52 protein-coding genes and 1 pseudogene (1 of these 53 running past the window's edge) are annotated in these 56,488 nt (G+C 67.6%); 21 read left to right on the top strand and 32 right to left on the bottom strand.

The window, feature by feature from the left end; genetic code table 11:
• A protein-coding gene (locus HT578_RS14245) for an aromatic ring-hydroxylating oxygenase subunit alpha (RefSeq protein WP_213500194.1) crosses the window boundary here: on the bottom strand, positions 1–211 show its 5' end (the start). It extends 1,145 nt beyond the left edge of the window; only the first 211 of its 1,356 coding nucleotides appear in the window; the start codon lies at positions 209–211; its stop codon lies off the left edge, out of view.
• A gap of 134 nt (positions 212–345) precedes the next feature.
• On the opposite strand from HT578_RS14245, the gene HT578_RS14240 reads away from it, so the two are divergent.
• Together HT578_RS14240 and HT578_RS14235 are read left to right on the top strand one after the other, a co-directional pair.
• The gene (locus HT578_RS14240) at positions 346–1,266 is read left to right on the top strand and encodes an SDR family NAD(P)-dependent oxidoreductase (protein WP_213500192.1); all 921 of its coding nucleotides are present in this window, start codon (positions 346–348) and stop codon (positions 1,264–1,266) included.
• Between the two features lie 19 nt (positions 1,267–1,285).
• Complete coding sequence (locus HT578_RS14235; RefSeq protein ID WP_239026300.1) at positions 1,286–2,500, top strand: MFS transporter; 1,215 nt, start codon at positions 1,286–1,288, stop codon at positions 2,498–2,500.
• Between the two features lie 111 nt (positions 2,501–2,611).
• Here the strand turns inward: HT578_RS14235 and HT578_RS14230 are convergent, their stop codons facing one another.
• Both HT578_RS14230 and HT578_RS14225 read right to left on the bottom strand, forming a co-directional pair.
• Positions 2,612–3,523: an acyl-CoA dehydrogenase family protein gene (locus HT578_RS14230; RefSeq protein WP_213500188.1), complete on the bottom strand. Its 912-nt coding sequence runs from the start codon at positions 3,521–3,523 to the stop codon at positions 2,612–2,614.
• Positions 3,523–4,668 carry an acyl-CoA dehydrogenase family protein gene (locus HT578_RS14225; protein WP_213500186.1) on the bottom strand — a complete coding sequence of 382 codons (1,146 nt, stop codon included), beginning with the start codon at positions 4,666–4,668 and terminating at the stop codon, positions 3,523–3,525. The genes HT578_RS14230 and HT578_RS14225 overlap by 1 nt, the downstream gene beginning before the upstream one ends.
• Before the next feature lie 104 nt (positions 4,669–4,772).
• Between HT578_RS14225 and HT578_RS14220 the strand changes: the two genes are divergently transcribed.
• Both HT578_RS14220 and HT578_RS14215 read left to right on the top strand, forming a co-directional pair.
• Complete coding sequence (locus HT578_RS14220) at positions 4,773–5,957, top strand: acyl-CoA dehydrogenase family protein (protein WP_213500183.1); 1,185 nt, start codon at positions 4,773–4,775, stop codon at positions 5,955–5,957.
• On the top strand, positions 5,954–6,928 hold the full coding sequence (locus HT578_RS14215) for an acyl-CoA dehydrogenase family protein (RefSeq protein WP_213500181.1): 975 nt from the start codon (positions 5,954–5,956) through the stop codon (positions 6,926–6,928). Before HT578_RS14220 ends, HT578_RS14215 begins: the two co-directional genes overlap by 4 nt.
• Before the next feature lie 116 nt (positions 6,929–7,044).
• On the opposite strand, the gene HT578_RS14210 is transcribed toward HT578_RS14215, so the two are convergent.
• From HT578_RS14210 to HT578_RS14170, 9 genes are all read right to left on the bottom strand, one after another.
• Positions 7,045–8,067 (bottom strand): alpha-ketoacid dehydrogenase subunit beta, encoded by a 1,023-nt coding sequence (locus HT578_RS14210; protein WP_213500179.1) that lies wholly within the window; start codon positions 8,065–8,067, stop codon positions 7,045–7,047.
• Positions 8,064–9,059, bottom strand: coding sequence for a thiamine pyrophosphate-dependent dehydrogenase E1 component subunit alpha (locus HT578_RS14205; protein WP_213500177.1), 996 nt, complete (start codon positions 9,057–9,059; stop codon positions 8,064–8,066). The genes HT578_RS14210 and HT578_RS14205 overlap by 4 nt, the downstream gene beginning before the upstream one ends.
• A gap of 130 nt (positions 9,060–9,189) precedes the next feature.
• Complete coding sequence (locus HT578_RS14200; protein WP_213500175.1) at positions 9,190–10,317, bottom strand: Gfo/Idh/MocA family protein; 1,128 nt, start codon at positions 10,315–10,317, stop codon at positions 9,190–9,192.
• Positions 10,318–10,327: 10 nt separating this feature from the next.
• Complete coding sequence (locus tag HT578_RS14195) at positions 10,328–10,558, bottom strand: biotin/lipoyl-containing protein (RefSeq protein ID WP_039389519.1); 231 nt, start codon at positions 10,556–10,558, stop codon at positions 10,328–10,330.
• 139 nt (positions 10,559–10,697) lie between these two features.
• Positions 10,698–11,354, bottom strand: coding sequence for a carboxymuconolactone decarboxylase family protein (locus HT578_RS14190; RefSeq protein ID WP_213500173.1), 657 nt, complete (start codon positions 11,352–11,354; stop codon positions 10,698–10,700).
• Complete coding sequence (locus HT578_RS14185) at positions 11,354–12,748, bottom strand: spinster family MFS transporter (RefSeq protein ID WP_213500171.1); 1,395 nt, start codon at positions 12,746–12,748, stop codon at positions 11,354–11,356. The genes HT578_RS14190 and HT578_RS14185 overlap by 1 nt, the downstream gene beginning before the upstream one ends.
• A 5-nt stretch (positions 12,749–12,753) precedes the next feature.
• A complete protein-coding gene (locus HT578_RS14180) occupies positions 12,754–14,946 on the bottom strand; it encodes a TonB-dependent receptor (protein WP_213500169.1) in 2,193 nt (730 codons plus the stop codon).
• A gap of 161 nt (positions 14,947–15,107) precedes the next feature.
• Positions 15,108–16,277: a cytochrome P450 gene (locus HT578_RS14175; RefSeq protein ID WP_213500167.1), complete on the bottom strand. Its 1,170-nt coding sequence runs from the start codon at positions 16,275–16,277 to the stop codon at positions 15,108–15,110.
• Between the two features lie 88 nt (positions 16,278–16,365).
• Positions 16,366–18,078 (bottom strand): MFS transporter, encoded by a 1,713-nt coding sequence (locus tag HT578_RS14170; protein ID WP_239026299.1) that lies wholly within the window; start codon positions 18,076–18,078, stop codon positions 16,366–16,368.
• Between the two features lie 253 nt (positions 18,079–18,331).
• On the opposite strand from HT578_RS14170, the gene HT578_RS14165 reads away from it, so the two are divergent.
• Positions 18,332–19,588 carry an acetyl-CoA C-acetyltransferase gene (locus HT578_RS14165; protein ID WP_213500165.1) on the top strand — a complete coding sequence of 419 codons (1,257 nt, stop codon included), beginning with the start codon at positions 18,332–18,334 and terminating at the stop codon, positions 19,586–19,588.
• Entirely contained in the window at positions 19,585–20,100 is a 516-nt protein-coding gene (locus HT578_RS14160; RefSeq protein WP_239026298.1) for a MarR family winged helix-turn-helix transcriptional regulator, read from the top strand. The genes HT578_RS14165 and HT578_RS14160 overlap by 4 nt, the downstream gene beginning before the upstream one ends.
• Before the next feature lie 209 nt (positions 20,101–20,309).
• Here HT578_RS14160 and HT578_RS14155 read toward each other — a convergent pair whose 3' ends face one another.
• On the bottom strand, positions 20,310–20,654 hold the full coding sequence (locus tag HT578_RS14155; protein ID WP_144400861.1) for a hypothetical protein: 345 nt from the start codon (positions 20,652–20,654) through the stop codon (positions 20,310–20,312).
• Positions 20,655–20,911: 257 nt separating this feature from the next.
• Entirely contained in the window at positions 20,912–21,706 is a 795-nt protein-coding gene (locus tag HT578_RS14150) for an SDR family oxidoreductase (protein ID WP_213504355.1), read from the bottom strand.
• A gap of 215 nt (positions 21,707–21,921) precedes the next feature.
• Between HT578_RS14150 and HT578_RS14145 the strand changes: the two genes are divergently transcribed.
• The 5 genes from HT578_RS14145 (at position 21,922) to HT578_RS14125 (ending at position 27,546) form a co-directional block, all read left to right on the top strand.
• Positions 21,922–23,151 carry a CaiB/BaiF CoA transferase family protein gene (locus tag HT578_RS14145; protein ID WP_213500163.1) on the top strand — a complete coding sequence of 410 codons (1,230 nt, stop codon included), beginning with the start codon at positions 21,922–21,924 and terminating at the stop codon, positions 23,149–23,151.
• 66 nt (positions 23,152–23,217) lie between these two features.
• A complete protein-coding gene (locus tag HT578_RS14140) occupies positions 23,218–23,505 on the top strand; it encodes a hypothetical protein (RefSeq protein ID WP_039389536.1) in 288 nt (95 codons plus the stop codon).
• Between the two features lie 18 nt (positions 23,506–23,523).
• On the top strand, positions 23,524–25,014 hold the full coding sequence (locus HT578_RS14135) for a class I adenylate-forming enzyme family protein (RefSeq protein WP_213500161.1): 1,491 nt from the start codon (positions 23,524–23,526) through the stop codon (positions 25,012–25,014).
• Between the two features lie 4 nt (positions 25,015–25,018).
• Positions 25,019–26,101 carry a CoA transferase gene (locus HT578_RS14130; protein ID WP_213500159.1) on the top strand — a complete coding sequence of 361 codons (1,083 nt, stop codon included), beginning with the start codon at positions 25,019–25,021 and terminating at the stop codon, positions 26,099–26,101.
• A complete protein-coding gene (locus HT578_RS14125; protein ID WP_213500157.1) occupies positions 26,095–27,546 on the top strand; it encodes an amidohydrolase family protein in 1,452 nt (483 codons plus the stop codon). Before HT578_RS14130 ends, HT578_RS14125 begins: the two co-directional genes overlap by 7 nt.
• On the opposite strand, the gene HT578_RS14120 is transcribed toward HT578_RS14125, so the two are convergent.
• From HT578_RS14120 to istA, 3 genes and pseudogenes are all read right to left on the bottom strand, one after another.
• Positions 27,466–28,074 (bottom strand): enoyl-CoA hydratase/isomerase family protein, encoded by a 609-nt coding sequence (locus tag HT578_RS14120; protein WP_239026297.1) that lies wholly within the window; start codon positions 28,072–28,074, stop codon positions 27,466–27,468. The two genes, HT578_RS14125 and HT578_RS14120, sit on opposite strands and share 81 nt — an antisense overlap.
• 117 nt (positions 28,075–28,191) lie before the next feature.
• Complete coding sequence (gene istB, locus HT578_RS14115) at positions 28,192–28,959, bottom strand: IS21-like element helper ATPase IstB (protein WP_213500153.1); 768 nt, start codon at positions 28,957–28,959, stop codon at positions 28,192–28,194.
• Positions 28,956–30,447: pseudogene (gene istA / locus HT578_RS14110) on the bottom strand (IS21 family transposase). The gene istB and the pseudogene istA overlap by 4 nt, the downstream one beginning before the upstream one ends.
• A gap of 103 nt (positions 30,448–30,550) precedes the next feature.
• Between istA and HT578_RS14105 the strand changes: the two are divergent.
• A complete protein-coding gene (locus tag HT578_RS14105) occupies positions 30,551–31,384 on the top strand; it encodes a porin family protein (RefSeq protein ID WP_213500150.1) in 834 nt (277 codons plus the stop codon).
• 2 nt (positions 31,385–31,386) lie between these two features.
• Positions 31,387–32,553, top strand: a complete 1,167-nt coding sequence (locus HT578_RS14100) for a glycerophosphodiester phosphodiesterase family protein (RefSeq protein ID WP_213500148.1) — start codon at positions 31,387–31,389, stop codon at positions 32,551–32,553.
• Positions 32,554–32,686: 133 nt separating this feature from the next.
• Here the strand turns inward: HT578_RS14100 and HT578_RS14095 are convergent, their stop codons facing one another.
• A complete protein-coding gene (locus HT578_RS14095; protein WP_213500146.1) occupies positions 32,687–33,748 on the bottom strand; it encodes an MlaA family lipoprotein in 1,062 nt (353 codons plus the stop codon).
• Between the two features lie 368 nt (positions 33,749–34,116).
• Between HT578_RS14095 and HT578_RS14090 the strand changes: the two genes are divergently transcribed.
• Positions 34,117–36,558, top strand: a complete 2,442-nt coding sequence (locus HT578_RS14090) for a mechanosensitive ion channel family protein (protein WP_213500144.1) — start codon at positions 34,117–34,119, stop codon at positions 36,556–36,558.
• 6 nt (positions 36,559–36,564) lie between these two features.
• Here the strand turns inward: HT578_RS14090 and HT578_RS14085 are convergent, their stop codons facing one another.
• Entirely contained in the window at positions 36,565–38,277 is a 1,713-nt protein-coding gene (locus HT578_RS14085; RefSeq protein WP_213500142.1) for a carboxylesterase/lipase family protein, read from the bottom strand.
• A 244-nt stretch (positions 38,278–38,521) separates the two neighbouring features.
• On the opposite strand from HT578_RS14085, the gene HT578_RS14080 reads away from it, so the two are divergent.
• The 5 genes from HT578_RS14080 to HT578_RS14060 all read left to right on the top strand — a co-directional run bounded on the left by HT578_RS14080 (position 38,522) and on the right by HT578_RS14060 (position 44,464).
• A complete protein-coding gene (locus tag HT578_RS14080; RefSeq protein WP_213500141.1) occupies positions 38,522–40,921 on the top strand; it encodes a TonB-dependent receptor in 2,400 nt (799 codons plus the stop codon).
• 110 nt (positions 40,922–41,031) lie between these two features.
• Entirely contained in the window at positions 41,032–41,541 is a 510-nt protein-coding gene (locus tag HT578_RS14075) for a nuclear transport factor 2 family protein (protein WP_213500140.1), read from the top strand.
• A gap of 37 nt (positions 41,542–41,578) precedes the next feature.
• Positions 41,579–42,763 (top strand): class I SAM-dependent methyltransferase, encoded by a 1,185-nt coding sequence (locus HT578_RS14070; RefSeq protein ID WP_213500139.1) that lies wholly within the window; start codon positions 41,579–41,581, stop codon positions 42,761–42,763.
• A complete protein-coding gene (locus tag HT578_RS14065; RefSeq protein WP_213500138.1) occupies positions 42,760–43,098 on the top strand; it encodes a hypothetical protein in 339 nt (112 codons plus the stop codon). The genes HT578_RS14070 and HT578_RS14065 overlap by 4 nt, the downstream gene beginning before the upstream one ends.
• Positions 43,099–43,228: 130 nt before the next feature.
• A complete protein-coding gene (locus tag HT578_RS14060; protein WP_213500137.1) occupies positions 43,229–44,464 on the top strand; it encodes an MFS transporter in 1,236 nt (411 codons plus the stop codon).
• Here HT578_RS14060 and msrB read toward each other — a convergent pair.
• From msrB to HT578_RS14045, 3 genes are all read right to left on the bottom strand, one after another.
• Positions 44,451–44,975, bottom strand: coding sequence for a peptide-methionine (R)-S-oxide reductase MsrB (msrB, locus tag HT578_RS14055; protein WP_213500136.1), 525 nt, complete (start codon positions 44,973–44,975; stop codon positions 44,451–44,453). The two genes, HT578_RS14060 and msrB, sit on opposite strands and share 14 nt — an antisense overlap.
• Before the next feature lie 64 nt (positions 44,976–45,039).
• Entirely contained in the window at positions 45,040–46,287 is a 1,248-nt protein-coding gene (locus HT578_RS14050; protein WP_213504353.1) for an ABC transporter permease, read from the bottom strand.
• A 5-nt stretch (positions 46,288–46,292) separates the two neighbouring features.
• Entirely contained in the window at positions 46,293–47,249 is a 957-nt protein-coding gene (locus HT578_RS14045) for an ABC transporter ATP-binding protein (protein ID WP_239026296.1), read from the bottom strand.
• A 132-nt stretch (positions 47,250–47,381) separates the two neighbouring features.
• Here HT578_RS14045 and queG point away from each other — a divergent pair, with 132 nt between their 5' ends.
• Complete coding sequence (gene queG / locus HT578_RS14040; protein WP_213500135.1) at positions 47,382–48,449, top strand: tRNA epoxyqueuosine(34) reductase QueG; 1,068 nt, start codon at positions 47,382–47,384, stop codon at positions 48,447–48,449.
• Here queG and HT578_RS14035 read toward each other — a convergent pair.
• The 6 genes from HT578_RS14035 to HT578_RS14010 form a co-directional block, all read right to left on the bottom strand.
• Positions 48,439–48,654 carry a hypothetical protein gene (locus HT578_RS14035; protein ID WP_213500134.1) on the bottom strand — a complete coding sequence of 72 codons (216 nt, stop codon included), beginning with the start codon at positions 48,652–48,654 and terminating at the stop codon, positions 48,439–48,441. The genes queG and HT578_RS14035 overlap by 11 nt on opposite strands.
• A gap of 46 nt (positions 48,655–48,700) precedes the next feature.
• The gene (locus tag HT578_RS14030; RefSeq protein ID WP_213500133.1) at positions 48,701–50,017 is read right to left on the bottom strand and encodes an MFS transporter; all 1,317 of its coding nucleotides are present in this window, start codon (positions 50,015–50,017) and stop codon (positions 48,701–48,703) included.
• 128 nt (positions 50,018–50,145) lie between these two features.
• Positions 50,146–51,372: an NAD(P)/FAD-dependent oxidoreductase gene (locus tag HT578_RS14025; RefSeq protein WP_213500132.1), complete on the bottom strand. Its 1,227-nt coding sequence runs from the start codon at positions 51,370–51,372 to the stop codon at positions 50,146–50,148.
• Positions 51,373–51,466: 94 nt separating this feature from the next.
• A complete protein-coding gene (locus HT578_RS14020; protein WP_213500131.1) occupies positions 51,467–52,447 on the bottom strand; it encodes an LLM class flavin-dependent oxidoreductase in 981 nt (326 codons plus the stop codon).
• Positions 52,448–52,474: 27 nt separating this feature from the next.
• Complete coding sequence (locus tag HT578_RS14015; RefSeq protein ID WP_213500130.1) at positions 52,475–53,344, bottom strand: tetratricopeptide repeat protein; 870 nt, start codon at positions 53,342–53,344, stop codon at positions 52,475–52,477.
• 34 nt (positions 53,345–53,378) lie between these two features.
• Positions 53,379–54,131 (bottom strand): alpha/beta fold hydrolase, encoded by a 753-nt coding sequence (locus tag HT578_RS14010; RefSeq protein ID WP_213504349.1) that lies wholly within the window; start codon positions 54,129–54,131, stop codon positions 53,379–53,381.
• A gap of 221 nt (positions 54,132–54,352) precedes the next feature.
• On the opposite strand from HT578_RS14010, the gene HT578_RS14005 reads away from it, so the two are divergent.
• The gene (locus HT578_RS14005) at positions 54,353–55,399 is read left to right on the top strand and encodes a hypothetical protein (RefSeq protein ID WP_213500129.1); all 1,047 of its coding nucleotides are present in this window, start codon (positions 54,353–54,355) and stop codon (positions 55,397–55,399) included.
• Here HT578_RS14005 and HT578_RS14000 read toward each other — a convergent pair.
• From HT578_RS14000 to HT578_RS13985, 4 genes are read right to left on the bottom strand one after another with little or no spacing between them, the layout of a single operon-like run.
• On the bottom strand, positions 55,393–55,596 hold the full coding sequence (locus tag HT578_RS14000) for a hypothetical protein (RefSeq protein ID WP_213500128.1): 204 nt from the start codon (positions 55,594–55,596) through the stop codon (positions 55,393–55,395). The two genes, HT578_RS14005 and HT578_RS14000, sit on opposite strands and share 7 nt — an antisense overlap.
• 2 nt (positions 55,597–55,598) lie before the next feature.
• A complete protein-coding gene (locus tag HT578_RS13995; protein ID WP_213504347.1) occupies positions 55,599–55,793 on the bottom strand; it encodes a helix-turn-helix transcriptional regulator in 195 nt (64 codons plus the stop codon).
• The gene (locus tag HT578_RS13990) at positions 55,790–56,212 is read right to left on the bottom strand and encodes a hypothetical protein (RefSeq protein WP_039391908.1); all 423 of its coding nucleotides are present in this window, start codon (positions 56,210–56,212) and stop codon (positions 55,790–55,792) included. Before HT578_RS13990 ends, HT578_RS13995 begins: the two co-directional genes overlap by 4 nt.
• 2 nt (positions 56,213–56,214) lie before the next feature.
• Positions 56,215–56,382: a hypothetical protein gene (locus HT578_RS13985; RefSeq protein WP_159108024.1), complete on the bottom strand. Its 168-nt coding sequence runs from the start codon at positions 56,380–56,382 to the stop codon at positions 56,215–56,217.
• Positions 56,383–56,488 lie beyond the last annotated feature (106 nt).

Below are 56,488 nucleotides of genomic sequence, written 5' to 3'. Positions count from 1 at the left end.
GCACGATAACCACCGAATCCGGGCCGATGTCATACGTGATGAAATCACCGGTCGCGACCAGGTCCTCGACCCGCCCCGCCTGGAGCCAGACCTTGCGCCACAAGCGATCCTGCTCGGCGCGGGCATACTCGGGCGAGACATAGGCCTCGGCGGGGACAAGGACCGACTTTGCAAGGTCGGCTGCGGGCGCGATCTGGGGTTCGTGTGCCATGGCCGGATTCTTGCGCCCGACCTCCAGCCACCCACAAGGTTGCCTCCCTTTCATCGCCCCGGCGAAAGCTCGTGAGCCGCGTTGCGCCACACCGCGAGCGGAGCCTAGCCAATGCGGGTCAGAAGGAGAGGACGATGGACGAATTGCGCTTCGATGGCCGCGTGGCCGTGATCAGCGGCGCCGGGCGGGGCCTGGGACGGGCCTATGCGCTCCTGCTCGCCAACAGGGGCGCGAAAGTCGTCGTCAACGACAACGGCAGCGCGATCCTGGGCGAAGGGGAGGACGAGGGCCCGGCGCAGCAGGTCGTGCGCGAGATCGAAGCGGCGGGCGGCGAGGCGCTCGCCTCTGTCGACAGCGTCGCCACTTGCGAAGGGGCGAGCGCCATCGTCCAGAGCGCGCTCGACGCCTTCGGGCGCGTCGACATCCTCATCCACAACGCGGGCAACGTGCGCTACGGCGCGCTCGACGAGATCGCGGTCGAGGACTTCCACTCGGTGCTCGACGTGCATCTGATGGGCGCGTTCTACCTCGTGCGCGCGGCCTTCCCGCACATGAAGGCGCAGAACTACGGACGCGTCGTCCTTACCTCCTCCATCGGCGGCTTCTATGGCAACCAGGCCTGCGTGAACTACGCGGTCTCCAAGTCGGGCATGATCGGCCTCTCCAACGTGATCGCGCTGGAGGGCGAGGAGCACGGTATCCGCAGCAATCTCATCCTGCCCGGCGCCATGACGCGCATGGCCGACGGGCTCGACACCTCGCAGTATCCCCCGCTCGGCCCCGAACTCGTCGCGCCCATGGTGGGCTGGCTGGCGCACGAGGACTGCGCACTCTCGGGTGAAGCGCTGGTTGCGATCGGAGGGCGCATGGCCAAGATCGACATGCTCGAGACCCACGGCGTCTTCCAGCCCCACTGGACCATCGAGCAAGTCGCCGCGCGCATGGAGGAAATCGCCGATCCGGCGACCTACGCCGACCTCGGCCTCCATGGCTACCGCGCGCACCTGGGGCAGAGTTTCGAGATGGCCAGGAACGGCCGCCTTCCCGCCGAATAGGAAGCGGAAGGTGCATCCTGTGACCGCCCGCGCGGAATGGAAGGCGCATTGGGGCGTGCCGCTGGCCGCCGCCCTTGGCTACGCCACCAGCGTCATTCATATCTATGGCCTTGGCGTCTATATCGAGCCGATCAGCGAGAGCTTCGGCTGGTCGCGTGCGACCACGACCTTCGGCATGACCATCGCCACACTGATCCAGGCCGTGTTCGGGGTGCCCATCGGCATGCTCGTCGACAAGGTCGGCCCGCGTATCCTGGGCATCATCGGCATTCCGCTCACCTGCGCGGCCTTTACCCTGCTCGGCACCGCAAGCGGCAGTGCCTGGCAATGGTACGCGCTGTGGACCCTGATGGCGCTGGCCACGCTGCCGGTGCAGGCAACTGTCTGGACGGCCGCGGTCGCCAGCCGCTTTGCCCGCTCGCGCGGCCTCGCCTTCGCGATCACCTTGTGCGGAGCCTCGGTTGCCGCCGCGCTGTTCCCCTGGCTGGGCGCGCGTCTCATCGCCGCCTACGGCTGGCAGAGCGCGATGGCCTGGCAGGGCCTCGCCTGGATGGCGCTGGCCTGGCCGGTGATCCTCGTCCTGTTCCGCACAGGACGCACGCCGCCCCCGGCAAAGGACGATGCGCCCGCCTCCCGCACGCCCGCCCCCGAAGGCGTGAGCTTCCTCGAAGGCCTGCGCTCGCCTGTCTACCTGCGCCTCCTCGTCGCGAGCCTGCTCTTCACCTTCACCGTGCTGGCGCTGGTCGTCCATTTCGTGCCCATCCTCACCGATGCCGGACTGCCCCCCGCACGGGCCGCCGCACTGGCCTCGCTGATCGGGCTTTTCTCCATCGCCGGACGGCTCGGCACCGGCCTCCTCCTCGACCGCTTTCCCGCGGCCTACGTAGGAGCGGCGATCTTCCTCCTGCCCGTCGCGAGCGGGCTCATTTTGCTGGGCGCGGGCGCGCAAGGCGCGGTTCCCGTCGCCGTGCTGATCGGACTGACACTGGGCGCCGAGGTCGACGTGATCGTCTACCTCGCGACGCGCCACTTCGGCCTCAAGGCCTTCGGTGCGCTTTACGGAGGGCTGCTCGTCGCTCTCTCCGTCGGCACGGCACTCGGGCCGCTTGCGGCCTCGGCGGTCTACGACCGGACCGGGGGATACGACATGTTTTTGCTCACGACCCTCGTCCTCATGGTTGCAGCCAGCCTCGCGCTGTTCAGCCTGCCCCGGCCCGCGTTCGGGCATGAGTAAGAAGTCCAATTTCAAGGGGCCATCGCCCCTTGACCCCGGAATGGGCGACCTCACCTCTCTCAGCTAAGGCAGCCTGCGCAAGGTGAGGTCGACGGGTTCGGGGAGCCGCCCTCACCCCCAGAGCGCATCCGCTGCCGCCGCCGCGCTTGCTCCGCGCCCGCCCAGTTCCCCGATCAGGGCCTTCAGACGGTAGGTCCAGAAGTGCAGCGGATGTTCGAGCGTCATGCCCATGGCGCCAAGGAACTGGTGAAAGTCGTAGACCGTCGAAGTCGCCGATTCCTGCGCGTGCCAGGCCGCGAGCGCAGCATCGGCCGGATCAAGCGTGGCCGCCGCCTTCATCGCCATCCAATACGCCCCGTTGGTGCGCACCTGCGCTTCGGCGAGGCGATGGCGCAAGGCCTGGAAGGTCGCCAGCTTGCGCCCGAACTGCGTGCGCTCGGAGAGATGCGCGCACACGCTGGCAAGCGCGGCGGCCATCAGTCCGGCCGCCTCGGCCGCCAGCGCCGCGCGGGCACGTGTGCGCGCCTCGCTCGGCGTGATCGGCAGCGCCGTGCGCTCCTCGGGAATCTCCAGCAGGCTCGCCATGGGATAGGCGAAGAGACTGTCAGGCTCAGGCTGCAACTGGCCTTCCCCTGCGGTGAAACAGGTAACACCCTGCTCCTCCAGCACGATCACGCAGGCCCCCGGCTCCAGAAAGCGCACGAGTCGGGGCGTGCGTGTCCCTTCGACCAGACAGACCGGCCCGGACCCCTCCTCCAGCAATGGCGCAAAGAAGGCGCGCGTCGCCGCTTCCACGGCGAAGGGCAGACGGGCGAGGCGTTCCACCACCACGCCCGCCGTCGCGGTGCCCAAGTCCGGGTCGCAGGCAACATCGAGAAAGCCGCTTTCGGCCAGTGCCCGCGCAAAGTCCGGGCTGGCGGCCACCAACGGCGCTTCGTGCATCGGCGCCTCCTCGAAGGGGCGGGCCAGGGCATCAAGCGCGTCACGGATGGCGCGCTGGTCCTCGTTGAGGGCAACCTGCATCAGCGCGCCTCCCGTGGCAGGCCCAGCACGTCGCTGGCGATGATGTTGAGCTGGATCTCGGCGGCGCCCGCCGCGATCCCCGCGACGATGCCGCGCTGGTGGTGCATCTTGAGATAAGGGTGCGCGTCGGCCAGCGCCTCGGGCAGGTGCTCGACGATGAATTCGCACACCCGCCGCTCGCACATGACCGTGGCGTAGCGCGCCGAGGAACTTTCCTGCCCGATCGTCTCGCCTTCGGCGCGGCGGGTGACGATGGCGTAGCTGGCGAGGCGGGCTGCCTCGCACAGCGCAGCCGCACCTGCCGCCTCGATCCGCACCGCCTCGCGCACGAAGTCACCCCGTTCCTGCAGGATTGACACGGCACGGTCGAGCGCGCTTCGCGCGAGGGCATAACGTGGAATGCCCAGCCGCTCGTTGCGCAGCGAATAGGCGATGATTTCCCAGGCCTGCCCTTCCTCGCCCAGCCGGGCGCTGGCGGGCACGCGCATGTCGTCGAAGAAGACCTCGTGGATGTCCCCCTCCCCAATGATCGAGGGGATCTGGCGCACGGTGATGCCGGGCGTATCCATCGGCACAAGCAGAATGGTGATGCCCCGCTTTCGATCCTCGCTCGTCCGGCACAGGAGGAAGCAGGTGTCGGCAAGTCCGGCATAGCTGGTCCAGATCTTCTGCCCGTTGACCACGTAGTCACCGCCATCGGCCACCGCGCGCGTGCGCAGCGAAGCAAGGTCGGAGCCGGAACCCGGTTCGGAAAAACCCTGACACCACAGCGCCTTTCCTTGCGCGATCGGCGGAAGATAGCGCGCCTGCTGCTCGGGTGTTCCGTAGCGGATCAGCGTCGGGCCGATCCAGTTGACGTTCATGTACTGCCCGCCGCGCGGCTCGCCCGCGATCCACATTTCCTCGGCCAGGATCGTCTGGTGCCAGGGGTCCTGCCCCTGCCCGCCGATCTCGACCGGCCAGTGCGGGATGAGCAGGTCTTCCTCGGCCAGCCTGCCACAGAAGGTCTGCGCATAGCGGGTCAGGTCCGGGGAGGCCGGGCCATGCTGCGCAAAGCGCTCCCAGTCGTCCGGCAGGGTCGTGTCGAGAAGATCGCGCAGGCGCTCGCGGAAGGCCTGCTCGTCGGGCGTCCAGTCAAAGTCCATGCACAGGGGCCTAACCCGCCCCACCCCCGCGCGGTAGCATCGTGCGCCCGATATCGCGGCGGCGAGCTTGAAGGTCGCGCGCACAATGGGGCCTAGCTTGCTCCATGACGCAAGAAGACGACGCCCTGAGACGCGAAATCCGCGACTGGATCGCGCGCGAAGCGCCCCGGGACTGGCGCACGGCCTCCACGCACGAAGCCTTCGTCGCTTCGCAGCGCTCCTGGTTCGCCAAGCTGGTGGGGGCGGGTTACGCCGTGCCGCACTGGCCGAGGGAATGGCCCGGTGGCGGGCGGTCGCTGGCCGAACAGAAGATCATCTACGAAGAGCTGGCGCGCGCCGACACGCCGCGCCTCCTCCTCTCGTTCGTGTCGACCTACCACGCCTTTGCAACGCTGGCCGAATGCGCGAGCGCGCAGCAGCGCAGCCACTACCTGCCGCGCATCCTCGAGGGTGAGACCTGGTGCCAGGGCTTTTCCGAACCGGGCGCGGGGTCCGATCTGGCCGCGATCCGCAGCCGGGCCGAGCGGCGCGGCGATGTCTATGTCGTCTCGGGCCAGAAGGTCTGGTCGACCATGGCCCAGTACGCCGACATGTGCCTGCTGTTGGTGCGCACCTCAGCCGATGGACCCAAGCAGGCAGGGCTCACCTACCTCCTGATGGACATGCGCCTGCCGGGTGTCAGCGTGCGCCCGATCCACCAGATCCAGGGCGACGAGGAATTCGCCGAGATCTTCCTCGACGAGGTCGAAATCCCGGTCTCCCAGCGCGTGGGCGAGGAAGGCGCAGGCTGGGCCGTCGCGCAAGCCACGCTCGCCTCCGAACGCGGGCTGACGCTGATGGAACTCTCGTACCGCATGCGCGGCGCGATGTTGCGGCTTAGCGAGGCGGTCCACGCCGCCGGGCGCACCTGCGATGCCGGTGTCCTGCGCAAGCTTGGCGCGCTCGCGACGCGGGTCGATGCGGTCTGCGCGCTGGCCGACCGCTTCCTGCAGAAGCGCATGGACGAGGACGAACGCGTGGGCGATGCCTCCATCGTCAAGCTCGCCTATTCGCGCTGCCTGCGCGCCTGGACGAACCTTGGCGTCGAACTGGCGGACCTTGCCGGACAGATGCACGCGCCGATCACCTTCGGCGATCTCAACAGCGGAAACTGGATGGCCGATTTCATGAACAGCTATGCCTGGACCATCGCGGGCGGGAGCGACGAAGTGCAGCGCAACATCATTGCCGAGCGCATGCTGGGAATGCCCCGCGAACCGAAGAACTGGATCACGGAGGCCAGGCCATGAGCGCCCTGCGCCGCGAACTGGAAGACAACGCCCGCAAGGTCTTTCCCGACTGGCAGGCCGCGCAGGACGCCGAAGGCTCCTGGGCACAAATGGCCGAGCTGGGCTGGTTCATGGCCGGCGTGCCCGAAGCGCTCGGCGGCCTTGGCCTCGAACGGCGCGACCTGGCCGTGATCTTCACCGAAATGGGCCGCGCGCGCATGCCCGGGCCGGCTCTGGCCCAGTTCCTCGCGCTTGAGGCCCTGGTCCAGGCCCCGGACGTCCCCGGTCGCGAGGAGCTGCTGGAAAACGCCATGGCGGGCGCGGCGATCACGACCTCGCTCACCATCGCCGGAGACGGCCTTAGCGCCGTGCCCGATGCCGATACGGCAAGCCAAATCCTTGTGCGCAGCGCCGACGAGGTGGCTCTGGTCGGCCTTGCAGGCGCAAAGATCACGCCCTTTCCCACCTGGGATGGCTCGCGCCGCCTGTTCAGCGTCGAACCCGCACCCGATGCCCCGCGCATCCCGCTGGCGGCGGGTGCCGAAGCCGCGGCCCTGACCGAACGGCTCGACGGCCTTCTGTGCCTTGGCCTTGCGGGCGATGCGCTGGGCGGAGCCGAAGCTGTCCTGGCCATGGCGATCGAGTACCTCGGCACCCGCCGGCAGTTCGACCGGCCGCTCGCGATGTTCCAGGCGCTCAAGCATCGCGCCGCCGACCTCAAGGTCGCACTGGAAACCGCAACCGCGCTTTATGAGGCCAGTAGCGAGGCCGCTCCCCTCGCGCTCGGCGCAATGAAAGCCCACTGCTGCGAGGTCTACAAGCAGGTCGCCGAGGAGGCGGTGCAGTTCCACGGCGGCATCGGCCTCACCGTCGAGTATCCGGTCCACCTGTTCCTGAAACGCGCGTTCCTGAACCGCACGCTGGGTGGCAGCGCGGCGTTCTGGAACGAAAGCGCAGGCGATGCGGTGCTGGAACGGACGTCTGCGGGATAGTCACGAAGGAATTCCGAACGGGCAACCTCACCTTACGCGCGCCACCGTGGCCGAGACAGGTGAGGTTGCCCATTTGGGGGTCAAGGGGCAATGGCCCCTTGAATCAACTTATTCTCTCACCCCATCAGCGTCTGCGCAGCGGCAACCATCTGGTCAGGCTGGACGATATAGGCGTCCTCCAGGACCTTCGCGAAGGGCACCGGGCACTTGGGCGCGCCAAGGCGACGAACCGGGGCCTTGAGAACGCCGAACAGCTCTTCCGAAACAGTCGCGGCGATTTCCGCGCCGGGCCCGAAATCGCGCACGGCCTCGTGCGCGACAAGGAGCCGCCCGGTCTTGCGCACCGAGGCGAGCACGGTTTCGCGGTCCCAGGGCGAGATGGTGCGTAGGTCGATGAGTTCGACCGACAGGCCCGCCTCGGCCATCGCGGGGAGCGCCATCTGTGCGCGCACGGTCTGGCTCGACCAGGTGACAATGGTAAGGTCCGAACCCTCCTGCACGATGCGCGCCTTGCCGAGCGGGATCGGCCCCTGGTCGTCCGGGACTTCGGCGGGCACGAACAGCGAGCCCGCGCTCTCGATGAAGATGCACGGGTCCGGATCGTCAATGCACGACAGAAGCAGGCCCTTGTAATCGACCGGATTGGACGGCGCGACGACCTTGATCCCGGCTGCGTGCGCGTACCAGCCTTCGAGGTGGTCGGCGTGCTGGCCCGCGGTCTGCCAGCCCGCGCCCGTCAGCGTGCGAATGGTGATCGGCACCGAGGTCTGCCCGCCCGACATGAAGCGCAGCTTGGCCGCGTGGTTGAAGATCATGTCCATCGCGACCGTGGTGAAGTTCATCAGCATGATCTCGGCCACCGGCTTGTACCCGGCAAGCGCGGCGCCAATGGCCGCGCCGATGATGGCCTGCTCCGAGATCGGGGTGGAGCGCACGCGCTCGCCCCCGAACTTTGTCGAAAGGCCCGCCGTCGCGCCGGTCACGCCGCCGCCTTCGGGGTCGGCGATGTCCTCGCCAAGCACAAGCACCTTGTCGTCGGCGGCCATGGCCTGATGCAGCGCCGCGTTCACGGCCTGGAGGCTGTTCATCTTGCTCGTGCCAGTGTTGTTTGTGGCCGCGCGGGTTGTCGTCGTGCTCATGCCATCATCTCCTGGGCAAAGACATCGCGGCGGATCTCGTCCACCGACGGAAGTTCGCTGGCGAGGCCGAAGTCACGGGCCTCGGCCACCTCCGCCTCGATCTTCGCCTGCATCGCGGCAAGCGTCGCCTCGTCCACGTGGCCTTCGTCGAGCAGGCGCTGGCGGAAGAGGGGCAGCGGGTCCTTCTCCTTCGCGGCGGCCAGTTCGCCCTCGGCCATGTACTTGTTGTCATCGCCCAGGACGTGCCCGAGGAAGCGGAAGGTCGTGCATTCGAGCAGGGTTGGCCCCTCTCCGTCGCGCGCCCGCGCAATCGCGGTGGAGACTTGCGCGTACATCTCCCAGGGGTCGTTTCCGTCGACCGTGAAGCCGGGCATGCCGTAGCCGATCGCGCGCTTGGAGATTTGGTCGACCGAAGTGCCGTTCTCGAAGCGGGTGTGTTCGGCAAAGCCATTGTTGGGGCACACGAAGATGACCGGCAGCTTCCAGAGCGAGGCCAGGTTGAGCGACTCGTGGAAGGCCCCGATATTGGAGGCGCCATCGCCGAAATAGGCAATGACCACGCGCCGCGAACCGTCGAGCTTGGCCGCCCAGGCAAGGCCGTTGGCAATCGGCATCGAGGAGCCCACGACGCCCGTCGTCACCATCACGCCCGTCGGCGGGTGGGTGAGGTGCATCGGGCCGCCCTTCCCCTTGCAGGTGCCATCGATGCGGCCCGCGATCTCGGCCCAGAGGGGTTTGAGCGGCATGTCCTTGGCGACCATGTCCTGGATGCCGCGGTAGATCGTGCAGATCTGGTCCTCGTCGGTGAGGAAGTGGGAGATCGTTGCCGGGATCACCTCCTGCCCGCGCGCGGAGTAGTAGGGCATCTGCAGGCGCCCCTTGCGGATGGTGGAGAGGATCGCGTCGTCGTTGCGCTCGATCCGCAGCATCCGGCGGAAGATGTCGGTCAGCGCGGCGGAATCCGGCTGGGGGGCGTTACTGGGTTGGGTCATGGGAAAACCTCGCTCGCTTCAGGCGTCGAGGGGAACTGTCAGGGGCCACGCGGGCAAGGTCAACGAGAGCCGCTGCGCCACGGCGATATCTCGGGAACACCCCGAACAAACACCTGTAAAACAGGCTTATTCAGGCCACCTCGGACAGCGCAACCCAGCGCCTCTCCGCCTGCGCGCGGGACATCGCCTCCTGGCAGCGCTCGACTTCCAGCGCGCGGGCGAAGTCGGGCGCCGCGGCGCCCTTGCCTCCAATCGCGGCGACCATGCGCTGCATGGCCAACGCCATCGGGAAGCAGGGGGGGATCGGGAAGCTTGCGTCGATGGCCAGGTCCGGGTCCACCCGGTACGCCTCGGGGATGTCGAGCGCCTGCAGGTCACTCGGCGCGTGCGGGTTGGGCTTGTCCTGCGCCCTCAGGCCCCACAGCGTGCAGTCCTGCGCGCTGGGAAAGGTGGGCGCGCGGGTAACCAGTCGCCCTTGCGTCCCGTAGATGTCGAGCAGCCAGCCATCGTGCATCGTCATCGCCCAGCCCGCCTGGAGCTGCACGATGGGCCCGTTCGCAAAGCGCAGCAGCGCGTTGCCGGTGTCGGTCGTCTCGGGCGTGACCCGCTCGCCGTCCTCATAGACCCATTCGGAGAGGACCTGGCGATCGTCGGCCACCACCTCCTCGACCGGTCCCAGCATGGCCAGAAGCGGGTAGAGCGCGTGGCTGCCATTGTTGCGCAGGCCCGAAACCCCCGCGTCGCCACGCGCGAACCAGTTGTAGGGAAACTGCTTCGAGGCGCGGTTGAACAGCGAGATGTTGAGATGGCAGGTCCCGCCGATGGGCGTGCCGATATAGCCTTCGTGCACCAGTTCGATCTGGCGGCGCACGGCGGGCACGTATTCGATGAAGGCATCGACCACGCCCACCGCGCCCGAGGCCTGCCAGGCCGCGTCGATGGCCTTGGCGCCTTCCCATCCCGGTGCGTGTGGCGAGGCGTTGTAGACGTGCTTGCCATGGGCGAGCGCGGTCTCGAGCCAGGGCTGGCGGAAATTGGGCCGGGTGCCCAGGTCCACGATGTCGATATCGGGGTCACGGCACATTTCGTGGGCGTCCCAGAAGGCGCGCTCCACCCCCAGCTTCTGCGCGGCCGCGCGCGCGGTCTCCTCGCGCGAGGTGCAGATCGCGGTCACCTCGACGCCGGGCACCGCGCGCCAGGCGGGAAGATGGGCCATGCCGCCCCAGGCAGCGCCGACAATACCGACCTTGAACGTCATCGGCTAAGCCTTATTCGATCATGCCGACGATGGTGCCGACCTGGACCGTCTCGCCCTCGGGCACGGCGATGCGCAGAATACCGGAGGCCGGGGCCTCCACCTCGTTGGTGGACTTGTCGGCTTCGAGCAGGAACAGGCACTCGCCCTCGGTCACTTCCTCGCCCTCGCCAAAGGTCCATTCCGCGATCTGCCCCTCGGTCATCGAGAAGCCGATCTTGGGAAAGATGATCTCGGTCGCCATGCTGCTATGCCTCCGCCCTCATGTTCGTGAAGTGATGTCGGGATCTGTTCTGACCCCGCACCCGACCCGCTGCAATTGCGCGTTTGCCTGCCCGCCATTCTATCGGCCCGGCGATGGCGCGCGGGCCGGGAATGAGCGCTCAGGCCTGGTTGCGCGTCGCCCAATCGTCGACTTCGCCCGGCTTGAAGGTACGGGCCGGCCCTGCGCCCGAGGCGGTCTTGAGATCAAAGCCGATGGGATCGACATCGCCCTCTATCGGCACGCCGAAGGAGGACAGCGCCCAACTCGTCATCACGTAGTGGCCGATGGACATGACCAGATCCATCATCTGGCGCCGGTCATAATGGCGCGCGAGGCCCTCCCAGGTCGCATCCGAAACGCTATGCTGGTCCATAAGATCATCGACCGCATCGAGCACGAGGCGGTCCGCCTCGCCCCAGCGCCCCGCGCCTTCGGGGTAGTCGCGGATCGCGGCGATATCCTCGAGGGTGAGCCCGGCGTTGAGGCCGTAGCCGACATGGTTGTGCCATTCATACGCGCTCTTCACCCGCCAGGCGACGCGCAGGATCAGCAGTTCGAGCGCGCGGGTGGGCAGCGTGTTGGTCATCAGGAGGTGCCTGGCCCAATGGTTGTAGGGCATGGCCATGTCCGGGTGGTTGGCAAGCACCATCATGATGTTGGTGCGCGAGCCTTCCTCGCGCGCATTGGGCTCGCCCCAGAAGGCGAAGACATCGCGTGCAGGCTCGGTCCATTCCTCACGCGGGAGGTTGGGCAGGCGGCGGGGCGGTGTCGTCATCACGGGGTCTCCCTGTCGGGATGGGGGGTGTCGGTCCGTCCGGCATCGCGGGCGAGCTGGCGTTCGCTCTGGGCAAGGTCAGCGCGATAGTGGCGCGCGGCCATGGCGAAGCTGAACGTGGCGGGAAGCGCCAGGACCGTGCTGGAGAGGAGCGCGATGCGCAGCGCATCCTCTCCAAACGATGGAGCGAGCGCATCGCTGAGAACCCCCAGCAGCGCCGGTCCGAAGCCATAGCCCACGAGGTAGACCGCCATCAGCGTCATCGCCGCCGTCGTCGCGCGGGCCCAGACGGGCGGCAGCGTGGTGCAGACCATGATGAGCGGGGCCGCGAAGATCCCGCCGGTGAACGACAGGAAGCCCGCAAGGCCATAGAAGACCCCCATCGAAGGGGCGTTGAAGAGCACGACAATTGTGAGCGCAGCCCCCAGACTGGCGGCGATACCAATGCCCATCTGGCGGCGCGGATCGCGGCGCCCCACCCAATCGGCGAGCGGCCCGCCGACAAGGTGGCCGACGAAACTGCCGGTCCCCACCGCAGCCCCGAGCCAGGCCCCGAACTCGACCGGCGCGAGCCCCTGCGTGCGGGTAAGATAGGCCGGAATCCACCGCAGCAACCCGTTGACCATGAGCGCGAGGCAGGCGAGCGCGACGATCATCCAGAGGATCGTGCGCAAGGCCGCGATAGCCTTGAGCGTCCGCCCCAGTCCCGGCTGCGGAGGATCGGCGCGCAACCCATCCGCCAGGCCCTTGGGCACGTTGCGCACGGTGAGGTAGAACAGCGCGGCCAGCACCAGACCGGGAAGCCCGGCAACCAGGAACGCCGCACGCCAGCCATAGGCGGCGACCACGTAGCCGCCGATTGCGTAAGCCAGGCCCATGCCGATGGCGGGGCCGGTCATGTAGATCGAGGTCACCGTGCCGCGCTGGTGGCGCGGGAACAGGTCGGACAGGAGCGCAGGGCCGGGTGAACTGAGCCCCCCCTCACCCAGCCCCACGCCCATGCGCGCGACGAACAGGTGGGTGAAATTGCGGGCAAGGCTGGAGGCGGTCGTGGCCAGGCTCCAGATGACGATGCCGGCTGCAATCACGATCTTGCGCGGATAGCGATCCGCCAGACGCGCGAGCGGGATCACGGCCAGCGCGTAGACACCGGCATAGGCGATGCCGTTCAGCGCCCCGAGCTGGCCATCGGAAAGGCCGAAATCGGCGCGGATCGGCTCGACCAGAATGTCGAGGATCTGCCGGTCCACCGCGCTCAGCGCCGAAATCAGCGTCAGGAGAGCGAGGACATAGGCGCGGTAGGCCATGCCCGGAAGTTCGGGCGGCGCGCCAGTGGCAACGGCCCCCTCTCCGGTCGCAACCTCGCTCTCGGCGATGGAGGTGTCGGTCAGCATGCGCGTCAGTACCTGTAGCCGATCTCGACACCCCAGGTGCGGGGCTGGCTCCAGGTCGCGCCGAAACCGAAGTTGTTGTACTGGACCTGGTTGACGTAGCGGCTGTCGGTCACGTTGTCGCCGAAGACGGCGAGGAAGAAGCGGCTTTCAGGGTCGTCCCACTGCGCGCGCAGCGCGAGGGTCTCATAGTCACCGCCCTGGAACTGGGTGCCCGACGGGCCGAAGAAGAACGAGGACGTGTAGTAGAAATTGCCCGACAGGGCGAGTTCGCCGCCAGCCAGCCCCACCTCCCAGCGCGCGCCCAGGTTGCCGGTGAACTCGGGCGTACGCTGCATGTCGACGTTCTTCAGATCGACCGGCACGTTAAGATAGGAGACACCGCCTGCCGCGCACGAGGCCGCAACATCCGGCCCGAAATCGGCGCAGGGCATGTAGACCGGGGCGCCCGGGAAGTCGGTGTAGCGGCCATGGACATAGGCGCCGCCCGCGGTGATCGAGAACCCGCCGCCCAGCCGCAAGGCAAGCGCAGCTTCCGCGCCGTAGATCTCGGCCTTGGCGGCGTTGATGATCTCGGCCCGGCCATCGGTAAAGAGCGAGACCTGCAGGTTGCGGTAGTCGTAGTAGAAGGCCGCCGCCTCGAAGCTGAGCAGTGCGCTCTCGGTCTTGAAGCCGATCTCGAAGGCATCGATGGTCTCGGGCGAGACATCGTTGCAGACGAAATCGGGCGGATTCTGGCACGAGCCGCCGACATCAAGGATCGCCGCCTTGTAGCCGCGCGCATAGGAGGCGTAGAGGCTGGTCGTATCGCTCGGCTTGTACCGCACCACAAGGCGCGGGGTGAAGCGATCACTCTTCACGTCGGCGACGTCGAAGGCCTCCTCCCCCACGTTGTAGAACGCTTGGGTGATCGTGTCGTGGGCATAGCGCAGGCCGCCCGTCACGAAGAGGCTGGGCGTGACCTCGTAAGTGAGGTCGACGAAGGCCGCGGTGCTGCGCGTGGGCGCGTCCGAACCGCCCAGGCGCACCCGGCCAAAGCCCAGCGGCACGGCGTTGTCCGCGTACGTCTTGTAGCGGTCCGAGTTGAACAGGTAGAACAGCCCCGCGGTATATTGCAGCGCCGGGCCGGGCCTGGAGGTCAGCAGGAATTCCTGCGTGAAGGTGCGGTTGAAGACCGGCAGGCCGTACTGGAAGATCGTCAGCGCGGTCTTGTCGAGATCGAGCGAGGCATCGACGTCCTGGTCGCGGTACTGGGTGAAGGAGGCGAGCTCGGCAAAGCCAAGGTCCGCCTCGAGCGTCAGCTGCACGATGTCGTTGTTGGTCGTGATGAAGCTGCGATCCGGCCCCGGCGCGTAGAAGTCGGGATCGGTGGTGTAGGTGGAGGGCGGCGCGAAGCTGGGCGCCCCGACTCCCAGCACATCGTCGACAAAGATGTTGTAGAGCAGCGGGCGCGGGTCGTCGGTCTCGACATGCTGGTAGCGCAGCTTGGCGGTGACATCCCCCAGATCGAGCTTCAGCCCCGTGCGCACCTGCCAGTTGCGGTAGCGCCGGTCGCGCGCGCCGCTTGCGATGTTGCGCTGGTAGGCCTTGCCGGTCGCGTAGTTGACTTCAAGGTCGAGCGCGAGGGTATCGGTCAGCCCTGTCGTGACGTAGCCTTGCGCGCGGATTGCCTCGAAGCTGGCGAGCGAGGCGCGAAATTCCATCGCCGGATCGACACTGGGATCGGCGGTCTCGACCAGGATCGCCCCGCCCGTGGTGTTGCGGCCAAAAAGCGTACCTTGAGGTCCTTTCAGAACCTGCACGCTGCGCACCCGAAGAAGGTCGAAGTCGGCCTCGGCCGGGTTGGGCGAATAGAAGCCGTCGACATAGATCCCGACATTCGAGCCGCCGCCCGAAGTGGTGATGCTGGTTCCCACACCGCGGATGGTGGGCTGGACGAACTGGCTCTGGCGATCAAAGCGCAGTGCAGGGACCATGCTCTGGATGCCCGAAAGCTCATTCGCGTTGGCGGTTTCCAGCATCCCGGCATCGAGCGCGGTGATCGAGATCGGCACGTCGACCTGCGCCTCGGCGCGGCGCTGCGCGGTCACGACAATGACCCGCTCGGCCTGCACGTCCGCATCCTGCGCCGCGACGGGCGCGGCGGCCAGCGCGAGCGGCAGGCATGACGCCGTTGCAAGAAAAGCCCTTCGGGTCCTCACACCCTTCTCCCCTTTCGGGCACGGCTCATGACAGGCGCGCGGCAGGCGCCTTCACGTCCATGCACTCTCTCAGGACGCGAGGTTAGAGCGGCCCCCGTGGCCTGTCACAAGGAAAGGGCAAAGTTCGCTCCGGCGATCACGCCGCGCTGTCAGGCCCCGGATCAGGCCAGACTGCAGGTAAGCTGGGCGTCGCGCAGTTCGTAACTCATCAGCTGCGAGTTCCAGATGATGTCGGGCGCGCGGGCCATTGCTATGCCCGGCACGCGCAGCAGCTGATCGATGAAGGTACGGGTCTCGTGGAGCGCCACCTGCCAGCCGGGACAGTGGTGCGGTCCATCGCCGAAGCTGAGGAATTCGGCCTTCTGCCCTTCGCGCCGGGCACGCTCGGCATCGATTGCATGGGGACAGGCGCCCACCGACTGCGCATCGCCATGGACCGCGCGAAGATCGATCGCGAGCCGCTCGCCGCCCGCAACCTCGCCCAGCGCCTGGTCGCACACGCCTGCCCCCGCGCGGCGGTAGAGCACCGAGGCAATCGGCTCGAGCCGCAGGATTTCCAGGAGGATCGCCATCTGCGCCTCCTCGTCCCCATCGAGGAATTGGCCGCGCAGCTCGGGATTGTCGAACAGGTGCCAGGCGACCATCACGATGAACTCGCGCGTCGTGACCATGCCCGCCGTCGCATAGGTCATGCACTCGATCAGGATCGCCTTGTCCGAATAGCCCTTGGCAAGGCACTGCGAGATGATGTCATCGCCCGGCTCGGCCCGCCGCCGCGCCACGGCCGGGCGCACATCGGCGTAGTAGAACCAGACGCCGTAGACGCTGCGGATGATCCGGTCGCGCAACTTGCCCAACCCCGTCGCCGGACTGAACGCGGTGCGCAGCAGGCACTGGAGGCGCGGCGCCATCCGGCTGGGCGAGGTCTCGGTCAAACCCACGATGTTGGCGGCCACCGCCACCGTCAGTTCAAAGGCGATGCGGTCGAGCCGGGCCGTACCGCTCGCGCGCAGATCATCGAGCAGACGCGCGGTCGTCTCCTCCATGATCGAGCGGTAGCGGGTCTGGATCGCCTTGGGCGTGAAGAAGCGGGCGATGGCCGCACGACGCTGCGCGTGCGCGGGCCCGTCCAGATAGAAGACAGGGACGTGTTCAGGGTTGCCCCCGGCCACATCCTCCGATCCCGGACCATCCTGCAGCAGGCCGGCGCTGCGCAGCGCGGCGCGCGATTCGCGCAAGCTCGCCAGCCGTCGCGCCTTGGCGTCGAGACGAAACCCCTCCTGCGCCACAGCGGCCGACTTGCGATGGTCCGCAAGAGCCTGTGCCTCCATCGTCCCTCTCCTCGCTCTTTATTATGATGCGCAAAGTATCATATCGAGACGAAGGCCCGTCAAGATCGGGGAAGCTACGAGGCGCGCCTCAGTAGCTGAAGGGGCGGGGCTGATCGGGGCCGGGATCGGGGACCTCGGCGCGCCAACGCACCGATCCGAAAGGCCGCATCAACCGCCGACGCAGCCGCGACCCGTCGCGCAGCGTATTGAAAGTCTCCACCTTTTCCTGAAGATCGAGGTCGGCCTGGGTGAAGCGGTTGCGCATGTGCAGATAGTCGCCCCAGGTCGGGCATTCGTAGCGCTCGACCCACAGCTGCGTGTCCGCGATATCGCGCGCGAGCGACCAGGCGAAACCGCCGTTGCGCCGCCGCGCCTTGCCCACGTCCTGCATCAGGCGGAAGAACTCGCGCGCATTCGCGGGCTCCACCCGGTAGTCGATCTCGATCTCGACCGGCCCGGAGCGCGCGGTCAGCCCCAGCGCCACCTCGGGGCTCTTGCCCAGCGACACCGGTGCGCGGCGGTCCTCGCCCTCATGCGCCATGGGCAGGACGAAGCCCAGCGCCACCGTCGCCGCCAGCGCCAGGCCCGAGACCAGCACCGTCGTCTGGAGGCCGAGCCCGTTGCTGATCGCGCCCCATCCGATCGAGCCCAGCGCGATGCCCCCCGTCACCGCCGAGGAATAGAGCGAGAGCGCACGCGCCGTGACCCAGCGCGGCGCCGAAAGCTGGACAGCCACGTTGAGCATCGCAAGCACCATCATCGTCCCCATGCCCTGAAGCAGGAAGCACGGTGCCGCGACCCAGATCGAGCGGCTATAGGCAATGCCGACAAGCGCGCCCGCGGTCACCAGCGTGCCGATCCGGATGGCGAGCTCGGGCCCCAGCCGCGCGCGCAGGGTCGCGGTCGAGAGCGAGCCCAGGATCGCACCGACACCGCCCGCGCCCAGAAGGACGCCATAGGACGCCGCGTCCCCCGCGAGTTGGTCGCGCGCGATCAGCGGGGCGAGCGCAGAGGCTGTCGCCACGCAGAAGCCGAAGAGGAAGACGCGCACGATGGCGTTGCGCACGCCGCCTGCGTGCAGTGCGAAGCGCATGCCCGAGACGAGCGCACGCCCCAGGCTTTCAGGTGGCAGGCGCGAGGCGGGTTGCTCGCGCTTCCAGAAATAGAAGGCGAGGAGGAAGGGAATGTAACCCAGCGCATTGGCCCCGAAGGCCACGTGCGCGCCCGCGGCCAGCACCAGGAAACCACCGATGGCAGGGCCAACCGAGCGCGCCAGGTTGAAGCTGACCGAACCCAGCGCGACTGCAGGAGGCAGGAGGCGGGGCGGGACCAGTTCGCTGATCGAGGCCTGCCAAGCCGGACCGAAGAGCGCAACGCCCGAGCCGATTGCGAAAATGAGGCCCAGCATCAGCCAGGGCGTGACCAGCCCCAGGAGCCCGCACAGCGCCATGACGCTGCCGCCAAGGCACGCAAAGGCCAGGCCGCACATGGCCACGACGCGCCTGTCGAACATGTCCGCGAGCGCGCCCGCCGGCAGCGCCACCAGCATGAGCGGCAGCATGAGCGCTGTCTGCACCCCGGCCACCATGGCCGGCGAATCGGTGAGCCGGGTCATTTCCCAGGCCGCCGCCACGCCCAGGATCTGGTGCCCGAGGTTGGAACACACGCTGCTCGACCAGATACGCCGGAAGGGTGCCACGGCCAGCGGCGCGAATGTCCCGGGCGGCGCCTGGGACGCGCTCACGGTACCTGCCATGGCGCCGGGCGCTGTCCCCTGCACGTCCTTCGCGTCCTCAGCCATCACCCCTGCCCCATTTCCAGCTCGCCCATCCCTGGTGCGCATTCTTGTTTGATCCTGCGATGATCCGGCCCTGTGCCTGACAGGTCCAGCCATATTCGACGCGCCATCGCCCGGGCGGAGATGTGCCCCGCACACGCGCCCGAGCCTTGGCCTATCCCGCCTGTGGTGCCAGACCAAGATGCACGCGCCTGCAGTCCGTCCAGCGGAAAAGGGGCGCGCGGCAGGGACCGCCAATTGCCAGGGGAGAACTTGCATGGCCGAGGCCTACATCATCGACGCGGTGCGCACGCCGCGCGCCATCGGGAAGACCGGCAAGGGCGCCTATTCGGGCCTCCACCCCCAGCACCTCGCCCGCACGGTGCTGGCCGCGCTGCGCGCGCGCAACAGCCTCGACACCGCCACCATCGACGACGTGATCTGGGGCACCAGCGCGCAGATGGGCCTGCAGGGCGGCGACCTGGGCCGCATGGCCGCACTCGATGCGGGCTACGACGTGACGGTCAGCGGCGTCACGCTCGACCGCTTCTGCGCCTCGGGCCTCACCGCCACCAGCCTTGCGGCGGGCCAGATCATGGCGGGCCTGGAAGACTGCGTGGTTGCCGGGGGCAGCGAGATGATGAGCCATGTCGTCGACTACGGCACGATGCTGCGCGAGAAGAAGGTGCACATTGCCGGGGGGCTTGGCACCAACAACCCCTCGCTCGATGCCCGCCACCCCCAGACCAACCAGGGCGTTGCCGCCGATGCCATTGCCGCGATGGAAGGGATCTCGCGCGCCGAGCTCGACGCCTTCGGGCTCGAAAGCCAGCGCCGCGCGGCACAGGCCATCGCACAAGGCCGCTTTGACGGCTCGCTCGCCTTCGTGACCGACGCAGACGGAAAGGTCCTGCTCGACCACGAGGAGTACCCTCGCCCCCAGACCACCGCCGAGGGCCTTGCCGAGCTGAAACCCGCCTTTGCCATGTTCTACGATCTGCCCGCCACGCGCGAAGGCACCAGTTTTGCCGGCCAGATCCGCAGGCGCTATCCCGATCTCGAGTTCACGCCCGTCCACCATGTCGGCACGTCCTCGGGCGTGGTCGACGGGGCCGCCGCGCTGCTCCTTGCTTCACCCGCATACGCCCGGGCCCATGGCCTCACACCGCGTGCGCGGGTGGTGACGGCGGTCAACATCGGCGATGATCCCACCCTGATGCTGAACGGGCCGGTGCCTGCCGCGCGCAAGGCGCTTGCCCGCGCCGGGCTCACCCCGGACGACATCGACGTGTGGGAAGTGAACGAGGCCTTCGCGGTCGTCGTCGAGAAGTTCATCCGCGATCTTGGCCTTGCGCGCGAGAAGGTGAACCCCAATGGCGGCGCTATCGCGCTGGGCCACCCCATCGGGGCGACGGGCGCGGTCCTCCTCGGCACCGCGCTCGACGAACTGGAACGCACCGGCGGGCGCTACGCCCTCGTCACGATGTGCGCGGCCGGCGGCATGGCCCCCGCGATCATCATCGAAAGGGTGTGAGCGGCTCGCTGCCCGCTTCGGCCTCGGCCACCTGCCCGGGCCTTCCGGATACGTCCGGGACGGACGGCCGCAAGGCCGCGCCCGACATGCTCAAGCGCGACGTGGCGCTCAAGATGGCGATCGTCTCGCGGCTCATGCGCAAGCACTTCGACGAGGCAATTGCCGAACTGGGCGTCACCCGCTCGCAATGGACGGTCATTGCCGTCGTCTCCTCGCGCCCGGGCGCCACGCAGCGGGTCATCGCCGAAGCACTGGAAATTTCGGAAGTCTCCGCCGGGCGCCTGGTCGACCGGCTGATCGCCGAGGGCATGGTCGAACGCAAACGCAAGCACGACGACCGCCGCGCCCACGCCATCTACCTGACGCCCAAGGGCCAGGAACTGACCGGCACGCTGAGCGATGTTGCGACGCTCAGCGAAGAGGCGACCTTTGCCGGCCTCTCCGACGAGCAACTGCGGCAGATCAATGCCACGCTCGAGGCGATCTCGGCGAACCTCGGGAACATCCAGTAGCAAGTCGGAAAGAAGAGCCGTCCTCACGGGCCATCGCCCTCGGGCTCCCCGAACTGTCTGGCGCACCATTCGCACGCAGCCTTGGCCTAGCCGAGCGAGATAGCCGTCTTTGGGATCGGCACGAAAAAGGGGCTGCCGAAGGATCGGCAGCCCATATCCGCCTGCGCGGATTCTCGGGGGCGTCAGCAAGGCCCCACGGGAGAAGACGCTTAACGGCCGGACACGACCTGCGAGCGGCTGAGCGTGGTGGCGAGCTTGCCGTCCTTTTCGATCAGCGTCTCGGCAGGAACGATGTGGCTCTGGCCATTGATGACGACCTGCGCATCGCCGTTCTCGCGCACGCGGAAGACCTGGCCGATACGCTTGCCGTCGCTGTAGATCATCGAGCCCTTGCGCGCCTCGACCGCCGGAGCCTGGGCCTGCGTGCCCTGCGCGACCTGAACGATCGCGGCGGCGCTGGTGGTGGCCTCTTCCTGGGAGGTGGCGGCCTGCGCGCTGAGCGGCAGGAACGCAGCGGCGGCGCAGAGCGATGCGAGCATCTTGGTGTTCATCATGGACCTCACTTTGGTTTGGACCTGCTGGTCCGCGTTGGGATCTGGTAGCGAGATCTGTCTGGCGCCTCGCCCCGAAAAGATAAGCAAGGTTAGTATCAAGTGAGGCAAAATGTCAACCTAGCTTGGTATTTCTTTGTGCAACTGCGAATGCAATTTTCGCAAACCGGCTTAGCAAGCCCAAAGCTGACACCGAGAAAGAAGCTCGCAACGTTCTGAAATGAAATCGGGAAACGAGCGCCTGCGCCTCCCCGACCGGGTCAGCGCGGCGGCATCCGGATCGCGCCGTCGATGCGAAATCCTTGCGCGTTGAGGTAGCTGTTCCCGGCAATCTCGACGACGAGACTGGCAAATTCCTCGGGGCGCCCCAGCCGCTTGGGGAAGGGAACAGACGCGTTGAGCGCGTCCCACATCTTGGCGTTGAAGTCCTTGAAGCGCAGCATCGGAGGCGTCGCGAAGATGCCCGGCATGATCGAATTGACCCGGATCCCCAGGTCCATGAGATCGCGCGCCATGGGCAGGACAAGCCCGTTCACCCCTGCCTTGAGAGAGCCATAGGCGACCTGTCCGACCTGCCCGTCCTGCGCGGCCGCGCTGGAGGTGAGGATGATCGCACCGCGCTCGCCGTCCTCGCCGAGCGGGTCGCTTGCCGCCATGCCGAGCGCCGCGATCGAGGCCACGCGGTAGCTCGCGACCAGGATACCCTCGGCCGAGAAGGCATAGTCCTGGGTGCTGAGACGCTTCCACGCGCCGGTTTCCTTGTCCCGGCTCACCGTCTTGCCGCCCTTGGCGACCATCGCGCAGTGAACCAGCACACGCTCCTGCCCGTGCGCGGCGCGCGCGGCGGCAAAGCCCGCCTCCACGCTGTCCTCGTCGAGGATGTCGACCTTGTGGAAGGTCCCGCCGATGGACGCGGCGACTTCAGCGCCCGCCTCTTCGTTGAGGTCGAAGATCGCCACCTTCACGCCCTTGGCCGCGAGCGCCTGCGCGCTTGCCCGGCCAAGCCCCGAAGCGCCGCCCGTCACGATCGCACTCGTCGCGCTGCCCAGTTCCATCTGCTGCTCTCCCACGTCCGGATGTTGCCTTTGCCGTCCTGCTTGCGGGGACCACCGTGCGAAATCCACCGGAGCGGCGGGATATCGCCACGGCGCGTGCGCCGGCCCGCGCTATCGTTGGAGCGATGATCGCGCCTCGCAGCCCCCCGAAAGGGTGACGCTGCGCCGCCGCCGCCTTATCCCTGAAGCCAAGACAGAAACGGGGAGACGTGCAGATGGCGAGAGTCATGGAAGGTGTGAGAGTGCTCGAGGTGGCACAGTTCACGTTCGTCCCCGCGGCAGGGGCCGTCCTCGCCGACTGGGGGGCCGACGTCATCAAGATCGAGCACCCGGTGCGCGGCGATACGCAGCGCGGCTTCCTCAACATGGGCGGTGTCACTCTCGATCCGCAGCGCCACACCCTGTTCGAGCATCCCAACCGCGGCAAGCGCTCGGTCGGCGTCGACTTCACCACCCCCGAGGGCCAGGAAGTTCTCTACGAACTGGCGAAACACTGCGACGTGTTCCTGACCAACTACCTCCCCAAGCACCGCCGCAAGTACAATTTCGATGTCGAGCACATCCGCCGGGCCAACCCCAATATCATCTACGCGCGCGGCAGCGCCTGGGGCGACAAGGGGCCCGAACGCGAACTGGGCGGCTTTGACGGCACCGCCTTCTGGAGCCGCAGCGGCATCGCCGACTGCATGACACCCACCGAGATGGACGGCCCGCTCAGCCAGGGCATCCAGGCCTTCGGCGATTCGATCGGGGGCATGTTCATCGCAGGCGGCATCTCGGCCGCGCTGTTCCACCGCGAACGCACGGGCGAAGCCAAGGAGCTCGACGTCTCGCTGCTCTCGACCGCGACCTGGGCGGCGGGCGCCAACATGGCCCAGGCCCTTGAGACCGGGATCATCACCCGCAACCCGATGCCCAGTTCCGGCGGCAACGCGCGCAATCCCTTCATGGGCAATTTCCGCACGAGCGACGGGCGCACGATCAACTTGTGCATGGTGAGCCCGACCGGATTGATCGAGGATACCTTCGCCCACGTCGGCTGCCCCGAGGCGGCTCAGGACCCGCGCTTTGCCGACCCCCTGAGCCTCATCACGAACGCCGCAGCGGCCAGTGCGATCCTCGTCGAAGCCTTCGCCGCGCAGCCCTTCGCCTACTGGCGCGAGCACCTGCGCACGATGAAGGGCCAGTGGGCGCCGATCCTCAACCTCCTCGAACTCGCCGAGGAGGAACAGGTCCAGGCCAACGATCACATCCTCGAAGTGGAGGCCGCCGACGGCAGCAACAAACCGCTCAAGCTCTCGCGCAGTCCGGTCGAATGGGACCACGAACCCATCACCACCACGCGCTCCCCCCAGGCCAGCGAGCACACCGAACTGGTGCTGATGGAACTGGGCCTGGAATGGGAGCGCATCGAACAGTTGAAGGCGACAGGCGCCATCGCCTGATCCCCGCCCCACCCCCGACGCCGGGCCGCCAGCGGCCTTGCGCAGCAAGCACGACAGGAACAAGCCATGAAACCCGGAACCCGCCTCAAGAGCGCGACCTGCGATACCGAAGTGATGGTCATCCGTGCCGGACAAGGCACCATCGAGTGCGGCGGTGCCCCCATGGCCGAGGACAAGCAGAGTGTGGGCGAGCCTGCCGCCGATCACGCGGGAGGTACACTCATCGGCAAGCGCTACGTCGATGCCGACGCCGCCTTTGAACTGCTCTGCGTGAAACCGGGCAAGGGTTCGCTCGCGGTCGACGGCACGCCGCTCGTCACCAAGGATGCGAAGCCCCTTCCGGCCTCGGACTGAACGAAAGGCCCCCGCGCGATGAACATCGCCCTCTTCCTCGAGATGGCCGCGCAGGCCGCCCCCGAACGCACCGCGCTGGTGTGCGACGGCGCACGTTTCACCTACGCCGAACTCTTCGCCGCCGCGCAAGGCGCGGCGAGCACGATCCGCCAGTCGGGCGCAGAATATGTCGCGCTGCTCGACGAATCGAGCGAGGCCGCCGTGCTCGCGCTCTTCGGCGCGGCTCTGGCAGGCGTGCCCTATGTGCCGCTGAACTATCGCCTGGCCGACCCTGACCTTGCCGCGCTGCTCGCCCGGATCACACCCTGCCTGCTGGTGGGCGATGCCGCGCGGGCTGGGACGCTCTGCGAAGACCCGGCCAATACCCTGCTGGAACGGGCCGCGTTCGTCGCCGCCGCACGTGCGGCACCGCCGCTGGAAGACGCCGATCCGGGGCTCGGCGTTGCCGTCCAGCTTTTCACCAGCGGCACGACCGGAGCGCCCAAGGCCGCGATCCTGCGCCACACCAATTTGTCGAGTTACGTGATCGGCACCGTCGAGTTCGGTTCGGCCGAAGACGACATGGCCCGGCTCGTCACCGTCCCGCCCTACCACATTGCCGGGATTGCCGCGCTGCTGACCTCGATCTACGCGCAGTGTCGGATCGTGCTCCTGCCCGCCTTCACCCCCGAGAGCTGGCTTGATCTGGTCGCCAGGGAGAAGGTCACCCACGCGTTCGTCGTGCCAACCATGCTCGCCCGCGTTGTCGAGGCCATCCGCGCAGGGACGCCGGGCGATGTGTCCTCGCTGCGCGCCCTTTCCTATGGTGGAGGCAAGATGCCGCGCGAGCTCATCGAGGCCGCTCTGGACCTCTTTCCCGAAACCGCCTTCACAAACGCCTATGGGCTTACCGAAACGAGTTCGACCATCGCGCTGCTTGGCCCCGAAGACCACCGCGCGGCGAAAGCCTCCGAAGATCCAAAGGTGCGCGCCCGGCTCGCCTCGGTCGGTCGCCCGCTTCCCACCATCGAGCTGGAGATCCGCGACGAGGACGGCACGGTTCTGGGTCCCAACCAGGCGGGCGAGATCTTCGTGCGCGGCGAGCAGGTTTCGGGCGAATACAAGGAACGCTCCGCGCTCACCCCCGATGGCTGGTTCCCGACACGCGATGCAGGCTATCTCGACGAGGAGGGCTATCTCTTCCTCTCGGGCCGCGCGGACGATGTGATCGTGCGCGGCGGCGAGAACATCTCGCCCGGCGAGATCGAGGACGTCCTGCTCACCCACCCTGCAATTGCCGACGCCTGCGCAACCGGCGTGCCCAGCCTCGAATGGGGCGAAGCGGTCGGGATCGCCATCGTCACCGCACCTGATTGCGACTGCCCGCCCCACGACGAGCTGTGTCAGCTGGTGCGCGCCCGCTTGCGCTCCAGCCGCGTGCCCGAGCGCACGCTGGTGGTCGAGACCCTCCCCTACAACGAGATGGGCAAGCTCCTGCGCCGCGAGGTGAAGGGCTGGTTCGGCGCGTGAAGCCGTGATCGCGCCCGCCATCCCGCTGACGCACTGGGCGCAGGGCCAGCTTGATGCCCTCGCCGCGCTCGCCCCGGGCGCGGCCCTTCCTGAGGCCGGAGCCCTGCTCGCCGAACGCGCCATGCTGCATGGTCTGACGGTGCCGGGAGACGTTTCCTGCCGGGGCGGCTGCCGCTTTCATCGCACCCGCGATGGTTGGGTGGCGCTCAATCTCGCGCGGCCGAGCGACCAGGAATTGCTGCCCGCGCTCTTCCACACCGACGCGCCCGTCGATCTTGCCTCCGGCTTCGCGCTGCTGGACGAGGCCGAGGCGGTCGCACGCGGGCGCCTCCTGGGCATGGCCATAGCGGGCCTTTCCGAGCGCCCCGCCTCCCCCGCGCTTGCCGCCAGCGCGTTGGGCCATGACCGACCGGTACCTTATCGCCCGCCGCGCGTGCTCGACCTCTCCGCGCTCTGGGCCGGTCCCCTCGCCGCGCGCCTCCTGCGCCTGTGCGGCGGCGAGGTCACGCGCATCGAGAGCCGGGGCCGCGAGGACCGCCTGCGCGAAACCGACCCCTGCCATTTCACCCGCCTCGCCGAGAGCAAGCGCACCGTCGCGCTCGACCTGCGCACCGCTGCGGGCCGCGACCGGCTCACCCAGCTGATCGCACAGGCCGACATCGTGATCGAGGCCGCCCGGCCGCGCGCGCTGCGCCAGCTTGGGGTCGACGCCGAAGCCCTCGTGCGCGCGCGGCCCGGCCTCGTCTGGCTGACCATCACCGGGCACGGGATAGCTGGCGAGGCGGCCAACTGGGTGGGCTTTGGCGACGACACCAGCGTGGCCGGGGGCCTCTCGGCCCGGCTGCACGCGCAGACCGGCCAGGTCGGCTTCGTCGGCGATGCCATTGCCGACCCGCTCACCGGCATCGTCGCCGCCCGCGCCGCGCTCGAACGCTATCGCACCGGACACGGCGGCCGCCTGATCGTCGCCATGAGCGGCCTTGTCGCAGAGGCCGTGGCCCAGGATCCGCACCTATCGCAGGACCTCGTTGCCTGGAACGCGCGACGCGGCCAGCCGATCCTCGCGCCCGAGGTGGTCCCATGCTGATCCGCAATGCCCGGATTGCCTCGGGTTCCATCGATGGCCCGCGCGCCGATGTCCGTATCGCAGACGGCCGGATCACCGCCATCGGCGCCCTATCTCCCCTGCCGGGCGAGTCCATTCTCGAGGCGAAGGGCGGCGCGCTCCTGCCCGGTCTGCACGACCATCACATCCACCTTGCCGCAAGCGCCGCGGCTGTCCACTCGGTGCCTTGCGGCCCTCCCGAAGTGGACGACGCCGCAACCCTGCAACGCGTCCTTCGCGCCGCGCCGGGCTCCGACTGGCTTCGCGGCACCGGCTACGACGAGGCGGTTGCGGGAATGCTCTCGCGCCACCAGCTCGACGCATGGCTGCCGACCCGTCCGGTGCGCATCCAGCACCGAACCGGGCGCATGTGGTTCCTCAACAGCGCCGCGCTTGCGCAGCTCCTGGAGCGCGCCGCCCCGCCGCCGGGTCTGGAGCGCATCGACGGCAACTGGACAGGACGCCTCTTCGACGAAGACTCCTGGCTTCGCACCACCCTTGCCGCCAGCCCCCCCGACCTCACCGCGTTGGGCGCGCGTCTGACGGCGGGGGGCATCACCGGCGTGACCGACATGTCGCCCGCCAACGCGCGCGATACCGTAGCCTGGCTACACGCCGCACGCACGGCCGGCTTTGCCCCTGCGATCATGGTCGCGGGAACGCCGGGCCTGAGCGATGTCCCCCTCCCTCCCGGGCTGACCCTGGGCCCGGTCAAGCTTCACCTTCACGAAAACGCCCTGCCCGATCTGGATGCGGTGACGCAGACGGCGCGAGCCGCCCATGCGCGGGGCCGGGCGGTCGCGATCCACTGCACCACCGAAGTCGAACTGGTCTTCGCACTCGCTCTTCTGCGCAGCGCCGGCCCACGCCCCGGCGACCGCATCGAACACGCCGGGATCGCGCCCGATCCGCTCATCGCGCAGATCGCCGAGCTGGGCCTGCAGGTGGTGAGCCAGCCCGCCTTCATTGCCGAGCGGGGCGACCGCTACCGCGCCGACGTCCCCGCGTCCGACTGGCCACACCTCTACCGCCTGCGCGCCTTTCGCGAGGCAGGCGTAACCCTCGCGGCAGGAAGCGATGCCCCCTACGGCACGCTCGACCCCTGGGCCGCCATGCGTGCGGCCTGCAGCCGGCAAACCCGGGCGGGCAAGGTCCTCGGCCTGGACGAGCGCCTCTCGCCCGAAGAGGCGCTCGACCTGTTCCTGGCCGATCCGGCCGACCTTGCGCGCAGGCGTCGCATCACCGTGGGCGCCCCGGCTGACCTGTGCCTGCTCGATCGCCCCTGGCAAGTGGCCCGCAAGGTCCTCGACGCCGCCATGGTCCGCGCCACCCTGATTGCCGGACGACTAGTGCACGAGCGCATCGACACACGAGTCGGCAAGGCCCCAGGCGAGCGCTGTCTCCACGCCAATGCGGCGGCCGGATAGGACCATGAGCGCGGTGCGCTGACGGCCGATCCGGCGCGACAGCGACACGCATCCGCCTGCTCCTGGCAGCAGCCCCATCGCCAGTTCCGGCAAGTGGAAGATCGCGTCCCGGCGCGCCTCGATACGCCCGAAGGCGGCAAGTTCCAGCGAGGCGCCAACGCACAGGCCCTGCACCCGACTGACCAGCCGCTCGCCGCAGCGCACCGCCGCAAGGGCGGGCAGCGTCTGCATCCGGATGGCATGGGCCCGGGCCGGATCGCGCGTGGTCCCGAACTCGGCCAGATCCGCCCCCACCCCGAACGTGCGCCCCCCGCCGCGCAGCTCCACGCGCGCGATGGTGGGATCGAGAACCGCCAGGTCCAGCGCCTCGCGAAGGGCATCGCGCAGCGGGGCATCGATGGCGTTGTGGGTCCCGGGCCGGTCCATTTCCAGGTGCAGCACATCGTCCTTGCGCGTGACGTGGAGCCGTCCTGCCGGATGATCTTTTGGAGCGGTGCGTCCTTCGGCGAGCCACCGGGCGTGTGTCAACGGCGGAGCAAAAGTCGGCCATGGGGCGGCGTAAAACCAGGCCATCGTGTTACACGCCGGGGGGAGTGGCGTGAGGGCGTAGCCCGAGGGCCACTCCCCCCGGCATTGGCTTGCTTTTCAGGGTCTGATTTTGGCCTTGCGGGCCCGGCTGTGAGCGAGGCGATAGCTTTCGCCGTTCATCTCGAGGATGCTGACGTGATGGGTCAGGCGATCGAGGAGCGCGCCTGTGAGACGCTCGGATCCGAAGGTTTCGGTCCATTCGTCGAAGGGCAGGTTGCTGGTGATCAAGGTGGAGCCGCGTTCGTAACGCTGGGAGATCAGCTCGAACAGCAGTTCGGCGCCGGTCTTGGAGAGCGGTACGAAGCCCAGTTCGTCGATGATGAGCAGTTTGTATCCGACCATCTGCTTCTGGAAGCGCAGGAGACGCCGCTCGTCGCGCGCCTCCATCATTTCGCTGACCAGCGCCGCCGCAGTGGTGAAGCCCACCGACAGCCCTTTCTGGCATGCTGCCAGTCCGAGCCCCAACGCTACGTGCGTCTTTCCGGTGCCCGATGGCCCCAGAGCGATGGCGTTCTCACGCCGCTCGATCCACTCGCAGCGCGCCATCTCGAGCACCTGCATCTTGTTGAGCCTGGGGATGACGGTGAAGTCGAAGCTGTCGAGGCTTTTGACGGCGGGGAAGCGCGCGGCCTTGATGCGCCGCTCGACCATACGACGCTCCCTGTCGATCATCTCCATCTCGACAAGGCGGGCGAGGAAGCGGATATGATCGACGCCTTCAGCGGCACATTGCCGGGCGAGCTTGTGGTGCTCTCGCAGGCACGTAGGCAGCTTGAGTGCCTTGAGATTGTGAGCGAGAAGAAGCTCCGGGGTCTGATCGCTCATGCGGCCTCCTGCTGGTCGGAGAGCAGGCTCAGATAGGCTCTGGCAAAGGTCTTCTCGACCGTTGTGCGTGGCAGGAAGGGATAGACGTCCGTGTCCAGCCCGGCGGTACGCGTTCGACCCGGCACAGGGCGAGGTGCTTGACGGCATCGAAGCCGATGGCGCCAAGATCAATGGCCTGTTCCACCGCCGCCTGGAGATCGGCGAGGGTGAACGTTTCCAACAGGCGCAGCACCTGTACATATTCACGCCTGCCATGCTTGTGCATGCGGCCTTCCATCAACCGCTGCAGTGTCGTGAACGCTTCGGGCAAATCCCAGCCCTGCAAAGGCGCGGCACGGTCGAATGCGTTGATCTTCTGCTCGATCAGCGGGAGATAGTGGAGCGGGTCGAAGATAACCTCCTCGCGGGCATAACAACGAGGATGACGGGCGATGACTTCGCTGCGGCAGCCGACCACCACCTCATCGACATAGGCCCTGATCCAGACCTCCTGATGGCCCCGTGCCACCGGAACCGAATAATCGTTGGTCCTGTAGCGCACCAGGGATTGCGAGGAGACCCGCCCGCTCGTCTGATCGCAGGCCTCGAAGGGTGTAGCGGGCAGAGGCTGCATGGCTGCCAGATCGCGTTGCAAGCGCTCACCGATCGTCTCGCTCTGTCCGCGCACCTTGTCCTGCTGGCGCTTGCGGCATTGCTCCTCCAGCCATAGGTTGAAGGCCTCCCGTGTCGGGAACTTCGGGATCGGCACCATGAAATTGCGGCGGCAGTAACCAACCAGCCCTTCCACATTGCCTTTCTCGTTCCCCTTGCCCGGGCGGGCATAGCGGTCGCGGATCACGTAATGCGACAGGAAAGCGCTGAACAGCGTGGCACGCTTACGCGTGCCGTCTGGCAGGATCTTCGCCACAAGGCAGCGATCGTTGTCATAGACGATCGAGCGCGGCACCGCGCCGAAGAACGCGAAGGCATGAACGTGTCCGTCCACCCGGCCTCCGCCACCGCCGCCGGATAGGCCCGCACATAGCAGGCATCACTGTGCGGCAGATCGAGTGCGAAGAAGTAGGCCTTCTGCTGCACCCCGCCGATCTCCACCAGCGCTTCCCCGAAATCGGCCTGCGCATCCCCCGCCGGGTGGGCCAGCGGCACGAACATCTCCCGGCTGCGTTGCTCACGCTCGCGGATGTAATCCTTGATGATCGTATAGCCGCCGGTGAAACCATGCTCGGCGCGCAAGCGGTCGAATACCCGCTTCGCCGTATGGCGCTGTTTGCGCGGGACGCAGCGGTCCCCTTCAAGCCATCCATCAATGATCGCCACAAACCCGTCCAGCTTCGGACGCTGCGGGACAGATTGACGCCGGTAACCCGGTGGCGATGAAAACGACAGCATCTTGCGCACCGTGTCGCGCGACACATTGAAACGCTTCGCCGCCGCCCGCTGGCTCATGCCATCCGCGCAAGCCAAACGGACCTGAAGATAAAGTTCCACGCTGTAGATCCCCACACCTCCCTGACTTGGCAGAAAGGCTTCAAGGTGGACGACTTTTACGCCGCCCGCAGCAGGACTATCCCGCCGCTAGCGTGGTCGAATATTGCTCCGCCGTTCTCACGCCATTGGCGCGCGTTACGATTTCAACGGCACCGAGGAAATCTACTTCAACATCCAGAAGAACATGCGCAACTTCGGCACCGCGCCGTGGGGCCAAGGCAGCCAGGCCGCGTTCGACTACTTCAAGGATGTGGGCCGTCCCGAAACGTCCTGGACCTACGAAGCGGGCCTGCGCAGCCACCACGTGTTCCCCGGCTCGTTCCTCAGCTCGCTCGACGCGCAGATCAACTATTACCACGTCGACTTCTCCAACCGCCTGCTTTCGATCAGCACGACGGTCGGCGGCCTTGGCGGCGGCTCGATCACCGGCGGCACCAGCACGCTGTTCAACGTGGGCGGCGTGAAGACCGACGGCGTCGATGCCTCGATCACGCTGGGCCTGGGCTCGATCTTCTCGATCTACAACGCGTTCTCGTTCAACAGCTCGCGCTATGGTAGCGACTACACCGATGGCACGAACGTCTTCGCAACCGACGGCAAGCAGGTCCCGGGCAGCCCGAAGTGGATGAACAAGACCATGATCTCGGCCAACTTCGGCCCGATCGATGCGCAGATCGAGGGCCAGTACATCGGCAAGCGCTACGCCACCTACACCAACGACGGCGTGGTCGACTCCTACTACATGGCCAACGCCCGCATTGCCTTCGACCTTGCCGGCTACATCCCGCTCGAAAAGGCCTCGGTCTCGCTCAACGTGACCAACCTGTTCGACGAGAAGGGCGCCTCGACCATCAGCGTCGGCCGTCCGACGGCCTCCTACGCCACCTACCCGCTGGCCCCGCGCCAGTGGTTCCTGACCTTCACCGCAGGTATCTGAACATGAACGACACCACACTGTCGCGCAGGACCCTCCTGCGCGCCGGTGCCGGCGCGGCCCTTGCGGGGGCCGCGCCTGGTGCGTTGGAGGCCCGGGCGCAGACACCCGTCCCGGCCCCGCGCACGGCCCCGGCAAAACCCCTCCTCATCAGCCACCGCGGTTCCTCGGCGCTGCGGCCCGAGCACACGCTGGCCTCCTACGCCAAGGCGATCGAGGACGGCGCCGACTTCGTCGAGCCCGACCTTGTCGCGACGAAGGACGGCGTGCTCATCGCCCGGCACGAAAACAACATCGCCGACACCACCGACGTCTCCAAGCGCCCGGAATTCGCGGATCGCAAGGCGACGCGCACCATCGACGGGCAGAACGTAACGGGCTGGTTCACCGAAGATTTCACTCTCGACGAGATCAAGTCCCTGCGCGCAGTCGAGCGCCTTCCGGTTGAAATGCGTGGGCAAAGCCACACGTACGACGGCCAGTTCCAGCTCCTGACACTCGCCGAGATCGCCGACTTCGTGGGCGCCGAGGCCGCCGCACGCGGGCGCACCATCGGGCTCATTCCCGAACTCAAGCACCCGACCTACTTTCGTGGAATCGGCCTGCCCCTGGAAGAACGCTTCCTCGCGGCGGTGGAGGCCAGCCACTTCCTCCAGACCGCCCCCGTCATCGTGCAGAGCTTCGAGGTGTCCAACCTCCAGTGGCTGCGCCCCCGCATCGCAGGACAGAGCAACATCGAGCTGCTGCAACTGACCCTGCCGATGAACGTGCGCCCGACGGATCTGGCCCCCACGGGCAAGGGCATGACCTATGCCCAGATGCACACGCCCGAAGGCCTTGCGAAACTTCGCGGCTATGCGGACTGGGTCTCGCCCATCCTGCAGTCGATCATTCCCTTCGGCACGATGGACGGCAAGCCCGGCCCTCTCGGCACGCCGACGGCTCTGGTCCGCGACGCACATGCTGCCGGGCTCAAGGTCTCGACCTGGACGTTCCGCCCGGAAAACGTCTTCCTGCCCACCGACTACCGCGGCGAAGGCGGCGAGGCGGCGCGCCACGACGAAGGTTCGGTCCGCATGATGCAGGCCTATATCGCAACCGGCATCGACAGCTTCTTCACCGACGATCCCGCTCTGGGTCGCCGTGCCATCGACACGATGCCGAAGGAATAAAGCTACGATTCAAGGGGCCATCGCCCCTTGACCCCGGAATCGGCGACCTCACCTTTCTCAAGCCACAGCGCGCTCGGAAGGTGAGGTCGACCGTTCGGGGAGCCCGAGGGCGATGGCCCTCGGATCCATCTTTCTAGATGTTCCCGTACCCTTCCGGCAGCGGCTGCACGACCGGCTCCGAGACATAACGGATCGTCGGCTCCACGGGCGTTGCAATGGCCGCGGGTGCGGCAGGCTCGGGCGTCTCAGGGGTTTCGATCAGCTCCGGCGTATCCTGGGGCTCACTGCCTGCGGTCGGCATCATGCGGCCATAGACCGGCACGACATCGGGCATGATCCGACCGTGCAGCGCCTCGATCTCGGCCTCGCGCTGGCGCAGGTAGAGTTCGCGATAGGTCGCGTAAGGGTTGTCGGTATCGCGGATGCGGTTGATCTCGTCGTCGAAGGCCGCGCGTTCGCCCAATTGCGCCAGCGTGATCATCGGGATCGCCACCTCGGGCTTGGTAAAGGGCTTGCCCAGCATGGCGGGCGAGGCCAGCCGGTCGATCGAATCGCCGATGAGGTCGCGCACCGTCGTCGGGCCGATGATCGGCAGATACATGTAGGGCCCCGGCCCGACGCCATAGTACCCCAGCACATTGGCCAGGCCATTGGGCCGGTAGGGCAGGTTGAAGGGCTTGCGCTTGGCCACATCGATGATGCCGGCGAGGCCCAGCGTCGAATTGATGAGGAAGCGCCCTGCCGTCTCCAGCGCCTTGCCCGGCTTCAATTCCAGCATGTAGGCCGCAAAGACCACCGGCTCCTGGAGGTTGGAGAAGACATTGCGCAGGCCTTCGCGCACCGGATGCGGGATGCCCTTGTTGTAGGCCTTGGCGACCGGCTCGACGACCGCCTTGTCAACCGACTGGACGACCTGGAACGAGGTTTCGTTGATCGCCTCGAGCGGATCGCCCGGAGGCGCACCGGGGCGGCGAGTCACGATGATTTCCGAACCTTCGAGCCCCTGATCGCCCGTTTGCGCATCGGACGCACCGGGTTCGTCCGTAACCGTTTCGGGCGCGGCGAGAGGCGCCTGTTCGGCTTGCGGCATTGCCTCCTGCGCGGCCGGGACAGGCGTGTCCTCGGGTCCCTGCGCGACCGCCTGGGGGATGGCGGAGCCGATCATCAACGCGGCGGCAGCGGCCGTCAGGCTCATGGGTATCGTCCTTGTCTGGCGGCTCATGCCCGCGTTCGCACAGCGATGGGCCGGATAGTCGGGCCACGGCTTCGGGGGTGAAGCGTAGCACACATGGGGGAAGTGCCTACCCGGCTATGCGCGAAGCCCCCGTTCGTCAATTGCCCGGGTCAAGTGAGACGACGTTCCCGGCACGGCCTGTCGATTTCACGCAACACACGCCAAAGACCGCATGCGGTGTGTGCGGCAAGCCTGCAACGTGCGCCTTCCGTTTTGCCCCTACTCCCGCGCAATCTTTTCAAGTCCGCACGCAGTTAAGGGGCAGCATCGATTGCAGATTGATGCCATAAGTCCAGTTCCTGATACGAAATACACCTAGAGGAGAGCAGGTGCTTTCGGCCAGATATCTTGTCCGCTCCGGACTTCGCCCGGACTTCGTTTCCTTTCACGCCCTGCGCACCATTGGCCTTGCGGCCCTGCTTCTGCTCGCTGTCGCTGTGGCTCTTGGCATCCCGCCCGCCCGGGCCGCTGCGCAGGACGAGGGCGAGGCCGCCGTCGCCGCGCTCATGGAAGATCTGGCCGGACACACCCGTCAGGCCCAGGCCCTTCTCCAGCGCACGCCCGACACCGATCAGACCGCCCAGCTGCGCGCCCTGCGCGCCGATCTTGCCGCGGACCGTGACCGGGCCGTGGCGCTCGCCAACGACGGATCGCTCGACCTGCGCATTCTCGAAGCGCAGATTGAGGGGCTGGGCGAGCCGCCCGCCGAAGGCGAAAGCGAACCGGAAAGCGTGACCGAGGAACGCGCCCGGCTGCAAGCCACGCTCAGCAAGCTGATGCGCCCCACGCTGCGCCTGCAGAACGCACAGGCCCGCGCCGCCGTGCTGGTCTCCGAGCTCGACGCACGCCTCGCCTCGCTGAACAAGCAGCGCCTTTTCTCCCACGACGTGTCCCCACTCGACCCGCGCCAGTGGATTCGCGCGGGCGGTGAACTCATGGAAGCCTATGCCACCGCGCAGGCCCGCACCCGTGAGTTTCGCCGGGAACAGGGCGAGGTCTCCATTGCAGGCATGATCGCGGTGAGCCTCGCCGTCATCGTGGGCGTGCCCATGCTTGGCCTGCTTGGCTGGAAGTGGCTCTCGGCCCTTGTCGACCGGCGCCGGGCACGGGCCACCTCGATCGCGAGCAAGCTTGCCTGGACGCTCGCGCTCGATGCCAGCGCCACTGTTGTATTCGCCATCATTCTTGCCATTTGCGTCACCACTGCACTCCTGATTCTCCTGCCCCTCATGCCCAAGGACATGGTCCTGGGTATCGTCCCCTCCCTCATCGGGGCGGGCGGCCTTATCGCGGTCGGCCGTTGGCTGGGCCGGGGCGCGGTCCTTTCCCCCTTCCCCCAGCTGCGCCTTATCTCGCTTCCCGAAGAGGACGGCGCGAGCGCCAATCGCACCATCCAGCGCCTGACGATCCTGCTCGCGCTGATCTCGGTACTCAGCAGCCTGGAAAACCACGGCGCAGTGGGGGCCAATGTGTCCCACGTCCTCTCCGCACTCTTCGCGGTGATCGGCGCATGGCTGCTGTGGCACCTCTCCAGCGCCTTCCAGAAGGCCCGGATCGAGGCCGATGCGCAGAGCGTGGCGACCCACGAGGCCATCGACTTCGCCACCCCCATCTCCCGCCTGATGCGCCTGTTCGGCGCGGCCTCGGTGCTTGCCGCGCTGGTGGGCTATGCCATGCTCGCGCGCTTCCTCTTCGCCTCGACGCTGATCAGCCTCGCGGTCATCGGCATCGCGATCTACTTCCACCGCTCGATCGCGCTGGTGACCGGCCTGCTCGCCACCGGAAAGCTGCACGCCTACCGCCGCGCGCTCCACTTCGTGCCGCTGGCGGCCGGTTTCCTCCTGACGCTGCTGGTGCTCCCGATCATCGCGATGATCTGGGGTTTCAGCGGCGCGGAGATTTCCGACGGCATCCTGCTCCTGCGCAACGGCGTGGACCTTGGCGAGGTGCGCCTCTCGATCGGCGATGTCGCGACCTTTGCGGCAGTCTTCTTCCTGGGCTTCTTCATCACCCGCTGGCTGCAGCGCTTCCTCAAGGTGACGGTGCTGCCCGAGTTCGCGATGGACGCGGGCGCCGAGGCTGCGCTTCTTACCTTCCTGGGGTATCTGGGGATCACGCTCGCCGCGCTGATCGCCATCGCGACGACCGGGCTCGACCTCTCCAACCTTGCCTTCGTGGCGGGCGCGCTTTCGGTTGGGCTGGGCTTTGGCCTGCAGTCGGTGGTCGAGAACTTCACCAGCGGCATCCTCCTTCTCATCGAGCGTCCGGTGAAGGTCGGCGACTGGATCGAGGTGGGTGACAACTCGGGCATCGTGCGCAAGATCGCGGTGCGCTCGACCCATATCGAGACCTTCGACCGCCACCAGATCATCGTCCCCAACTCGCAGCTGATCGCGGGCGTGGTGAAGAACCGCAGCTTCTCGTCCGGTCCCTCGCGCGTGGTCGTGCCGATAGGGGTCGCCTACGGCACCGACCTCGAACGCGTGCGCGAGGTCCTGCTCGACATTGCGGCACAGGACGAGGGCGTGCTGCCCTATCCCGAGCCCGTGGTGATCATGTCCGGGTTTGGCGACAGTTCGCTTGACCTCAGGCTCCAGGCCTTCGCCTCCGATGCCATCGAGGCCTTCCAGGCCGGCTCGCGCATGAACTTCACGATTGCCCGCCGCTTCACCGACGAGGACATCGAGATCCCCTTCCCGCAGCGCGACCTGCACCTGCGCACGGTGCCCGGAACCATGATGCCTCCGGGCGCGAGCCTGCCCTCTGGCTGACGCGGCCTAAAGCCAGAGCGCATGATCGCGCATGCGCGCGATGAGATCGGTGTTCTGCCGCTCCATCCGGCAGGTGTCGTCGAACACCATGGTCGCGGCATCCTGCGGCGAGGACAGCGGCGTCCACGTCCCGATCCCTGCATGCGAGGGATTGCCGGTACGGGCAAAGGCGATCCAGGCATCGGCCGCGTTCGCGGCCATGGCCTTCGCGCGTGGCCCCGTGCCCGCCGCCTCGGGCACGATGTCGAGGCTGTCGAAGACCAGTGGCAGCTCGCTGCAGTGGTAGGCGCGCGGCGCTCCGTCGAACTGCGGGGTGATCCAGTCGAAGCGGTAGAGGAAGGCGGGCGCCCGGCCTGCGGCGGTCTGCCCACGCGCCTGCTCGAGCGCGTTGTGGCGGTTGAAGCTGTCGGCCGACATCATGGCTTGAAGGCCCACCGGTTTTTCCTCCGGATGCGCCGCGCGGTAGGCCGCGATCAGCGGATCGGGATCGCGGAACGCCGCCCCGATCCCTTCGCGCAGGTCCGCCCAGCTGCGCTTCTCCGCCTCCAGCGTGAACATCGTCAGGCAGAACTCGTGGCGCACGGTCCCCACCATGAGCGGGATATCGGCGCTGAGCGCTCGGCCTTGCACGCTATAGGGATCGGCGGGAATGATCGTGCCATCGCGCACCGGCGCCCAGCCGACAAGATGCCAGATCTCGCCCGGCTTCGCCTTGGCGAACCACTGCCCTTGCGCGGCCTGTGCGGCGGCCTGCACCTGCGCCAGCGGAAGCGACTGGAGCTGTCGAAGATCGCTGGCAGGAACGTCCAGTTGGGAGAGGAGACCGAGCGCCAGCGGCTCGGTCATCTCGCGGCCGAACAGCTGGCGGATCGAGCCGCTCTGCGCGATGGCCTTGTGGAACAGCCCCCTGGCCGCGGGCATGGCGCAGAGCGTCGTCACCTTGAGCCCGCCGCCCGACTGGCCGAAGATCGTGACGTTGTCCGCATCGCCCCCGAATTGCGCGATATTGTCCCGCACCCATTCAAGCGCCAGGACAAGATCCAGCATCCCCGCATTGCCCGAGGCGGCAAAGTCCGAGTCGGAGCCGAGCGCACCCAGGTCCAGATAGCCCAGCGCGTTGAGACGGTGGTTGACCGAGACCACCACCACGTCGCCGCGCCGGGCCAGCGCCTCTCCGTCGGTGGCGCGGATGGCGAGGCTCGATCCCGTCGAATAGTTGCCCCCGTGGATCCACACCATGACCGGGCGCTTTCCCGTGCCCGTGCCCGTGCCCAAGCCCGTACCAGGCGTCCAGACATTGAGGTTGAGGCAGTCCTCGCTCTGGACCGAAGGCGTGCCGGGATTGAGAAAGGCCATCGGGCTGGCCGAGGGGCCCTCGCCGGCCTGCGGGCAGATCGCACCGGGCACCAGGCACAGGCGCGTGCCGGGCCAGGGATCGACCTTGCGCGGGGGCAGGAAGCGCCCCTCGCCCCCGGTGTCGGCCCCATAGGGAATGCCCTTGAAGGTCGCGATGCCACGGCTCTCATAGCCGCGCACGCGCCCTCCCGTAGTTTCGACCACAAGGCCTGCGGGCGTCGTCAGCGTGGACGCGGTGTCCTGACCGGCTGGCGTCCCGGTGCGCACGCCGGAAGGTGCCGCTGCCGCCCCTGCGGATGGGGCCAGTGCCAGCCCTCCGGAGAGGAGAAGACCGGCGCTTAAGGCATCGCGGCGAGAGGGCATGGGCAGGCTCCTGAAGTGGCCGATGGGTGCACCCGCACGATGGCAAAGCGCTGTGACACATCCCTTTCTTCCGCCTCCCCATGGCAAGGTCACGGGTCCCCGGGCGCCGTGTTCATCCCTTGAACACGCCCCGAACTTGCAGTTCGGGTGAAGCCCATCCTCCCCTTACCCATGGGGCACGCGGCGCACCGGCAACGGCAGCCACCGCGCAAATGGGGTTCACAAGAAACAGGGGGTAGTGGGCATGGCCCGTCATCACATCGTGCGTACGAGCGCGCTTCTTTCGAGCATCTGCACCGCCGCGCTGCTGGCCAGCGCCCCGGGCACCGCGAGCGCACAGAGCGCCGAGAGCGCCCGGAGCGCACCGGCCTCGGGCGACATCATCGTCACCGCGCGGCGCACCGAGGAGCGCCTGCAGGACGTGCCGCTCTCGATCGCGGCGATCTCTTCCGAGGACATGGCCGAGAAGGGCGTGACCGACCTCCAGGACATCGCCAACTACACGCCGGGCCTGCGCTTCACCGACTTCCTCTCCAAGTTCAACGGCAACGCGGTCATCCGCGGCCTGTCGCAGACCAACGTGCAGAACGCGGTGGGCAACACCGGCGTGTTCATCGACGGGATCTACCTGCAGCGCGGCTACATGGTCGATTCGCAGCTGGGCGATGTCCAGCGCATCGAGGTCGTGAAGGGCCCGCAGAGCGCGCTCTACGGCCAGAACACCTTTTCGGGTGCGATCAACTACGTGCTCAATGAGCCCACCGACGAACTGCACGCCAGCGGCCGCGCCTCGGTCGGCAACGGGGGCTATACGGACGTCCGCGCCGCTGTCGGCGGACCGATCGTGCCGGGTATCCTCTCGGGCCGGATCTACTACGCCACGGCCGACTTCGACGGCGTGTGGAAGAACAACTTTCCGGGCGCGGGATCGAGCGGCATGGCCGACTTCGGCGGCTACCAGCGCCGCAACTTCTCCGCCTCTCTCAAGCTCACGCCGACCGATGGCATGGCGATCACCGGCACCTATTACCGGCTGACCCGCAACGAGAAGATCCGCGCCTTCTACACCATCGACGGCAACTTGCGCGAAGACCAGCTCAACTGCGGCGCGGTCGGCTCGAACGGCAGCCCCTACCTGTGGTGCGGCAACCTGCCGAGCAGCCCGGCGGGCAAGCGCTCGGGCGAAAACACGGACCACTATCCCGACGGCCTCTTCGCCGCGCCCCAGCCGGGCATGCGCGCCAAGACCGAGATGTACCACGTCGCGGCCGAGTACGCCTTCTCGCCCGACTGGACCTTCAACTACGACTTCGGGCGCGTGCGCGGCGAGGGCATCGAGCAGTCGAGCTTTGCCAGCAACTCGTACTACCTCGATGAAAGCTCCTTCCGCCTGCCCGGCCAGTCGCCGACGTTCTCGATGCAGCGCGAGGCGGGGCTGATGAAGTACACCAGCCACGACGCGCGCCTTGCCTTCGACAATGGCGGTCCCTTCACCTTCGACTTCGGCTACTTCCGCTCCAAGACCTCGGACGCCTTCCTCTTCGGCCTGCGCCTGGGCATGCAGCCGGGCGGCCCGGTCCTCAGCGACAACTGGGACCCGCTCGACGATGGCGGGGTGATCCTGTTCAACAACCGGCGCACCAACTACAAGATCGACTCCGGCTACGGCCGCGTCGGCCTCAAGCTCCTCGACGACCAGCTCACGCTCGGCGCCGAGGCGCGCTACACCCACACCGCGCTCACCACCATCGACATGCAGACCCCCGATCTGCCCGCGCTGGAGGCCGACTACAACAACCTCACCCCGCGCTTCTCGGTCCGCTACGAGCCGAGCGTGGACCTGATGTTCTACGCCAGCGCGGCCAAGGGCGTGAAGGCGGGCGGCTTCAACGGCTACGTCACCGGCTCGGTCGAACTGCTGCCCGAGGAGCGCGCCTATGGCGAGGAAGTGAACTGGACTTACGAGGTCGGCACCAAGGGCTCGCTGCTGAACAACCGCTTCAACTACTCGCTCGCGGCCTTCTACATCGACTGGCAGAAGCGCCAGATCAGCGCGCCGCCTGCAAACTACGTGCCCCCTGTCGATTCGACGCAAGGCGGCGGTGCGGTGCCCGGCGCCTACATCAGCGGCGGTTCGGCCGAATCCTACGGTGTGGAACTGACCGCCAACTACCGCGTCGCAACTCCGCTCACGCTCAACGGCTCGTTCGCCTGGCAGCACGCGACGGCCAAGGACGGCGCGGTGGCGCCCACCGCCAGCAGCACCTGCGATGACATCGTGTGTCGCACGGACGGCAACGTTGCGGGCAACTACCTTGGCAACGTGCCGCAGTTCCAGGGCACCTTCGGCTTCGACTACCGCACACCTGTCAACGACGATCTCGACTTCTTCATGGGCGCCGACGAGATCTACCGGGGCAAGATGTACGTGGACGAGACCAATACCGCCTCGACCGCGGCCTACTTCCTCACCAACGCCCGCGTCGGTGTCAGCGCGGATCGCTGGAAGGGCTTCTTCTGGGTGAAGAACCTGCTCGACGAGAAGTACGCCGAGGCCTCGTTCGTGGTGCCCTCGATCTTCCAGTACAACGTCAACCTGGGCGATCGCCGTACCTTCGGCGTGACCCTGACCTTCGACTACTGACCCCACGCAAGGGACCCGCGCCCGCCACCCCAGAAGGCCCCAAGCCTTCCCGGTGGCGGGCCGGGAACCTTGCCTCTCCCCCAGATCCCCACCCCGACACAGGAGAGCGCGTGAAACTCCGCCGCTTGACCCGACTGGCCCTGTCCGGCCTCCTTCTGGCCGGCCTTGCCGCACCGCGCCTGGCCGCAGCAGCCCAGCCCCCTTCCGATGCCGCCTGGCAGGCCGCGAAGGAGGCGATCTGGGCGCGCGAACTGGCGATCTACAACGGCCGGGCCAAGGGCGATCTTGCGATCTACCTCGCCAGCACGGCGCACGGCTACAAGGCCTGGCCCCCCTATGCGCCCCTCCCCAAGGGCAACGAGGGGCTGAAGGAAACCGGCCGGCGCATGGCGGGCAAGACGCTCGAAGCGCTCGAGATGACCTTCCTCGACCTGGCCCTCCACGGCGATTTCGCAGTCATCTACTACCACACCCACCGCACCCGGCTGGCCGATGGCACGCCTGTCGACGAGCGCTTCGAGGTCACCCACAGCTGGGTACGCGAGAGGGGCGAGTGGAAAGTGCTGGGCGGCATGGCCCGCGCCCGGCCCGAGCGGCCCGATCCGTCCGAAACCCCCTGAGACATTCCCCCATCCCCTGCCCTGTGGAGGCTTGCCGATGACATTCCTGACCCGCCTTGACGATGGCTCCCTCAAGGAAGGTGCCGCCCCGACCTTCGCGCTTTCCCAGCGCGGACGCGCCGGGCTGGAGATCCTGGGCGCGATCCAGACCTTCTCCTCGGGCACGCTGCGCCCGATGGCCGCCGCCAACTTCGAGGAGAACCCGCAAGGGCGCATGCTGGGCGAGGACCATGCCTCCCCCACCCCCGCCTTTTCCGAGCGCGAGCGCATCGCCAAGGCCCGCACCGTGTGCGAGGGCGATGCGATCTACCGCCTCGAACGCTTCTTCCAGCGCTACGTGGCCGAGGAAAACTTCAACCGCGGCATCCCCGCCATCGAGGAGCGGCGCGCCGAGTTTCTGGCCTATGACGCGGCGATGGCGCAAGGCTCGGATGAGACACCGGAGGCTGGCTCGCTGACCCTGGCCGAGGACCTCGCCATCCCCGCCTGGTTCGCCCCCATCGAATGGCACCTGGAGCCGGGCGGCTGGGACGGCTACGACCTCTACGGCGCGCTCTTCGCCTTTGGCGTGGGCCCCTATGTATTCAGAAAGGGCGGCTACGCAGCGGTCGGCATCGGCGATGACATCGTGGGCCAGCGCCTCAAGACCATCCGCCAGTTCCCCAAGGACAGCTACGCGCGCATCTACGAGCCGGGCTGCGGCGGGGTCTCGACGCTCAAGGCCGTCCACAGCGTCTTTCCCGAGGCCGAACTGCACGGCGCCGACCTTTCGCCCCTGCTGCTGAAGAACGGCGCGCGCATGGCCGCCCGCTTCGGCTTTCCGGTCCATCTCAAACAGGCCGACTGCGCGACCGATACCGGCGAAGCGGACGCCAGCTTCGATGGTGTCATCACTTATGCCCTGCACCATGAACTGCCGCCCAAGGCCAACCGCGCGCTCTTTGCCGAGCTGTTCCGGATCATGAAGCCGGGCGCGGACATCGTCATTTCCGACCCGCCCCCCTTCCGCGCGGTCTCGATGTTCCACGCCGTCATCCTGGATTGGGACACGCTCCACCGCGAGGAGCCCTTCTTCTCGCCGGTGCTGCATGAGAGCCTCGATGCGATGCTCGAGGAGGCTGGTTTCGAAGCCGTGGAATCCTACGCCATCGGGCAGGACCAGTACCCCTGGATCACCCGCGCCCGCAAACCCGAGAGCACCGCTGTGGAGGCCCAGGCATGAACACTTCCAAGACCGACACCGGCCCCGACTATCTGGGTCCCGAAAGCATCACCGACGTCGCGCGCATGGTCATGGCCCTGATGAGCGAGGTGTGGATCCAGCGCGACCGCCAGATCGTCACCGAATACCTGCTTGAGACGCAAGGCGCGGTCACGCGCCAGGAGATCGACGACTTCGTGCCCACAGGCGACCTTGCCGAGCGCATCGCCGCCGAGCGCCAGCGCTTTGCCAACCTCGTCGCCGGGGCGCCCATCGCGGCCACCCAGCGCAGTGTCTCCCAGATCCTCGAGCGCGCCGGGATGGACGTGCCCGCCGCCCGCGCGACCGGGACCTGAGGAGCGGGACGGCGGACCACCACTTGTGACCCCACGCGGTGGAGACGCCGCTCACACAGGTCCGCCGTCCTGAAGCCTTCGGCGCGCTTCGCCTTGCGCCGCGCAGGTCCCGTCCCCATAGGAAGGGGCAATGACCGAGGCCAAGATCTCCCCCGGAACAGGGGCTTACCGCCGCCTGTGCGCGGCCATGCTGTTTGCCGGGCTGTCCACTTTCGCGCTGCTTTACTGCACCCAGCCGCTGCTCCCGCAGTTCAGCGCCGACTATGGCCTCAACGCCGAGGAGGCGAGCCTGGCGGTCTCGCTCGCGACGGGCCCGATGGCCTTCGTGCTGCTGGTGGCGGGCATGATCTCGGAGCGCATCGGACGACGCGGCATGATGATCGGCTCCCTGCTGGGTGCCGCCGTCCTGACGGCCCCGCTCGGGCTCCTGCCCGGATGGCACAGCCTCCTGGCGCTGCGCCTCGTGTGCGGGATCGCGCTGGCGGGCGTTCCGGCGGTCGCCATGGCCTATATCAGCGAGGAAGTGGAGGACGCCGCCGTCGGGCGCGCGATGGGGCTTTATATCGCAGGGTCTGCCGTGGGCGGAATGAGCGGGCGCCTGCTCGTCAGCCTGCTCGCCGAATGGTGGGGCTGGCGCACGGCGCTGGGCGCGACGGGCCTTGCCGCACTGGTCCTTGCACTCGTCTTCTGGCGCATCCTCCCCCACTCGCGCCAGTTCACGCCGCGCCGCCAGTCGCTGACGGGCTATGCCAAGGGCTTCGCCGGGCTCTTTGCCGACACCGCGCTGCCCTGGCTGTTCCTTGTCGCCTTCCTGCTGATGGGCGCCTTCATCTCGGTCTACAATTACGCGGGCTACCGCCTTCTGGCCGCGCCCTATGCGCTCTCGCAGGGCGAGGTCGGCCTGATATTCCTTCTCTACCTGCTCGGCTCGGCCAGTTCGGCGCTGGCAGGCCATGTTTCGGGAAAGTTCGGCCCGCGCCGCGCGCTGTGGCCTCCGCTCGCCCTCTTCCTTTGTGGTATTGCGCTGACCTGTACCCAGGCTCTTCCCCTCGTGATCGCGGGCATCGGGGTCGTCACCGTGGCCTTCTTCGCCGCCCACGCGGTCGCCTCCTCGTGGGTCGGACGCCGCGCGCGCACGGTCCGCGCGCAAGGGACCGCAAGCTACCTTTTCGGCTATTACATGGGGTCGAGCGTCCTGGGCTCGGCGGGCGGTTACGCCTGGACCCACGCGGGCTGGGGCGGGGTCGCCCTGTTTGCAGGAAGCCTGATCGCGCTCGCGCTGGCGATTTCTGTCCGCCTTGCCTTCGTCCAGCCGCTTGCGCCCGCCGTCTCGGGCGTACCCAAGCCTGCGATCAACGCGGAATGAAGCGCATCGCCGCCCCGTTCATGCAATAACGCTTGCCGGTGGGCCGCGGCCCGTCGTTGAAGACATGGCCCAGATGCCCGCCGCAGCGCGCGCAGTGGACCTCGGTGCGCGGATAGCCGATCTTGTGGTCGGTGGAGGTGCCGACGGCGCCGGGCAGAGGCCGCCAGAAGCTGGGCCAGCCGGTGCGGCTGTCATACTTGGTCGCCGAATCGAAGAGGTGATGGTCACACCCCGCGCACGCGAAGATGCCACGCCGCTTTTCGGTGTCGAGCGGAGACGAACCCGCCCGCTCGGTCGCCCCTTCGCGCAGGATACGGTATTGCAGCGGGGTCAGCCGCGCCTTCCACTGCGCCTTGGTGAGTTGCACCGGGTAGGTTTTCGCATCGGCCTCCTGCGCCCCGCAGGCGGCCAGAATGCCGCTCGCCAGCGCGCTGCCCAGAAAGCCGAGCGCACGCCTGCGGCCAGCATCGAAGCCACCCGAAGGTCGCCTTTCGGAACGGATCTGCGCCATGGTCTCTCCCCAATCGCGCGGAAGCCGCCACGCCGCTCCCGCCTGTGATTCGCGAGTGAGAAGACTACACCTTCGCGCCTGCCTTGCGCCTGAACAGCGAGCTGCGTGCCTTCTTGACCCGCGCAGGGCCCGATTTCATCACCCGCTTGCGGAACAGCGCCGAGCCCAGCCGCACGAGCAGCAGCACCCAGGCGCACTGCGCCAGCACCGCCGGGACATGAGGCAAGAGCGCCGGGTCCTGCGCCGCGCGCGCGAGCATCGCAAAGGGCGCGCTGAAAGGGAAAATGAGCGCGAAATACTCGATGGCCGTGCCCGGCTGCGTCATCGCGTAGCTGGCGAGGAAGAAGACCAGCAACTGCACCATCGTCACCGGCATCGAGAGCGTCTGCACCTCGCGCACGGTCGTCGCCAGCGAACCTACGGCCAGGAAGACCGAGCCCAGCAGCAGGTAGGCCGTGGCGAAGTAAACCACGCCCAGGACCACGAGCATCGGCCAGCCGACCGCGGGCGTGGTGAGCGTGGGCAGCACCGAACTGCCGGCCAGCAGCACCGCGCCCACAGTCGCGCCCCAGGTCGCAATGCCGACCAGCGAAACGCCGAGCATGGCGAACAGCTTGCCCATGAAGACCGCCTCCATGGGAATGGCGGCGGCCAGCACCTCAATGATCTTGTTGCCCTTTTCCTCGACGAGGTTGGAGAGGACCATGCCCGCCAGCATCATCGTCAGGAGGAACAGCAGCGTCTGGGCGCCTTGCGCGGTGGTGAGGCGCCCGCGCCGCTCGACCGCGCTGCTCGAGGTGGTGGTTTCCAGCCGAACCTTGGGCCAGGGCGCGAGTTCACCCGCCTGCGCCTGCGCGGCGACCATCGCGACCGGGCCGCGCCAGCTCTCGATCCGCGTGCGCGGGCCGGTCAGCTGCGGCGCCTCGGCGGTCCCTGAAAGGATCGCGGCAATATTGGCCGCACGGCCTTCCAGGGCGGTGCGCGGTTCATAGTCCTCTCCCTCGGCCAGTGGATGCACCAGGGTCATGCGCGGAACCGCTTCCCCCAGCCGCGCAGCCAGGACCTCGCGCGCGGCGAGGATCCGGCGCGCCTCGGCCTCGGCCATGACGAGGCCGATCTCGGGGCTCTGCGCGGTCTGCTGCACGCGCTGGCCAACCGAGCCTGCCAGGATGCCGACGAGGACCGGGAACAGCGGCCCCAGGAGGAAGAAGAAGAAGGCGCGGCTGAACAGGATCGCCACGAAGTCGCGCCGGGCGATCACCCAAGCCGCCGACAGCGTGGACAGGCGGCCCGAGTGGCCTGGCTCTCGCATATCACTCACGAACCGGTCTCCTCCGGCGTGTCCTGCCCCATCGCGCGCGCCGCCGCCTCGCCAGCGATGGCGACGAAGGCATCGTGCAGACCCGCCCGCTCGATCGAGAGCGAGAGGATGCCCGCCTCGCCTTCGATCAGCGCGCGCAGCAGGGGTTCGATGCCGCTTTCGGGCAGCGGGAAATACCAGAAACGCCCCTCGCGCCGGGCGTCTTCGGGGAGCGCGGCGCGCCAGGCGCCCTCGCGCGCCCGTGTCTCCAGACGGACCTGCGCCGGGATACGGTCGCGCGCGACATCGACCGAGCCCGCAAAGGGCACTTTGCCCCCGGCAATGATCGCGACCTCGTCGCACAGGCGCTCGGCATGGGCGATGACGTGGGTAGAGAAGATGACGGTCGTCCCCTGCGCGGCGAGATCGCGCATCATCGCCTCGAGCCGCCCCTGGTTGAGCGCATCGAGGCCGGAGAAGGGCTCATCGAAAATGACCAGGCGGGGGCGATGGACAAGCGTACCCAGGATCTGGACCTGCTGCGCCATGCCCTTGGAAAGCTGGCGGATCTGGCGGTCGGCCGCATGGCCAAGTCCGTGGCGTTCGAGCAGCTCGCGCCCGCGCCTGCGCCCCTCCTTGAGCGGCAAGCCGCGCAGCGCGCCCAGGAAGGCGATGGCCTCCACCGCCTTCATCGCGGGGTAGAGCCCCCGCTCCTCGGGCAGGTAGCCGATGGCGTGGGCCACCTCGTGCGGCCGGTCGTGGCCCAGGATCCGGCGCACGCCCGCATCGGGATCGATGATGCCCAGCACCATGCGCAAGGTCGTGGTCTTGCCCGCCCCGTTGGGCCCGAGAATGCCGTAGACCGCGCCTTCTGGCACGGAGAGATCAACCCCGTCGACCGCGCGCGTGCCATCGAAGCTCTTGATCAGGCCCCGCGCCTCGATCGCCAGAGGACGCGCAGGGGTCGAAGACATGGGTCCCTGAGCCGCACTCTCCCGCGATGGCGCATTGCCCGTCATGGGCCTATCTCCTAGTGCACACTCCATATCGACCCCGTTATCTTCGTGCGCGCGCTGCGGCGTGTGAACCCCGTCCATGGAGCCGTCTTGGTTAAGACCGTCCTAAGTGCCCTTCGAGAAGACCTTGAAAAGGAAGCGCGTTCGCTGGGCTTCTGCGCCTTCGGCATTGCCGATGCCGAGGAAGATCCCGAACGCGCCGCGCGACTCGAGGCCTGGCTGGAGGCCGACATGCACGGCACGATGGGCTGGATGGCCGAGCGCGCCCATCACCGCCGCTCGCCACAAGGGCTCTGGAACGAGGCGCAGCGGGTCATTGCCCTTGGCATGAGCTACGCCCCCGCGCACGATCCGCTGGCGCTGGCGGACGATCCCGAGCGCGCGCGCATCTCGGTCTATGCGCAAGGCGCGGACTACCACGACACGGTCAAGAAGGCGCTCAAGCACCTGGCGCGCTGGCTTGTCGCCGAGGCGGACACGCGCGGCCTTGGCGAAGCGGGGGTCAAGGTCTTCACCGACACCGCGCCCGTCATGGAAAAGCCCCTGGGGGCCGCCGCCGGGCTTGGCTGGCAGGGCAAGCACACCAACCTCGTCAGCCGCGAGCATGGCTCCTGGCTGTTCCTGGGCGAGATCTACACCACGCTTGCGCTCCCGCTTTCGACGCCCGCGCGCGATGCCTGCGGCTCGTGCCGCGCCTGCCAGGACGCCTGCCCGACCGACGCCTTCCCCGCGCCCTACCAGCTCGATGCGCGGCGCTGCATCAGTTACCTCACCATCGAGCACAAGGGCCCGGTGCCCGAGGATCTGCGTGCAGGGCTGGGCAATCGCATCTATGGCTGCGACGATTGCCTGGCGGTGTGCCCCTGGAACAAGTTTGCCCGGACAGCCCACACGATGAAGCCCTTCCTGCCGCGCGCGGAGCTGACCGCCCCTGATCTCGCCGATCTGCTCACGCTCGACGATCCGGGCTTTCGCAAGCTGTTCTCGGGCTCACCGATCAAGCGCGTGGGGCGCAACCGGTTCGTGCGCAACTGCCTCTATGCGGCAGGCAACAGTGGGTGGAGCGCCCTGCTGCCACAGGTCGAAGCGCTGCGCGCGGATGCCGACGAGGTGGTGGCCGAAGCCGCCGACTGGGCATTCCACCGCCTTAGCGCGTGACCCTGCGGCGCCGATCCGCAAAGTGATCGCCATCGGAAAAGGCGGCGATACCGCTCAGTTCGTGTTCCAGCAGCCAAGTGTTCGAGTTCTTCAGGCCGTTGGTCGCCCCGAACTCGACGAAGAAGCCCTCGCGCTTCTCGCCCAGTTCATAGCAGACCCACAGGCCCTGCATGATCTGCGATTTCGAGCGCTCGCACCGCGCCATGCAGAAACGATAAAACCATACTACACTATTCGATATATGCGCACTTCTAAACCGTGAAGTCGCGCTCCGTATTGCGCGAAAGGCTGAGCAGCCCGACCAGCGTGAGTACCGCCGCGCCGGAGATGTAGAGGCCGACAAAGGCCAGTCCGCCCTGGTCGACCAGCCCCTGCGCCACCGCCGGGGCAAAACCACCGCCGAGGATCCCGCCGACATTGAAGGCGATCGAGGAGCCGGTGTAGCGCACCCGTGCCGGGAACAGCTGCGGCAGGAGCGCGGCCAGCGGACCGTAGACGAGGCCCATGGTGAACAGGCCCATCGCCAGGAACAGCGCGATCACGGTGAGCGAGCCCGCGCCCAGCATCGGCCCCATCGCGATCCCCACACCGATGGCGCACAGCGAGCCGAACAGCAGCACCGAGCGCGAGGACCAACGGTCCGCGGCGTAGCCTGCCACCACGATGCCCAGAGCCATGAACAGGATCGCGAAGAGCTGGACGCCCAGGAAATCCTGCCGGTCATAGCCCAGCTCTCCCGTGCCATAGCCCAGCGCGAAGGCGGTGGTGAGGTAGTAGATGGCAAAGCAGGCGACGACTGCGAAGGTACCCGCAACCGTCTGGCGCAGGTGGCCCTTGAACAGCTCGAACAGGGGAATGGCCTTGGGCGGCGCGATGTGCCCGGTGGCGTCGAGCGCGTGGCTGTCGGAGAGCCTGAAGCGAATCCACAGGCCCAGCCCGACAAGGACCGAGCTCAGCAGGAACGGCAGGCGCCAGCCCCAGGCAATGAACTGCGCTTCGCTCAGAAGCCCGGACAGGATCAGGAACAGGCCGTTGGCCGCCAGGAACCCGAGCGGCGCGCCCAGCTGCGGGAACATGCCGAAGCGCGCGCGCCAGCCCGGCGGCGCGCTCTCCACCGCCAGCAGCGCCGCGCCGCCCCACTCGCCACCAAGCCCCAGCCCCTGCCCGAAGCGCAGCACGCACAGGAGGAGCGGCGCGTACCAACCTATGCTCTGGTAGGTAGGCAGGAAGCCGATCGCGACAGTCGCCCCGCCCATCAGCATGAGCGAGGCGACCAGCGTGGACTTGCGCCCCACGCGGTCGCCGAAATGGCCGAAGAAGGTGGCGCCGATGGGACGGGCCAGGAACGCGATGGCAAAGCTCGCATAAGCCGCCAGCTGCTGCGCGGAGGCCGAATTGGCGGGAAAGAACAGCGGCCCGAAGACAAGCGCGGTGGCCGTGGCGTAGATGTAGAAATCGTAGAACTCGACCGCGGTGCCGACCAGGCTCGCGCCCAGCACCCGCGCGTTGCGCCGATAGGGCTCGAACCCGCGCACCTGCCTGCTTTCCGCGTCTGTCCGCGCGTTCATACCGCTTCACCCCTTGCACGGGTGCGTGCGCGCGTCGACGCCCGCCCCTTCGAAAATTACGAAAGAGCGGGCCTTAACGACATTTTTGCACAGGTCCAGCCCGCAGGTGCGATACAGGACCTATCGCTTCACAGCAGCGACTTGAGAGGAACCTCGGGATCGGCAAGCTGGTCGACGTCGACCTTCGCGCCCGCTTCGACCAGCTTGCGGCCCTGGACGTAGTCCTTGACCATGTTGACGCTGTCGATTGCCGCGACGCGCCCCGCGCGCAGGTACACCACCGAGAACTTGCGGGTGTCGGGATCGCCGCGCACCACGGTGGTGTCGAAGTCCTTGTTGATGCCCGCGGTCTGGAGCTTCAGGTCATACTGGTTCGACCAGAACCACGGGAAGGCCTTGTAGGGCTGTTCGTCGCCGCACAGCGCCTTGGCCACGCAGGTCGCCATGTCGTTGGCGTTCTGCACCGATTCCACGCGCATGACATCGCCGCCCGCAAAGCCGCAGGCAAAGGCGGCGCAATCACCGATGGCGTAGATGTCGGGAAGCGACGTGCGGCAGTATTCATCCACATCGACGCCATTGGCCCCCGCGGCGCCTGCGGCGATCAGCGGGCCGACGGCAGGCACGATACCAATGCCCACGATCACCGCCTCGGCGGGAAGGACCGAACCATCGGCAAGCTTGACCCCGGTGACCTTCTTGCCATCGCCTTCGAGGCATTCGACCGCAACGCCCGTGCGCAGGTCCACCCCGTGCTCGCGGTGCTCCTTCTCGTAGAAGGCGGAAAGCTCCTCGCCCGCCACGCGCGCAAGGACGCGGGGCAGCGCTTCGAGGAGCGTGACCTCCAGGCCCAGCTTGGCCAGCACAGCGGCCGCTTCCAGGCCGATGTAGCCACCGCCGATCACCACCACCTTGCGGATCCCGGCGTCCACCTCGGCCATCAGCGTGTCGCAGTCGGCGCGCGTGCGCACCGCATGGACACCGGCCAGTTCGGCGCCCGAGCACGAGAGGCGGCGCGGATCGCCGCCGGTCGCCCAGACCAGCTTGCCGTATTCGAAGGTCTCGCCGTCCGAAAGACGCAAGGTATGCGCCTTGGGATCGACCTTGATGACTTCGCAGCCAAGGCGGAAGCTCACGTCCTTTTCGGCCCAGAACGTGGGCGGACGGATATAGAGGCGGTCGAAGGTCTTCTCGCGCGCGAAGTACTCCTTGGAGAGCGGCGGGCGCTCGTAGGGGTACTCCGGCTCGCGCCCGATCACCGTGATCGAGCCCTCAAAACCGTTCTGGCGCAGAGCCAGCGCACATTGGGCGCCGCCGTGGCCGGCCCCCACGATAACAACATCAGACTGGTTCATATCCCCTCCTGGACGGGCCTGTCTGGCCGCTTGCGGCGGCGCTGGCAATACCCCTGCACGCACATGGTCTTGTACCGGCTCTTGTCCTCGCGGCTCAGTCGAGCGCCCCGGCGATCAGTTCGAGCGAGCGGATCTGCGCGGCGGGATCGAAGGTCGAGGCGCTCAGGATCAGCTCGTCAGCCTGCGTACGCGCGACAAAGGCCTCGAGCCCCGCGCGCACCTGGTCGGGCGTGCCGACGGCGGCGACACCGCGCATCTGCTCGAGCATTGCGCGCGCCGGAGCGGGGAGACTTTCGCGGTAATTGCGCAGCGGCGGCTGCAGCTTGCCGGGACTACCCGTGCGCAGCGCGACGAAGCTCTGGTCGGTCGAGGAGGAGAGGTACCAGGCCTCCTCTTCGGTCTCGGCGGCCATCGTGTTGATCGCGGCCATGAAATAGGGCTTGTCGCAAAATTCGGACGGCTCGAAGCGCTCGCGGTAGATGCGCGCGGCCTCGTCCAGATGGGTGGGCGCGAAGTGCGAAGCGAAGGCATAGGGAAGACCCAGCATGGCGGCGAGCTGCGCGCCGAAGAGGCTGGAGCCCAGGATCCACATTTCCGCATCCGCCCCGCTTGCCTGCGGGGATTCCACGCCGCCTACGGCCTGCCCGGCAAAGCGGGCGCGCAGTTCGACAACGTCCTGCGGGAAGCGTTCCGACGCGCTCACGATGTCCTTGCGCAAGGCGTTCGCCAGCCGCCCGTCCGCGCCCGCCGCACGGCCCAGCCCCAGGTCCACGCGGCCCGGGAACATCGCCGAAAGCGTGCCGAACTGCTCGGCGATCACGTAGGGCGTGTGGTTGGGCAACATGATCCCGCCCGCGCCGATGCGGATCGTGCTGGTCGCGTTGCCGATGTGCGCAAGCACGACCGAGGTCGCTCCGCCCGCAATCCCCGCCATGCCGTGGTGCTCGGCCACCCAGTAACGCTTGAAGCCGTTGGCTTCGGCGGCCTTGGCGGTATCGACGGTGATGTCGAGCGAGCGGGCCACGCTGTCGCCTTCGCGAACGGTGACAAGGTCGAGAACCGAAAGGGGTACCATGGGCATCGTTATCCGTAGTCTGGTGTCTCAGGGGCGCTCCGGCCCATCATCGGGGGCCGTCTGCGCAAGATAGGTCTTGGCGGTCTGGGCTTCCGGGCTCTGCGGGGCGACGTCCAGTACCGACTGCCAGCTGCGGCGCGCGGCATCCGCCTCGCCCGAAAGCATCGCGATCACGCCCGCCTCCAGGCCGACGGCCGGATCGCGCGGTGCCAGTTTGGCCGCCGTCTCGATCTGGCCCGAAGCGACGATCAGCTGGTCTTGGCGCCGCGCGAGCGTCGCCGAAAGAAGCCAGGCCTGCGCGTTCTCCGGATCGGCAACGCGCGCCGCCGCAAGGGCATCGGCCGCCTGCTCGGCCTGGTCGACGGCGACAAGCCCGCGCGCGCGGTCGATCTGGACTTCGGCGAGAACGCGGTCATCGCCGCTCGCCTTGGCCTCGGTGAGTGCGGGGCCCAGCAGCAGCAGCGCCTTGGCGCCATTGCCCTGTGCCAGTTCGGCGTTGGCCGCCATGTCGCCCAGCCGCGCGCGGCTGACGTGGTCCTCGGCCTCGGTCGCATCGCGCGCGGTGACGAAAGCCTCGCGCGCCTCGTCGAAGCGTTCCAGCACGGTGAGCGCCGCGCCCAGGCACAGGCCGGCGCGCACGCGTTCGCGCCCCATCGCCTCATAGAGGGCCTCCTGCGCCAGATTGGCCGAGCCTTGCGGATCGGACTGGACAAGGTCCATGCACCCCTTGCGGCTGACCGGCGCGGCGGGCCCGGCATAGGCCCGCTCCTGCGCCTGCTTGCGCGCCTCGTCGTTCTTCTTCTCGATGATCTCGAGCGGAAGCGAAGAGGCATAGGGCGAGCCGATGGTCCCCGCCGCCTGGGCGAGAAGGGGCATCAGAAGCAGCGAAATCGACATCGAGGGTTACGTCTCCGGTCGGCCGTGCGGACGATCAGCTTTCCGGGTCACGGGCCAGAAGCAGGTCGGCCACGGTGCGCATGAGAACCGCGATATCGGTCTCGCGCGAAAGGCGGTGGTCGCCGTCCTTGATGAAAGTCACCTGCACATCGTCTGAACGCAGCATTTCGCACAGGCGCAGCGAAAGGTCGAAAGGCACGTCCTCGTCGCGCTGGCCGTGGAGGAGACGCACCGGACCGTAGAACTCGATCGGTGCTTCCAGCTGGAGGTTCGCCTGCCCGTCGGCCCAGAAGGCGGGGTGGGTCGGCGTGGGTTCGGGACCATAGGGATTGTCTTCGTAGATGGTCTCACCATCGGCAAGCAGTCCCTTGTCCATCTGCGCGATGCCCCAGTCGGTGAAATCGGGCGCGGCGGCAATGCCGATCATCGAGTGGACCTTGTCGGGCAGGGCATCGGCTACCATCAGCATCAGCCAGCCGCCCATCGAGGAGCCGATCAGGACCACCTTGTCGAGCGCGGCGGCCTCGATCACGGCCACCACCTCGTCGCGCCAGCGGCTGAGCGTGCCGTCGGCGAAATCGCCGTCACTCGCCCCGCAGCCCGAATAGTCGACAAGCAGGCAGGCGCGGCCGGTGTGGACGGCCATTTCGAACAGCGCCGTCGCCTTGCTGCCCGACATGTCGGACATGTAGCCCGGCAGGAAGACGAGCGTGGGGCCCTGTCCGGGCGCGAAGCGGTGGGCGATGCGGCGGCCATCGGCCATTTCGTGGAAGCGGATCTCGGTCATGGCGCGCAAGGTGGGGGCTGGGACCGAGAAGGGCAAGGAGAGATCCGAGGGCCATTGCCCTCGGGCTCCCCGAACAGGCGACCGCGCGTATCTCAGCCATAGCGGCGTGTGGAAGGTGAGGACGCCCTTTTGGGGGTCAAGGGGTAATAACCCCTTGAATCCTATCTTCCTTCTTCACGCCCCCTTGCCCACCTTCGCCGCCGCATCTACGAAAATTCGCCATGAACGCCCAAATCATCCGCTTCCCCACACAGCCCACGCGCACCGCGCGGCGGCTGGAATGGTTCGCGCAGCAGCGCTCGGTCCTGCTCGCAATCTGGGCGCTCTATTTCGGGCTGCGGGTCGGGGCGCTGTTCCTCGACATCGCGGTCCCGCCCGAGGCCCAGTGGCATCACGAAGCGGCGCTCGCGCTGGCAGTTGGCGGAGGGTATTTCGCCGCGCCCGGCGACCCGGCTATCTTCACGCCGATCGGTTGGCCCATGGTCCTCTCGCTGGCCTATGCCCGTTTCGGCGCAAGTGCGGTCACGCTGGGACTGTTCAACCTCGCCAACGCCCTTGCCATCGGCGCGCTGACTCTGGTGCTGGGGCGACGCCTGTTTGCCAGCGAGGCCGCCGCGCGCATAGGCCTTTTGCTGCTGGCGATCTCGCCGCTTGCCATAACGTCGGTTCCGCTGGCGGGCCCCGGACTCTTCCTCACCGCGCTGGTGCTGACCGGGTGCGGACTGGTAATCGTGCGCACGAGCCGCTGGCACCTTGGGAGCGCGGGCCTCGTCTTCGCGCTCGCCGCGCTGACCGAGCCGGCGAGCCTTCTTGTGCCCGCGCTGCTCTTCGTCCTCGACTCGCTGCGCGCGCCCTTCACGTGGCGGCGTCTTGGCGGCGTGCTGGGGGAAGGTGCCCTCGTGCTCGGCATCGCGCTCGTCGCCACGGCGCCCTGGACCTGGCCCTACATTGGCCACCCGGAGGCCTTCCTCGCCCGCGTGCCCGGCCCAGAAAATCTGGGCGAAGTTCTCGCCCAGTTGGGCCCGGCCCAGCTTGCCTGGAGTGCGCTGATCCTGGCAGCTTCGGCGAGCGCCTTGGTCGCCGCGCTCCTGCAACGCCGCGGCCGGGGCTGGTGGATACTGCCCTATGCCGTCCTCCTCGGCGCTGCGCTCGCCCCTGCGCCCAACCTGCTCGCGGCGGCCCTGGCCCTCCTGTGCCTTCCCGCAGGGGCTTTCACCATGTGGTGCTGGCAGCGGATCGCCGAGCGGCGCCCCAAGCGGCTTCAGTAGAGAATCGGGCTCACGACCTCGACAAGGATGTGATTGCCCGTCTGCGTGATCGCGTAGATCGGCGCGCCCGTGATGTCCGATGCGACGCTTTCGGCGCCCAAACGCTCAAATGCAAGCGCCCTCAGCCCTGCGAACAGGGCCAGCGAAGCGGCCAGCATGAGCAGCCGTGTACGAACGGGACGAGATGCGCGCGGCATCGTTACTCTCCTCTCAGGAAGATCTCTTCTATCGCAAGTTCGAATACTTCGGCAATACGAAAGGCCAGCGGCAGCGAGGGATCGTAACGTCCCGTCTCGATGGCGTTGATGCTCTGGCGCGAGACATCGAGCTTTCCGGCCAGGTCCTGCTGGCTCCAGCCACGCTCGGCCCGCAGGACTTTCAGGCGGTTCTTCACATGCACCCCGCATCGCCAAGCGTCAGCTTGTTGACCACCATTCCCAGCCCCAGCCCTGCGCACCACATTGGGAATACGAAGAAGATCGGGAGCTTCGGCACCTGGGGCGAATAGAGTTCGAGAATGCCCCAGACGCTGCAAACCGCCAGCGTCAGCGCTGTCGCGACCAGGAACTTGCGCACTTCCAGCATGCGTAGATACTCATCCTGAAGTTCGACCAGCAGCCGCGCCATCGCCCAGATCCAGCCCAGGACGGCCAGCCCCGGCAGGATCGCGACACCCACCGTCAGCACGCTGGCCGGGGCGTCGTCAGGGATCACCCAGGTCGCCAGCGCGAACAGGGCCACGTAGACAAACGTGATCGGAATGAAGCGCCGCAGATAGCGGCGATACGCCGGATTTGTGCTCGAGAGGCCCACGCTCAGCACCCTTTCCCGTGCGTGCGCCCCTTGCGGATGCGCAGGGCCACCATCGCGGGCATGGTCAGGATTGCGGCAATCGTGGTCCAGTCGGGCAGGACCTCGGCGATGTTGAGAAGGGCCACGGCGATCACGCCGCCACCCCAGAGCAGCGAAACATTACGGGACATACGACAAGCTCCCTTGCTTTTGTGTAAAGCTTGCTTGTCATTGCACCGCGAGTCGTGTCAAGTATAGTTGACATAATGACAGGTCGGCCGACGGCGTGGCCCCAGC

Origin of the sequence: Novosphingobium decolorationis (genome assembly GCF_018417475.1) — a bacterium.
GTDB classification, from domain to species: Bacteria; Pseudomonadota; Alphaproteobacteria; order Sphingomonadales; family Sphingomonadaceae; genus Novosphingobium; species Novosphingobium decolorationis.
The sequence above is the reverse complement of the archived record's forward strand: the minus strand, read 5'-3'. Positions and strand labels throughout refer to the sequence as shown.

What these genes read in the sequence shown, in the direction of transcription:
- HT578_RS14045 (WP_239026296.1), bottom strand. Translation starts at nt 47,249, where the DNA reads ATGTCTTCGACCCCTGCGCGTCCTCTGGCGATCGAGGCGCGGGGCCTG.
- istB (WP_213500153.1), bottom strand. Translation starts at nt 28,959, where the DNA reads ATGAGCGATCAGACCCCGGAGCTTCTTCTCGCTCACAATCTCAAGGCA.
- HT578_RS14085 (WP_213500142.1), bottom strand. Translation starts at nt 38,277, where the DNA reads ATGCCCTCTCGCCGCGATGCCTTAAGCGCCGGTCTTCTCCTCTCCGGA.
- HT578_RS14030 (WP_213500133.1), bottom strand. Translation starts at nt 50,017, where the DNA reads ATGAACGCGCGGACAGACGCGGAAAGCAGGCAGGTGCGCGGGTTCGAG.
- HT578_RS14025 (WP_213500132.1), bottom strand. Translation starts at nt 51,372, where the DNA reads ATGAACCAGTCTGATGTTGTTATCGTGGGGGCCGGCCACGGCGGCGCC.
- HT578_RS14190 (WP_213500173.1), bottom strand. Translation starts at nt 11,354, where the DNA reads ATGACGACACCGCCCCGCCGCCTGCCCAACCTCCCGCGTGAGGAATGG.
- HT578_RS14220 (WP_213500183.1), top strand. Translation starts at nt 4,773, where the DNA reads ATGACGCAAGAAGACGACGCCCTGAGACGCGAAATCCGCGACTGGATC.
- HT578_RS14145 (WP_213500163.1), top strand. Translation starts at nt 21,922, where the DNA reads ATGGCGAGAGTCATGGAAGGTGTGAGAGTGCTCGAGGTGGCACAGTTC.
- HT578_RS14240 (WP_213500192.1), top strand. Translation starts at nt 346, where the DNA reads ATGGACGAATTGCGCTTCGATGGCCGCGTGGCCGTGATCAGCGGCGCC.
- HT578_RS14020 (WP_213500131.1), bottom strand. Translation starts at nt 52,447, where the DNA reads ATGGTACCCCTTTCGGTTCTCGACCTTGTCACCGTTCGCGAAGGCGAC.
- HT578_RS14200 (WP_213500175.1), bottom strand. Translation starts at nt 10,317, where the DNA reads ATGACGTTCAAGGTCGGTATTGTCGGCGCTGCCTGGGGCGGCATGGCC.
- HT578_RS13985 (WP_159108024.1), bottom strand. Translation starts at nt 56,382, where the DNA reads ATGTCCCGTAATGTTTCGCTGCTCTGGGGTGGCGGCGTGATCGCCGTG.
- HT578_RS14125 (WP_213500157.1), top strand. Translation starts at nt 26,095, where the DNA reads ATGCTGATCCGCAATGCCCGGATTGCCTCGGGTTCCATCGATGGCCCG.
- HT578_RS14010 (WP_213504349.1), bottom strand. Translation starts at nt 54,131, where the DNA reads ATGACCGAGATCCGCTTCCACGAAATGGCCGATGGCCGCCGCATCGCC.
- HT578_RS14225 (WP_213500186.1), bottom strand. Translation starts at nt 4,668, where the DNA reads ATGGACTTTGACTGGACGCCCGACGAGCAGGCCTTCCGCGAGCGCCTG.
- HT578_RS14070 (WP_213500139.1), top strand. Translation starts at nt 41,579, where the DNA reads ATGACATTCCTGACCCGCCTTGACGATGGCTCCCTCAAGGAAGGTGCC.
- HT578_RS14210 (WP_213500179.1), bottom strand. Translation starts at nt 8,067, where the DNA reads ATGAGCACGACGACAACCCGCGCGGCCACAAACAACACTGGCACGAGC.
- HT578_RS14095 (WP_213500146.1), bottom strand. Translation starts at nt 33,748, where the DNA reads ATGAGCCTGACGGCCGCTGCCGCCGCGTTGATGATCGGCTCCGCCATC.
- HT578_RS14205 (WP_213500177.1), bottom strand. Translation starts at nt 9,059, where the DNA reads ATGACCCAACCCAGTAACGCCCCCCAGCCGGATTCCGCCGCGCTGACC.
- HT578_RS14230 (WP_213500188.1), bottom strand. Translation starts at nt 3,523, where the DNA reads ATGCAGGTTGCCCTCAACGAGGACCAGCGCGCCATCCGTGACGCGCTT.
- HT578_RS14150 (WP_213504355.1), bottom strand. Translation starts at nt 21,706, where the DNA reads ATGGAACTGGGCAGCGCGACGAGTGCGATCGTGACGGGCGGCGCTTCG.
- HT578_RS14135 (WP_213500161.1), top strand. Translation starts at nt 23,524, where the DNA reads ATGAACATCGCCCTCTTCCTCGAGATGGCCGCGCAGGCCGCCCCCGAA.
- HT578_RS14185 (WP_213500171.1), bottom strand. Translation starts at nt 12,748, where the DNA reads ATGCTGACCGACACCTCCATCGCCGAGAGCGAGGTTGCGACCGGAGAG.
- HT578_RS14175 (WP_213500167.1), bottom strand. Translation starts at nt 16,277, where the DNA reads ATGGAGGCACAGGCTCTTGCGGACCATCGCAAGTCGGCCGCTGTGGCG.
- HT578_RS14155 (WP_144400861.1), bottom strand. Translation starts at nt 20,654, where the DNA reads ATGATGAACACCAAGATGCTCGCATCGCTCTGCGCCGCCGCTGCGTTC.
- HT578_RS14000 (WP_213500128.1), bottom strand. Translation starts at nt 55,596, where the DNA reads ATGCCGCGCGCATCTCGTCCCGTTCGTACACGGCTGCTCATGCTGGCC.
- HT578_RS14165 (WP_213500165.1), top strand. Translation starts at nt 18,332, where the DNA reads ATGGCCGAGGCCTACATCATCGACGCGGTGCGCACGCCGCGCGCCATC.
- HT578_RS14060 (WP_213500137.1), top strand. Translation starts at nt 43,229, where the DNA reads ATGACCGAGGCCAAGATCTCCCCCGGAACAGGGGCTTACCGCCGCCTG.
- HT578_RS14080 (WP_213500141.1), top strand. Translation starts at nt 38,522, where the DNA reads ATGGCCCGTCATCACATCGTGCGTACGAGCGCGCTTCTTTCGAGCATC.
- HT578_RS14195 (WP_039389519.1), bottom strand. Translation starts at nt 10,558, where the DNA reads ATGGCGACCGAGATCATCTTTCCCAAGATCGGCTTCTCGATGACCGAG.
- HT578_RS14170 (WP_239026299.1), bottom strand. Translation starts at nt 18,078, where the DNA reads ATGGCTGAGGACGCGAAGGACGTGCAGGGGACAGCGCCCGGCGCCATG.
- HT578_RS14005 (WP_213500129.1), top strand. Translation starts at nt 54,353, where the DNA reads ATGAACGCCCAAATCATCCGCTTCCCCACACAGCCCACGCGCACCGCG.
- msrB (WP_213500136.1), bottom strand. Translation starts at nt 44,975, where the DNA reads ATGGCGCAGATCCGTTCCGAAAGGCGACCTTCGGGTGGCTTCGATGCT.
- HT578_RS14015 (WP_213500130.1), bottom strand. Translation starts at nt 53,344, where the DNA reads ATGTCGATTTCGCTGCTTCTGATGCCCCTTCTCGCCCAGGCGGCGGGG.
- HT578_RS14140 (WP_039389536.1), top strand. Translation starts at nt 23,218, where the DNA reads ATGAAACCCGGAACCCGCCTCAAGAGCGCGACCTGCGATACCGAAGTG.
- HT578_RS14215 (WP_213500181.1), top strand. Translation starts at nt 5,954, where the DNA reads ATGAGCGCCCTGCGCCGCGAACTGGAAGACAACGCCCGCAAGGTCTTT.
- HT578_RS14050 (WP_213504353.1), bottom strand. Translation starts at nt 46,287, where the DNA reads ATGCGAGAGCCAGGCCACTCGGGCCGCCTGTCCACGCTGTCGGCGGCT.
- HT578_RS14100 (WP_213500148.1), top strand. Translation starts at nt 31,387, where the DNA reads ATGAACGACACCACACTGTCGCGCAGGACCCTCCTGCGCGCCGGTGCC.
- HT578_RS14035 (WP_213500134.1), bottom strand. Translation starts at nt 48,654, where the DNA reads ATGGCGCGGTGCGAGCGCTCGAAATCGCAGATCATGCAGGGCCTGTGG.
- HT578_RS14065 (WP_213500138.1), top strand. Translation starts at nt 42,760, where the DNA reads ATGAACACTTCCAAGACCGACACCGGCCCCGACTATCTGGGTCCCGAA.